Source organism: Curtobacterium sp. MCBD17_034, assembly GCF_003234515.1.
GTDB lineage: Bacteria > Actinomycetota > Actinomycetes > Actinomycetales > Microbacteriaceae > Curtobacterium.
In genome coordinates this window covers 56,358-112,568 of record NZ_QKTN01000008.1, presented here as the reverse complement: position 1 = coordinate 112,568, position 56,211 = coordinate 56,358, and the positions used below count along the sequence as shown (strand labels likewise).

Here is a 56,211-nt window from a genome sequence, read left to right as displayed (position 1 = left end):
GGACGGCACACGGAACATCACCACCGACGAGGACTACGAGCGCTTTGTGCGGCTCGGGGACGACGCGGACTGGATGGCGGGCGGCACCTACCAGGTCACGCGGAAGATCCAGATGAACATCGAGATCTGGGACGCCGACGTCATCAGCGACCAGCAGCGGGTGTTCGGACGCACGAAGGTCGAGGGTGCGCCGCTCTCCGGGGGGACCGAGCACACGACGCCCGACTTCCACGCGACCGACCACGCCGGTGACACGAAGATCGACGCGCGCGCACACGTCGCCCTCGCCGCGCACGAGAACAACGGCGGCGTCAAGATCCTGCGTCGCCCGTACAACTACACCGACGGGCTCAACCAGTACGGGCAGCTCGACGCCGGGCTGTTGTTCACCGCGTTCATGAACGACCCCGATCACTTCACACGGATCCAGCGGCGGCTCGGAGCGTCCGACCGGTTGAACGAGTACATCTCGCACATCGGCTCGGCCGTGTTCGCCGTGCCGCCGGCGCCGCGCAAGGGCTCGTACATCGGGGAGCGGCTCTTCCGCTGAACCGTGGGGCCGGCGCCGGTCCGGCCTACCGCCGGTCCGGCGCCAGCAACGCGGTGACGACGTCGCTGAACGGGCCGGTCAGGTCGCTCGCCGACGCGTTGACCAGGGGGCCGAGCCGAGTGGAGGCACGCAGGAGCGTGATGCCGAAGGCCGTGGCCAGCGCGACCTCTGCGCGGAGCAGGATGCCGTTCGTGTCGACGTCATCGGGGTCCCACCCGGCGATGCGCGCCATGCGCTCCGCGTACGAGGTGAGTGTCGCGTTGCGGATCCGGTCGGCCTGCTCGTCTCCGGAGGACCGGATGAGCAGGAGGAGCTCGACCGCGTGCTCCCCGGTCGGCGCGTTCGTCACCCGCTCGACGAGGCTCTGGAGCATCCGTTCGACCGAGTCGTCGTCCGGCCGGGGGGCATCGAGGTCCTCCACCGCGCGCTCGAGACAGGCCTCGAAGAGGCCCTCTTTGCTCGTGAAGTAGCGGTTGATGAGCGCGACGTTCACTCCGGCGTCGGCTGCGATCTCCCGGACGGTGGTCGCGGAGTAGCCGTCGTACGCGAACCGACGTCGAGCCGCGGCGACCAGGAGCTGCCGGGTCTTCGCGGCGTCGCGCGTCCTCGACGGCACCTGCGACTCGAGCGTCATGACGTCCTCTCCATCTCCGCAACGGTACCCGCACCGGGAGGTGCGGTGTAAACGCGCTTTGACTTCCGCGCGAGGAGCAGTAGGCTCACGACTTGTAAGCGCTTGTTTACGTCTTTCGATCACGGAGAACGATGTCCCGAGTCACCGAGGGCCCCCGCACGGGCTCGACCCCCGTCGCGGAGCGACACAGCAGCCCGAACACCACCCTCATCGTCGTGTACCTCGCACTCGGCGGCTTGGCCTACGCGGTGCTCCAGTCGCTCGTCGCTCCGGCACTGTCCACGATCGGCAAGGACCTCGGGGCCTCGACCAGCAACGTGAGCTGGATCATCACCGCCTACCTGCTGTCGGCGTCCGTCCTCACGCCGATCTTCGGCCGCATGGGCGACATGATGGGCAAGCGGCGCATCCTCATCGTCGTGATGAGCCTCCTGCTCGTCGGCACCGTCGTCGCCGCCCTCGCGCCGAACCTCGCCACGTTGATCGTGGCCCGCTGCCTGCAGGGTGCGGCCGGCGCCGTGCTGCCGCTGTCGATCGGCATCGTGCGCGACGAACTCCCGAAGGACCGGGTGAGCGTCGTGATCGGTCTGCTGTCGGGCATCTTCGGCATCGGGGCCGGTATCGGCATCGTCGCGGCCGGACCGATCGTGCAGCACCTCGATTGGCACTGGCTGTTCTGGCTGCCGCTCGCGCTCATCGTCGTCGGGCTCGCCGGTATCGTGTTCGGGATGCCGGAATCGGACGTCCGGAAGCCCGGGCGCCTCGACCTCGCCGGGACGGCGATCCTCTCGATCTCCCTCGTGGCGCTGCTGCTCGCTGTCAGCGAGGGCGAGACCTGGGGCTGGGGTGACGTCAAGACCATCGGTCTGCTGGCGGTCGGCGTCGTCGCGCTCGTGGTCTTCGTCGTCGTCGAGCTCCGCGTGAAGGCGCCGCTGATCGACGTCCGGCTCTTCCGCATCCGTGGCGTCTGGACCGCTCACGTCGTCGCGCTCGTCTTCGGGTTCGCGATGTACGGCACGTTCGTGCTCGTCCCGACGCTGCTCCAGCTGCCGTCGTTCACCGGGTACGGCTTCGGCAAGACCGCCTCGCAGGCCGGCCTGTTCCTGCTCCCGACGGTCCTCATGATGATCGTGGTCTCACCGGTCGCGGGGGCCCTCGTCCGACGGACGGGTCCGAAGCCGCCGCTGGTCATCGGGGGTGTGCTCCTCACCGCGGCGTTCGTGCTCCCCGGGCTCGCGCACGATCAGGTCTGGCAGATCCTGGTGTCTGGCATCCTCACGGGTGCCGGGATCGGATTCGGTCTCTCGGCGGCGTCCAACGCGATCATCGAGAGCGTGCCGATCGAGCAGACGGGTGAGGCGATCAGCGCCAACACCGTCGTCCGGACGATCGGCTCGAGCGTCGGAACGGCCGTCATCGCCGCGCTGATCTCGTCGCACACGAAGGTGTTCACGTTGCCCACCGGGCACGTGGGGCTCCCTGGGGCCGCGGCGTTCACCATCGGCTTCTGGGCATGCGCTGGGGTCGGCGCCCTCGCGATCGTCGGCGCCCTCGCCGCTCCCGGCATGCGGAAGCGCCGCGCTGACGCCATCGCGGCGGGCGTCGAGGACATCGACGCTGTCGTCGACGAGCGCTGACGAGGCCAGCTCGACGCTGCCGGTGCATCCGGGCGGGGAGGAGGGGTGCCCTCCGCCGTTTCCCTGGAGACGGAGGGCACCCGCGCCGCCGGGTTCGTCGGGCGGAACCACCGCCCGGGATGAGAGGACACCGCAGCGGCGCCGTCGCCATGCGACGCCTCAGGCTACCGCCGCCGCTGCCGAAAACACAGGGTGCGGCAGACGAGCAGCCTCGTTCCACCCGCCTCGTTACTTCCGATCGCCGATGTGGAGCGCGTCCTTCACCCGCTCGATGCCCTCGGTCGCGAGCGCCGATGCCGAGTCCCGGATCACGCCGGCCTCCATCGGGTCGCCCTTGAGCAACGACTTGGCCGTGTTGAGCGCGTACTCACGGGTGATGTGCGGTGGGAGCGGCGGGACGTTGCGGCTGACGTAGGCGTCGATGAGCGTGACCCCGTCGTGCGCGAAGGCCTCGGCGACAGCGGACTCCACCTGGTCGTCACTGCGCACCTGGACGCCCCGGAACCCGAGGAGCTCGGCGTAGCCGGCGTAGTCCATCGACTCGACGTCCTGCGAGCCGCGCCACAGCGGATTGCCGTCCTCCGTGCGCATCTCCCACGAGACCTGCGCGAGGTCGTCATTGTGCATGACCACGATGATGAACTGCTTGGTCTCCCACTGCTGCATGTACTTCTTCACGGTGATCAGCTCGTTCATGCCGAGCATCTGGAACGCGCCGTCACCGATGGTGCAGACCACCGTCTTGTCGGAGTGGGCCAGCTTCGCCGCGACCGCGTAGGGCATCGCCGCGAGCATGGTCGCCAGGCGGCCCGAGAGGTCGCCGCGCATGCCCCGCTTCAGGCGGATGTGGTGCCCGAACCAGTCGGCGGTCGTCCCGGCGTCCGCGGTGACGATCGCCCCGTCGGGCAGGTTCGCGTTCACGGCCTCGGTCACGCGCCGCGGGTTGACCCCGTCGTGGTACTCCTTCTGTGCCTGCGCGTGCATCTCCTGTTCCCAGTCCTGCATCTCGGCGGCGATCCGCTCCTGCCAGGACAGGTCGGTCTTCTGCTCGAGCAGGGGGAGGAGGGCCTCGAGCGTCGACTTCACGTCGCCCCAGAGGTTCAACTCCGTCGGGTAGCGCACGCCGAGCTGTTCGGGCTTGAGGTCGACCTGGATGCCACGCGCCTGGCCCGTCGCGGGCAGGAACTCGCCGTACGGGTAGTTCGTGCCGAGCAGCACGATGGTGTCGCAGCGCTTGATCTGGTGGAGGCTCGGCAGGGACCCGAGGAGACCGACCTGCTGCGTGTGGTACGGCACGTCGGACGGGATCACGTCCTTGCCGCGGAGCGCGGTGATGATGCCCGCTCCGGCCTTCTCGGCGGCGGCGAGGACCTCGTCGGTGGCGCCCGTCGCACCCGCGCCGACCAGGAACGTGACCTTCTCGCCCGCGTTGATGATGTCCGCCGCCTGGCGGATCTGCTCCATCGGGGGCGTGATCGCCGTCGACGGGATGGCTTCGCTCGAGCGCGAGACCCAGTGGGCCGACGGCGTCGCCTTGATGGTCATCGCCTGGACGTCGTGGGGGATCACGACGACCGCGGGCTGGAGACGGAGCCGGGCCGTGCGGAAGGCGGTGTCGATGACGGCGCTGGCCTGGTCGGGCGACACGATCGTCTCGACGTAACAGGCGACGTCCGTGAACACGCGCTCGAGATTGCTCTCTTGCTGGGTGAAGGTGCCGATCGAGTCGAGACCCTGCTGCCCGACGATCGCGACGACCGGCTGATTGTCCATCTGGGCGTCGTACAGCCCGTTGAGCATGTGGAACGCGCCGGGGCTCGAGGTCGCGACGCACACGCCGACCTCGCCCGTGAACTTGGCATGCGCCGTCGCCATGAGCGCGCAGATCTCCTCGTGCGTCGGGCGGATGTACTCGATGCCCGTCCCCGCACGATCGGTCTTGCCGAGTGCTCCGTCGAACGCGCCGATGCCGTCGCCGGGGAACCCGAAGATCCGGCTGACGCCCTGGTCCTTGATCCGCTCGATCAGGAACTCGCTCACGGTGGTCATCGCGTACCTCTCTTCGGCGCCGGGGTCGGGCGCCTGGGACTCGGGTGGTGGGACGGGGCCGTCCTCGTGCCTCCAGCGTGCTCCCTCCACGGGGCCGGGTTCCCAGCCCGTCGCCCGGTGGTGGAGGATCGGGGGAGCGGACCGGATGTGGAGGGACGGGCAGCATGACCACGATCGATCTCAACGCAGACCTCGGCGAGGGCTTCGGCCGGTGGACCCTCGGGGACGACGCCGCGATGCTCGATGTCGTCACGAGCGCGAACGTGGCGTGCGGATTCCACGCGGGCGACCCGTTGTCGCTCCGGTCCGTGCTCGAGCAGGCTGCCGCACGGCAGGTGTCGGTCGGCGCGCACGTCGCGTACCGGGACCTCGCCGGGTTCGGACGGCGGTACGTGGACGCCTCCCTGCACGAACTCGCAGCGGACGTGATCTACCAGATCGGCGCGCTGGCCGCCCTCGCCCGGGCAGCCGGGACGACCGTCCGTTACGTCAAGCCGCACGGCGCCCTCTACAACACCATCGCGGAGGGCGGACCGCACGCCGAGGCGGTCGTGCAGGCGGTCCTGGCGGTCGACCCGGGCCTCCCGGTCGTCGGTCTCGCCGGGTCCGCGTTCCTCGACCTCGCTCGCGATGCCGGGCTGCCCGTCGTGGCCGAGGCGTTCGCGGACCGTGCGTACGCCGCCGACGGGTCCCTCGTGTCCCGACGCCTTCCGGGGGCCGTGCTCCACGATCCGACCGAGATCGCCCAGCGCGTCGTCGCGATGGTCACCAGCGGGGCGGTCACCGCGGTCGACGGGACCAGCGTGCCGATCGACGCCGCGTCGATCTGCCTGCACGGGGACTCGCCCGGCGCGGTCGCCGCGGCGCTCGCCGTCCGGTCCGCACTCGGATCAGCGGGCGTGGTCCTGGCGCCGTTCGCGGCGGTCCGAGCGGCGTGACGGCGACCGGCGGCGTGACCGGCCCAGAGGGCGAGAGCGGGTCCGGGCGCGTGACCGACTCCGGCGCCCGGGCGCCCCGGGTGCTGCGCCTCGGCGTCGACGGCGTGCTCGTCGAGGTCCCCGACACGGCCGCCGCGCTCGCCCTGCACGCCGCGCTCCGGACGCTCGACCTGCCCGGGGTGACCGAACTGGTGCCCGCCGCGCGGACCGTCGCCGTCCGCTTCGCACCGGGCGCCACGACCGCCGACGCGATCGCCGCCGCGCTGCGCGGCGTACCGCTCGACGCGTCGCCGCCCGCCGCCGACGGTCTCGTCGAGGTGCCAGTGGTCTACGACGGCGAGGACCTCGACCAGGTCGCCGACCGCACCGGGCTGAGCGTGGACGAGGTCGTCCGCCGGCACACCGCGCCGGAGTACTCGGTCGCGTTCACCGGGTTCGCGCCGGGGTTCGCCTACCTGGTCGGAGGCGACACGGTCCTCGACCTGCCGCGGCGCAGCAGTCCGCGCACGGCGATCCCCGCCGGTTCCGTGGCGATCGCGGGCGGCCACAGCGGCATCTACCCGCGGCCGAGCCCCGGCGGCTGGCATCTGCTCGGGCACACCGACCTGGTGATGTGGGACCCCCATCGGATCGGGGCGGAGGCCCTGCTCCGTCCGGGCATGCGCGTCCGGTTTCGCGCGGTCCACCCGGCGTCATCCGCCGCTGCGTCATCCGCCGCTGCGTCATCCGCCGCTGCGTCATCCGCCGCTGCGTCATCCGCCGCAGTGTCCCCGGCCGCACGCCCGACCGCCGTCGGTCGGGAGGCCCGACCCGCTCCGACGGAGCCGTCACGTCCGACCGCTCCCAGGCGAGGCCTCGAGGTCCTGTCGCCCGGGCTGCTCAGCACCGTGCAGGACCTCGGCAGACCGGGCCGCGCGGCCCTCGGCGTCACCCGCTCCGGTGCGCTCGATCGCGTCGCCCACCGTCGCGCGAACCGTCTCGTCGGGAACGCGGCGGGCGCCGCGGCGGTCGAGCACGTCGGGGGAGGGCTCACCGTGCGGGCTCGTGGCGAGCTCGTCCTGGCGGTCACGGGCGGCGTCGGCGCGATCGAGGTCCTGCCCGCGGCGGAAGGGACGCTCGACGAGCGATCGGTGCTGCTCCCGGGCGACGACGAGCCCGCGCGCCGGGCGGTGCCGATCGAGCCCGACCGTCCGTTCGCGCTGCACGACCGTGAGGTCCTGGTGCTCGGTGCGCCGACGACCGGGGCCGTCGCGACCCTCGCCGTCCTCGGTGGACTCGACCTGCCGCCCGTGCTCGGATCACGCGCGACCGACGTGCTGTCCGGTCTCGGGCCGGCACCGCTCCGGGCCGGCGACGTCCTGCCCATCGGGTCGGACACGGCGGCGGCGGTGGCCGACGCGGCGGAACCGGGCCCGGTCCTCCCGACCGTCGAGGACGTGGTCGACGTCCGGTTCGTGCCCGGACCCCGCGACGACTGGATCGACGGGGGTACCGACGCCCTGCACGCGGTCGTCTGGCGGGTGACGCCACGCTCGAACCGTGTCGGGGTGCGGCTCGACGCGGGCACGCACGCACTCGCGCGGAGCGTGGGCGGCGAGCTGCCGAGCGAGGCGGCGGTACCCGGGGCGATCCAGGTGCCACCCGAGGGTCGACCGGTCGTGTTCCTCGCCGACCACCCCGTCACGGGCGGCTACCCCGTGGTCGGCGTCGTCGTGCCCGAGGACCTCGGGCTCGTCGCACAGGTACCGGTCGGCGGCGCGATCCGGTTCACGCCGACGGCGAGTGCTCTTCGGCGATGAGCGGCCGTAACGTCCGGTGCGCGATCCGGAGCCCCTCGAGCACCTTGTCGTCCGTGCCACCCCACAGCGGGTCTTCGTGCTCGACCGACAGCGTGCCCGTGAACCCGGCCTCGTACAGGCGGTCCACGACGTGCGACCAGTCGACCACGCCACGACCGGGCACGCGGAAGCGCCACCAGCCCATGTCCCACGGGTCGTCGCCCTTGTCGACGAGCCCGAAGAAGCCGTAGCGGTCGCGCCGCGCCGGGAACAGTTCGACGTCCTTCGCCTGCGCGTGCACGATGTGCTCCGCGAACGGCAGGATCGTCTCGACCGGGTCGATGCCGATCCACGTCAGGTGCGACGGGTCCCAGTTCAGGCCGAACCCGAGGCCCGTCACCCACTCCCACAGCTCCGGGCTGTAGGCGATGTTCCCCGGGTAGCCGTCCGGGTGCCAGCCCTCCATGACGCAGTTCTCGATGATGAGCTTGACGTCGCGCTCGCCCGCGTAGTCCACGAGCTCGGGCAGCACGCGGTCGCCCTCCGCCATGTTCTCGCGCACGCTCTTGCTGTTGTCGCGGCCGATGAACGTGCCCACGTAGGGGACGCCGAGCCGCTGCGCCGCGTCGATCGCGTGCTTGAGGTGGGTCCGGACCGCGTCACGACGCTCGGGGTCCTGGTGCAGGTTGTTCTCGTAGTAGGCGAGCGCGCTGATCTCGAGTCCCGTGCGGGCCATCAGGTCCTCGGTGGCGCTGGCGTCCTCGTCGGTGAAGGTCGCGACGGGCAGGTGCGAGGCCTCGAAGTCGCGGCCGCCGACGTTCGGCCACACGGCGACCTCGAGTCGCTCGTACCCCTGAGCGGCCGCGAACTCCGCGATCCGGCCGAGGTCCCATCCGGGCAGGCAGGCCGTGAGCATCCCGAGCTTCATGCGATGTCCTTCCAGGCTCCGTCACCGGCACTGGCGACGACGGCGTCGATGACGTGGGCGGCGCGCGCGCCGTCCGCGAACGTGGGCAGGCCTTCCGGCCACACGCCGCCGTCCCGTGAGGCACGGACGGCGGCGTAGGTGTCGCCGACGAACGCCGTGAAGGCGTCGAGGTACCCCTGCGGGTGACCCGATGGCACGACGGCCAACCGCCGCTGGTCGGGCGACCCCTGCGAGGGGTCGCGCACGAGGATCGTGGCGCCGGTCTCGGTGCCGAACCAGGCGGACTCCGGTTGCTCCTGGTCGAACGCGGCGCTCGAGCGGGTGCCGTCGACCTCGAACCACAGGCGGTTCTTGCGTCCGGCCGCGACCTGCGACACGACGACGTTCCCGATCCGGCCGTGGGTCGTGCGGAAGGTGGCCACCGCGGTGTCCTCGGTGGTGACGGGGGCCTGCGCGACGGGCACCGCGCCTCCCGGCACCGGATCGGGGTAGGGGGCGCCGGAGAAGGACGGCCCCGACGACGCCGGGCGCGTGGGGTAGACGATGTCGGCCGTGGCCGTCACGGTCGCGAATCGCTCGCCGGTGACGAACTCGACGAGGTCGCACCAGTGCGACCCGATGTCGGCGAAGGCGCGCGACACACCGCCCGCTCCGGCGTCGACCCGCCAGCTCGACGAGCCCTCGTCGAGCATCCAGTCCTGCAGGTACGAGCCGTGGATCGCGAGCACGCGTCCGAGATCGCCGCCGGCGATCCGCGACCGGATCTCGCGCACGATCGGGTGGAAGCGGTAGACGAACGGGACGGTCGCGACGACACCGGCACGCTCGGCGGCGGCCGTGAGCTCGTCGGCCTGTGCGGCGTCGACCGCCAGGGGCTTCTCGCACACCACGTGGATCCCCGCCGCGATGATCGCCATCGTCTGCGGGTGGTGCTGGTCGTTCGGGGTGCACACGTGCACGACGTCGGGTGCGTCGGCGAGGAGCTCGTCGAGGTCGGCGTAGCCGCGCGGGAGCCCGAGGTGCTCGGCGACCTGTGCCGAGCGTTCGGGAGTGCGTCCGAGGACCCCGGTGACCACGGCACCGGCGGCGCGCGCCGATCGTACGTGGACGGTCGCGATCATGCCCGTGCCGATGACGGCGACGCGCAGCGGGGGTGTGTTCATGGATGCTCTGCGTTCCTCGGTTCCGGAGTGAGCGTATTGGTGACGCACGGCCACGTTCAAGGACTCGCCGCCGAGCGTAACGTCGGGCCCCAACAGGTGCCGCTGGCCGCTCCGTGCGGTGAACGGCCGCTCTCGGCGGACGAGTGTGGAGGAACGATGACGGTGTCCGGGGACTACCAGCTGCAGGGTCGGACCGTGATCGTGACGGGCGCGGGCTCCGGGATCGGGCAGGCGATCGCGCGCGCGTTCATCGGTCAGGGCTGCAACGTGGTCCTCGCCGGACGGCGCGAGGACGCACTCGCCGAGACCGCCGAGGGCGCGCCGGCCGAGCACGTCATCGCGGTGCCCACCGACGTGACCGACCGCGAGAGCGTGGCCGACCTCGTCGCGATCGCCGCCGATCGCTTCGGTCGGATCGACGTCGTGGTCAGCAACGCGGCCGCCTACACGGCGGGCGAGATCGACGAACTCGGTGAGGGCGACTACCGCGCCATGGTCGCGACGAACCTCGACGGCACCGTGCACCTCGTGCAGGAAGCGCTCCCGCACCTCGAGCGGGCGCGGGGCGTCATCCTGTTCACGACGAGCGCCTCGGGACTCCGGGGGGACTGGCGCCAGGCCGTCTACAACGCCACGAAGGGCGCCATGACGACGCTCATGCAGTCGCTGGCGCTCGACCTCGGGGCGCGCGGCATCCGGGTCAACGCGGTGGCGCCGGCCCTGACCCGTACGGTGGCGAACGCGGAGCACTTCGCCGACCCGGACGTGGTCGCCCCACACGCCCAGCGGACCGCGCTCGGACGCATCGGCGAACCCGAGGACGTCGCGCCGGCGTTCCTCTTCCTCGCCAGCGACGACGCCCGCTACATCACGGGCGTCACGTTGCCGGTCGACGGAGGCACCACGGCGTCGACGGGCCAGGCGCACGTCGTCGGCTGACCACCGGTCGCGACCGCGCCCGGTCCTCGACAGCCGGGAGGCCCGTTCGAGGTTCCACAGTTCGGCCGGCGGTCGGAACCAGATCAGCGGTGCGTCGGTACGTTCGGAGCCATGGCGATCCAGACCACCCTCCTCATCCTCGGTGCCAGCGGCGACCTGACGAAGCGGCTCCTGCTGCCCGGCCTCGCCACACTCCTCGACGTCAAGCAGGACTGGGACATCGAGCTCATCGGCGCGGGCGTCGACGAGCTCTCGGACGAGGACTGGAAGCAGCGCGTCCGCGAGTCCTTCTCGAGCGCCGAGTGCGCCGGCGACCGCTTCGAGCAGATCATCGCGGCCAGCCACTACCGGAAGACGGACGTCACGAGCGCGGACGACCTCGGCGAGCTCCTGGCACAGTGCTCGCACGCGCCGGCGATCTACTTCGCCCTGCCGCCGGCGATCACCGAGCAGGCGTGCGAACAGCTCAAGGGCATGGACCTGCCCGACGGTGTGCGGCTCGCGATGGAGAAGCCGTTCGGCACCGACGCCGCGAGCGCCGAGAAGCTCAACGAGCTCCTCCACTCGTTCATCCCCGAGGAGCGCATCCACCGCGTCGACCACTTCCTCGGCCGCTCGACGGTGCTCAACCTCCTGGGCCTGCGGTTCTCGAACCGGATCATCGAGCCCCTGCTGTCGTCCACCCACGTCGAGAGCGTCGACATCATCTACGACGAGACCCTGGGCCTCGAGAACCGCGCGCGGTACTACGACCACGCCGGGGCGCTCACGGACATGATCCAGAGCCACCTGCTGCAGGTGCTCGCGGTCGTCGCGATGGAGGCCCCCGCCACGCTCGACGCCGACGACCTCCGCACGCAGAAGCAGCTCGTCTTCCGCGCCGTCAAGCCGTGGGGTGACGACCCGGCGACCGCTGGCAAGCGCGCCCGGTACACCGCCGGTACCGTCGGAGACCGCCAGCTGCCGTCGTACGTCGACGAGGACGGTGTCGACCCGGCGAACCAGACCGAGACCCTGGCGCAGATGACCGTCGAGGTCGCGAACTGGCGGTGGGCGGGCGTTCCGTTCACCCTCCGCTCCGGCAAGGCCCTGGGTGAACCGCGGCGCGAGATCGTCATCAACTTCCGCCCCTCGCCGCACGTGCCGGACGGCGTCGGCGGCGAGCACGAGCAGGACCGGCTCCGCATCTGGATCGCCCCCGACGAGATGAGCCTCGAACTCAACGTCAACGGTCCCGGCGACCCGTACGTCGTCGACCGCGCGAAGCTCGAGACGAAGTTCAACCCGGGCCGACTCACGGCGTACGGCGAGGTCCTCGCCGGTGTGCTCGAGGGCGACGCCACGCTCTCGGTGCGCGGTGACAGCGCGGTGCAGTGCTGGCGCATCGTCCAGCCGGTCATCGACGCCTGGCGCAACGGCGAGAGCCCGATCGACGAGTACCCGGCCGGTTCGCACGGTCCGTCGAACTGGGACAACCTCCTCCACTGATCCCGGGCGTACGGTCGGACGCGTGGCAACCATCCAAGACATCCTGAACACCGTTCCCGAGCCCGCCGGGGCCGACGTCCGCACCGGCATCGTCGAGTACGACCACGACGGCACGCCGCTCGAGGGCATCCTCGCGAAGGACGCGAACCTCACCGGTCGGCGTCCCGCCGTGCTCGTCGTCCATGACTGGCACGGCGTGAACGAACATGTCGAGGCCCGCGTCACGATGCTGGCCCGCCTCGGCTACGTCGCGTTCGCGGCCGACATCTACGGCAAGGGCGTGCGCCCGACCGGAGCAGAGGCCGGAGAGGTCGCCGGCAGCTTCTACCAGGACCTCGGGCTCCTGCGTGCCCGTGCTCGTGCCGGACTCGACCGCCTGCTCGAGGACCCGCAGGTCGACCCCTCGCGCGTGGTGGTCATGGGCTACTGCTTCGGCGGCTCCACGGCCCTGGAACTCGCTCGGACCGGTGCGGACCTCGTGGGGGCGGTGTCGTTCCACGGCGGTCTGATCACCCACGATCCGTCCGACGCCGGCGACATCCGGGCGAAGCTCCTGGTGCTGACCGGTGCTGCCGATCCGATGGTCGGGGACGACAAGGTCCACGCGTGGCAGGACGAGATGCGCGCGGCGCCGCACGTCGACTGGCAGCTCGTGTCGTACGCGAACGCGATGCACGCGTTCGCCGTCCCCGGTACGGACGCGCCCGACCACGGCGCGCAGTACCAGGCGCTCGCCGACCGCCGCTCCTGGCGAGCGCTCGAGGACTTCCTGACCGAGGTGTTCGGTCCGGAGCAGCTCGCGGCCTGACCGTCCGGGCGGGAGGTGCGGCGTGCCTCCCGTCCGGCGCCGCGCTGGCACCACCCGTTCGCGCCTCGATCGGCGCGCCGGGTCCCGTGCCCCGGGTCCCGTGCCCCGATTGGCGCGCCGGGTCCCGAGCCTGGTAGAGTCTTCCACGGCCGTTCGGCCACTGCGCTCGTAGCTCAATGGATAGAGCATCTGACTACGGATCAGAAGGTTGGGGGTTCGAGTCCCTTCGAGCGCACACTGTGTTGAGACAGCAGTGAACGAGAACGCCCCGGCATCGCCGGGGCGTTCTTCGTTGTCCCGGTGATCTCGGAACCGGAGCGACGTCGCGTCGAACGTCCTGGTGGCGACGCCCAGCGGCCGCCGCGTCCGCGCTGCTCGAGAGCGGCTGCTGTCCGCAGTCCGTGCGCAGCGGTCCTCGACCGGAGCCGGGACGGCCACGCGAGGAGGCCGCCCGCCGGACGACGGCGTCGCTGATCGGCGGTATCCGCGCGCATCGGTCCGGCCCTGCGCGTGAAAACTCTGTGTTACAGCCTTGCCGTGACCGATATCAGCACTGGACGCCGCTTCCGTGACGGATTACCGTCGCCGTATGACGAGTTCGGGTGATCGCGGGTCCGTTCGGCCACCGGCCGCGGGGGACACCGATGGCACTCCGGCCGACGGCAGCGCTGGGACGCCCGATCCGATCGACCTCGCGCTCCTGACAGCGCTCGCTGCGGACGGTCGCGCTTCCTGGGCCGCCCTGGGCGAGGCATCCGGATGCTCGGCATCGACAGCACAGCGGCGGGTCGGTCGCTTGAACGTGCTGGGCTTCGTCCGGATCATCGCCGCGACCGACGTGCTCGCAGCCGGGTTCGGGGTGTCGGCGATGGTCCGGATGCGCTGTGGCGCGAGCCGGACGGCCGATCTCGTCGCACGACTGCAGAGCCGCCCCGAGGTCCGGTTCCTCGCCACGCTGACCGGCACTGCGGACTGCGTCGCCGAGCTCGTGGTCGAGCGGATCGCGGACATCGGACCCCTGCTCGCCGACATCGCGCCGGGCGGTGATGTCGAGACCGAGGCGTTGCCCGTGCTCCGCACGTTCACGGCACCCTTCACGGTGTTCCCGGGGAAGTCCCTCCCGATGCCCCTGAGCGCGACGGCCAACGCGCCTGCTCCGGACCTCGGCGCCGATGACGGGGTGCTGCCCACCGAGGTCGCCGCGACGCCGCTCGAGCGCGCGATGGTCGGCGCTCTCGTCCGTGATGGGCGGACACCGCTGAACGACCTCGCGCGGCACCTCGATCGAACCGAGACCGCCACGCGTCGCGCGCTCGAGCAGCTCATCGCCTCCGGGCGGGTTCGCGTCGGACCACTGGTCGCGCCGGCGCTGCTCGGCCTGGGCACCGAGCTCATGGTCTGGATCTCGGTGGCGCCGGACCTGCTCGGTGCGGCCGCACGACAGCTCGCCCAGCACCCCGCCGTGCACTACGCGGCCGCGACCCTCGGACGGTACAACCTCATCGGCCAAGCGTTCCTCCGGGACTTCGCCGCGGTCTACACCTTCGCCACGGACGTGCTCGGAGCGCTGCCGGGTGTCCGCGAGGTCGACGTCACCGTGCAACTGACCACCAGGAAGCGCATGTGGCGCCGCATCGAGGACGGCCGGTTCGTCGACGCCGACGACGCGCAGGCCCCCGTGCTGACATGACCGGCACCGCGGCGGCCCCGACCGGGGTCGCCGCTCCGACCAACCCACCCGACGAGGAGTGACCCCATGAGCGAGATCGAGCAGCAGGAGCCCTGGCGCTGGCCCGAGGAGGTCTGGCGCGGCCACGTGGAGCGGGTGCGGGCCGGCCGCAGCCTCCTGCCCGCAGCGGGCCCCGGTCGCTGGCCGGACGAGGCACGCGTCGCGGTGGCGATCTCGTTCGATTCGGATCACGAGACCCCGGCACTCCGCGACGGCGAGACGTCACCCGGGCGCATGGCGCAAGGGGAGTACGGGGCCCGTGCAGCAGTGCCACGCATCCTCGAACTGCTCGACCGGTACGAGGCGCCCTCGTCGTTCTACATGCCGGCGGTCTGCGCGCTGCTGCGTCCGGACGAGGCCCCGACGTACGTCGAGCACGGCCACGAGGTCGCGGTGCACGGCTGGATCCACGAGCGGAACACGCTGCTGGCGCACGACGACGAGCTCGATCTGCTCGGGCGTGCGATGGAGGTACTCGAGTCGCAGACGGGTGTGCGCCCGACGGGCATCCGAACGCCGTCCTGGGACTTCTCGGACTCGACGCTCGACGTCGTCCGCGAGCTGGGGTTCACGTACGACTCGTCCCTGATGGCGGACGACGACCCCTACGAGATCCTGCAGGACGGTGAGCGCACCGGCATCGTGGAGATCCCGGTGGACTGGATCCGTGACGACGCTCCGTACCTGATGATGGAGCGGTTCCAGTCCCTCCGGCCGTACACGCCGCCGCGCGAGGTGGGCCGGATCTGGCGTGACGAGTTCGACGCCGCGTACGCGGCCGGTGGTGTGTTCCAGCTGACCATGCACCCCCACTTCATCGGGCACCGGTCGCGGCTGCTCGTGCTCGACGAGCTGCTCGCCCACATCCGCACGCACGACGACGTCTGGTTCGCCACACACGCCGACCTCGCCGCGCACGTGGCGCCCGGCCTGACCGACTGAGTCGCCGGCGAGCACCCCGCCCGTCGACCGCGTACCGCTCCACCCGCCCATCCACCCCGTCCCGTTCCACCGACCAGAAGGGGTCATCGTGACCCAGGACGCAACCCCCGCAGCAGCGCTGCCCAACGCACCGACGGCGACCAGCACACCCCCGCCCGTCGCGACGAGTGACACGAAGCTGTCCCGCCGTGGCCGCAAGGCGATCCTCGCCGGCGGCATCGGCAACGTCGTCGAGTGGATCGACTGGTCCGTCTACACGACGTTCTCGTCCGTCTTCTCGCACCACTTCTTCCCGTCCGGTGACGACGCCGCCGCGCTCCTGGCGACGCTCGCGGTGTTCGCGGTCGGGTTCGTGATGCGCCCGGTGGGTGCGGCGGTGCTCGGGGCCTTCGCGGACCGCCACGGGCGCAAGAAGGGCCTCATGCTCACCATCGGGTTGATGGCGGCCGCGTCCCTGGTGATCGGCGTCACGCCGAGCTACTCGGTGATCGGGATCGGCGCGCCGATCGTGCTGCTGCTGGCCCGGCTCGTCCAGGGGTTCTCGGCCGGTGGCGAGTTCGGCTCCTCCTCGGCGTTCCTGGTCGAGTCCGCGGCACCGCGCCGCCGGGCGTTCGCGGGCTCATGGCAGCAGGTCTCCGTCGGGGCGGGGGTGCTCGTCGCATCCGGCATCGGCGCGATCATCACCTCGACGTTCTCGGCGAGCGCCCTCGACGCCTGGGGTTGGCGCGCCGCCTTCGTGTTCTGCGCCGCGATCGGGCTCGTCGGGATCTGGCTGCGCACCAGCGTCGAGGAGACCGACTCGTTCACCACCCAGCGCCGCGACGACGAGGCCGGGGAGGTCCGGCGCCGCAACCCGATCGTCGCGATGTTCCGCGACCACCCCGGTGCCACGGCACGGGTCTTCGGCGTCACGATCGCGGGCACGCTCCTGTACTACATGTGGGTCTCGTACATGCCCACCTACGCCGCCGTCACGACGGGCCTGCCGCTCAACGAGGCGCTCCTGGCCAACGTGATCGCGATGGTCGTGTTCCTGGTGCTCCTGCCGTTCGCGGGTCTCCTGTCCGACAAGATCGGACGGAAGCCGACGATGTCGATCTTCGCCGGCGGGTTCCTCGTGTTCGCCTGGCCAGCGTTCACGATGCTGAACGGATCGTTCTGGATGCTCGTCCTCGTCGAGGTGATCGGGATCGTGCTGTTGCTCGGCTACTCGGCGAACTGCGCCGTGATCATGGCGGAGCAGTTCCCGCCCGAGGTGCGAGCCACCGGGATCGGCCTGCCGTACGCGTTGGCCGTCGCGATCTTCGGCGGAACCGCGCCGTACATCACCACCTGGATGAGCGGCGCGGGTCTCGGCCACGTCGTCTGGGTCTACTGCGCGATCGCCGCGGCGATCGGACTGGTCGTCTACCTGACCATGCCCGAGACCAAGGGCAAGGTCCTCAAGTGACGCGGCACGTGCTCGTGACCGGCGCCGCGAGCGGCATCGGTCTCGCAGTCGCGACCCGGTTCGCGACCGACGGCGCGCTCGTGACCATGGTCGACCTCCGCGCCGAGCCACTCGACGCGGCGTCCGCGTCGGTCGCGTCGGTCGCCGCACTCGGTCGGGAGGCGGTGGTCACCATCACCGCGGACCTCCGCGAACCCGACGCGCCCGCCGCGGTCGTCGACAGGGCATGGGACCGAGCGGTCGTCGACGTGCTCGTCAACGCGGCGGGCGTCTACCCGGCGACCCCGTTCCTCCAGCTCGACGCGGCCACGTGGGACGCGGTCCAGGCGGTCAACGTCCGCGCCCCGCTCCTCGCCACCGTCGCGCTCGCGCGGCGGGCCGAGACGGCGGGGACGCGGCCGTGCGTCGTGAACATCTCGTCCGGTTCGGCGCTGCGTGCGCGTCCCGGCGCGGCCCCGTACAGCACGTCGAAGGCCGCGCTGGAGATGGTGACCCGTGCCTCCGCACTCGAGCTCGGCGCCGCCGGCATCCGCGTCAACGCGGTCGCGCCCGGGTTCGTCGACGTCGACAGCGACGTCAACCGTGTCACCGACGAGTACGCCGCAGCGGTGTCCGCCAACCCGCTCGGTCGTCGAGGCCGCCCGACCGACATCGCGAACGCCGTGGTCTGGCTGGCCGACGACACGGCGGCCGAGTGGGTGACCGGCTCGATCCTCCGGGTCGACGGCGGATCGTCGACCGGAGCCCACGCACTGCCCCTGAGTTGGGACCCGGTCGACGCGCGTGCCGACACGGACGACCAGCCCATCCGAGAGGAGACATCCGCATGACCACCGACCGCACCACCACGATCGTCGGCGCCGGCGCGATCGGGGGCACCCTCGCCGTGCACCTCGACGCCGCGGGCGTCCCGGTCCAGCTCGTCGACGCCGATCCCGCCCACGTGGCAGCGATCCGTGAGCGCGGGCTCACCCTGCTCACGCCCGACGGGGCGACGACCGCGCACGTGCCCGCGTACACGCTCGAGGACGCGCCCGACGAGCTCGGCCGGGTCCTGCTCGCGGTCAAGGCGCTCGCCACCGATGCGGCTGCCGCCTGGATCGCACCGCGGCTCCGCTCGGACGGGTTCGTGGCGTCGCTCCAGAACGGACTCAACGAGGCCACCATCGCCGGGCACGTCGGTGTCGACCGGACCGTCATCGCCTTCGTCGACCTCTTCGCGGACGTGATGGAGCCGGGGGTCGTCAAGGACGGCGGCCACGGGGGCATGGCCCTCGGCGAGTTCGCCGGCGGGACGAGTGACCGCGTGCGCGACCTGGCCGCCGATCTGGCGCACTGGGGGAGCCCGGTCGTGTCCGCCAACGTCGAGGGCTTCCTCTGGTCGAAGCTCGGCTTCGGCGCGATGCTCACGGCCACCGCGCTCGCGGACGACGACATGAGCGACCTCATCGACCGCAACCGCGCCGTCATGACGACGCTGGCGCGCGAGGTGTTCGACGTCGCGGACGGCCGGGGGATCGCACTCGAGCCGTTCGACGCGTTCGACCCGCAGGCGTTCCGTTCCGGTGCCGATCCGGCGACCACCGAGCGTGCCCTCGACGACCTCGTCGCCTGGCTCGCCACGCAGTCGAAGACGCGGTCCGGCATCTGGCGGGACATCGCCGTCCGGCACCGGCGGACCGAGGTGCCGGCGCACTACCGCCCGGTCGTCGAGATGGGTGCCGCGCAGGGCGTCGCGCTGCCCGCGATCGAGGCGCTCATCACCGCGATCGTGCGCCTCGAGGAGGGCGAGAGTGCGATGGACGAGGCCGCGATCGCCGCGCTCGCGCCGTCGACGGTCGGGGAGGCGCGATGACCGCCACCGGGACGACCACCGACCTGCTCGACTGGGTCGCCGGGCACCGCGACGCGATGGTGGGCGACGTCCTGGCGTACGTCGGGATCGAGACGCCCTCGGACGCGCCGGCGCTCCTCGCGGAGGGCCTCGCGTGGGTCGAGCAGTGGCTCGGCGAGACGGTCGGTGCTCCCACTGCTCGCGCCGTGCACCCGACCGACGGCCACGGTGACGTCGCGGTACTCGACCTGGAGGCGCCGCTCGGCTCCGACGTGTGGGTCACCGCGCTCTGTCACTACGACACCGTGTGGGCCGCCGGGACCATCGCTGCGCGTCCGGCCGCCGTGGACGGCGACCGGATGACCGGACCCGGGGTCTACGACATGAAGGCCGGACTGGTGCAGCTCGCGTGGGCGATCCGTGCCGTGGACGCCGCCGCACTCCCGCGTCCGAACATCCGCCTGCTGCTCAACGGCGACGAGGAGGTCGGCAGCAAGGGCTCCCGCACCGTCATCGAGGACACGGTCCGGCGCACCGACGGACCCGTGCTGGTGTTCGAGGCGTCCGCCGGAGAGCACGGCGCACTGAAGACCGCCCGGAAGGGCGTCGGGCTGTTCGACATCGAGATCACCGGCGTCGAGGCGCACGCGGGACTCGACCCCCGCGCCGGGGCGAGCGCGGTGGACGAGCTCGCCCGGGTCGTGCTGACGCTCCACGGCGCGACGGACCTCGAGGCCGGAACGAGCTGCAACGTCGGTGTCGTCGCGGGCGGGACCCGTCCCAACGTCCGTGCGGGACACGCGTCCGCGGCGCTCGACGTCCGCGTCTCGTCGTCCGAGGAGGCGGACAGGATCGACGGCGTGCTCGCGGCGCTCACCCCCGAGAACCCACTGGCGACGATCACCGTCCACGGTGGGTGGAACCGACCGGTCATGGAGCGCACCGAGGCCAACGTCGCCCTGTTCGCACGTGCTGAGTCGGTCGCCCGCGGCATGGGGCTGACGGTCGAGGAGACGGCGGTCGGCGGCGCCAGTGACGGGAACTTCGCCTCTGCGCTCGGTCGCGCCGTGCTCGACGGACTGGGCGCCGTCGGTGACGGAGCGCACGCGCGGCACGAGTGGGCGAGCGTGCAGGGCATGGTGGAGCGGACCGCACTCGCGGCGGGCGTCCTCGTCGACCTGGCGAGTGGGACTGACGTGCGACGCTGAGTCCCGCGAGCAGGACGGCGGACGGGAGGCCGGGCCTCCCGTCCGCCGGTGTCAGGGGTGGGCGGGCCCGACCACGACCGCGCCCGTCGTCAGCAGGTGCACGGTGCCCGATGCGCAGGCCGTGTACGCCGTGTCCTTGATGAACAGCGACGTCTTCGACCCGGGCGGGTAGACCCGGAACCCGTCGGCCGGCTGCGGCGAGCACTCGGCGGCGTCGTATGCGGCGGCCTGGGTGATCTTGAGCGCGACCTGTCCCTGGGCTCCCGGCCCGAGGGTGACGGTGTCGTGCTCGGAGGTCCGGTCGAGCTCGGCCGGCGCGCCGATCTGCTCGCCGTCCCCGCCGCCGACGAAGGACACGCCAGGCCAGCCTTGCAGGGTGCACGGCGTGGTGCCGGTGTTCGTCAGCGTCAGGACGATGCCGACGCTGCCGGCCGCACCGCCGGTGCCTTCCGCGGTACCACCGCTGAGCTGATCCGTGGTGCAGCGGCCGCCGGCGGCCGAGGTCGAGCCGTCCGAGTCTCCGGTGCCGCTCCCACCGGTGCCGCTCCCGCCGGCGGTGACCGACGGGCTGGCGGTCGCCGTCGTGGTCGTGGTCGCCGTGGCGGTCCGCGTGGCCGTGACCGTCGGTCGGTCGGAGCCGCTGCCCGAGCCGGCGCAGCCGGTCAGGGCGATCACCGCGGCCAGGGCGGTCGCGGACGTGAGCACCATCGTCGTCGTCTTCACCAGGCCGACCCTAGCGCCGGCCTGGAACAGACCACGATGCGACTCGGAGGCTCCGATGCGGAATCGATACGTCAGTACCCGGCGTTCCGCGCGAGCTCGAGCGCGATGGTGTTCCACCAGGTCCCCGCGGCCGGTCCACCGTTGCACGTGCCGTCGGAGGCCCCGACGGTCTTGATCCACAACGCGGCGTCCTCGTTGCCGTGGCTGCTCGCCGCCGGTGCCTGGCCGATCGCGCGTCCCCGGGCGTTGCACCACTCGCCGTCGGAGCCGTTGCCGTTGCGCGACGTGTCGATGACGTAGTGCGCGCCGCCGAGCAGTCGGGAGACCTCGTCGGCGTAGGCCTGGACGTCGCTCGTCGACTTGTAGTTCGACACGTTCACGGCGAACCCGCGCACGCCCTGCACGCCGGCGGCGAGGAGGCGGGACACCATCGTCGCGGTGTCGACGCCGGAGTTGCTCGTCCCGGCGTCGAGGTAGACGGTGGCGCCCGCGGCGGTCAGGGTGGTCGCCGCAGCGCGCAGGAGGCCCGTGCGGTCACCTTGCACGTCGGGGCATCGGCCGAGTTGCAGCAGCGCATCGGGTTCGAGCACGACGGCGACCCGTCGGTGCGCGATGCCCGCGGCGATCTGGGCGATCCACCTCGGGTAGTCCGTCGCCGAGAAGCCCCCGGCCGAGTAGCTCCCGCAGTCGCGGCCGGGGATCCCGTAGACCACGAGCGTCCCGGTGCGGCCCGCGGCGACGGCGGCTCCGACGTACGCGGACGTGGTGGCGGCGACGGTCGCGATCGTGTTGCCGCTCCCGAGCCACCGCGTGCCGCCGTGCGCGCTGATCCGGTCGAGCACCGCGGCGTCGGTGGTGTCGCCGCTGGCCCGGAGCGCCGCAGCGGCGGCGACGGAGGGGTAGTCGGGGTCGACGTAGGGCGCGGCGGTGGTGAAGGGGTCCGTGCCGACGCTCGGCACCGGGGGCACCATCGGCGTGGGGGAGCCCTCGGCCCGCCACTGTGCGGTCGTGATCGGTGTGCTCACCCCAGCGACCCGCTTGACCACCTGCGATGACCCGACGCTGCTCAGGTAGTACGTGTCGGCTCGGTACGTCACGGACGATGCCGGGATGCTCGCGGTCTCGGCGGCCGTGGCGTGCCGCCAGACCCCGACCGGGGTGCGCACGATGATCTCGGAGGGGTTCGACGCGTAGCTCGAGTACTCCATCGCCGGGACCCGGTCGACGATGCGTGGCGTCGGCGTGCCCTGGGCCGTCCACTGCGCCGTGGTGACGGTGCTGACGACGTCGCTCGACACCTTGTAGATCGGGCCGGTGGTCCCGACCCGGAGGAACTGTGTGTTCGCCAGGTACGTGACGGCGTCCGGCGGCACGGCGGCGGCCTCGGCCGGCGTGAGCAGGCGGTAGCCCGCGGCGGTCTTGCCGATCACCTCGGCGGGCGCCGAGGCGTAGCGGACGTAGCCCGTGTAGGTGGTCGCCGCCGACGCGGCGCCCGGGCGGGCGAGTGCAGCCGCGAGGACGGCCACGACGACCGCGAGGAGGGTGACGACCGTGCGGACGTTGGACACGAGGGCGCGCCGGAGACGCGGCGCACAGGGGTTCGACACTGGTGCTCCGTGGTGGGGGGAGGGCGTGGGGAGTCGGCCGGAGCGGTGGCCGGGCCGCTCCTGATCAGCGGTCCGGCCCCTGGCCGACATCGAGGATCGCTCCTGCTCCCGGTGTCGGGGCAGCCTCCGTTCGGGGGGTGGTTCTGCCCCAGAACGGGGGTCGACCGCCACCCCCGGCGCGAGCGGCGGGGATCGACGCCGTGATGTCCCGGTGGCCGTGTACGTCCTGACCCGGCGCGCCGCCCCATGACGGACGGTTGTGGCGGCCCGGCTGAACGACCACGCAGCCGTCCCGGCGTGCTCTGGACAGAACGCTGCGTCGAACGGCCCATCGCCAGTCACGTTCGCCGTCAGCGTTCGAAACGAGGAGTGAGCGCTCACTGTGAGCGCTCACCTCGACGTACACTCGACCGGGCCGCCGAGCCAACCGGACTCGGCGGATGGGATGACGACGGAGTTGTGATGACATCGACGGAGATGACCGCGCGGGACGCCCGCAGGACGACCGGGCACCACCGCAGGGGGATCGTGGTGTGGGCCTCGGTGATCGCAGGGCTCGGAGGGTTCCTGTTCGGCTACGACACGGGCATCGTGTCGGCCGCGCTGCTGTACGTGGCGCCCGAGTACCACCTCGGTGAGTTCGGACAACAGTTCTTCGTGGCGATCCTGCTCGCCGGCGCCGTGATCGGCGTCATGGGCGGTGGTCCGGTGGTCGACCGCCTCGGTCGACGCCGCACCCTGATCCTGCTCGCCGCGATCTACATCGTCGGCGCGCTCGGCAGCTCGCTCATCGGCTGGCTCCCGCTCATCTACGTGTCGCGGTTCCTGCTCGGCCTGAGCGTCGGGTCGTCCTCGCTCGTCGTGCCGATGTACATCGCCGAGATCGCCCCGGCCCGCATCCGTGGGCGCCTCGTGTCGTTCAACCAGCTGTTCGTGGCGCTCGGCATCTTCGTGTCCTACCTGGTCGGCTACGCGTTCGCCCCGATCGAGGGTTGGCGTTGGATGATCGGCCTCGCCGCCGTGCCGGCCGTCGTCATGCTGGTCGGCCTCCTGCCGCTGCCCGAGAGCCCGCGCTGGCTCGCCGCGAAGGGCCGGGTCGACGACGCCCGCGCCGTCCTCGAGCGCATCCGGTCCACCGTGGCCGAGGCCGCGGCGGAGCTCGGTGACATCACCGGCGCGATCAAGTCCGAGCACGCGGTCAGCTACCGGTCGCTGTTCCGGACCCGCGGTGTCCGTCGCGGCATCGTGATCGGCGTCGTCGTCGCGGCCACGAACCAGCTGTCCGGCGTCAACGCGATCCTCTACTACGCGCCCACCATGCTGAAGTCCGCCGGGTTCGGGGACTCGTCCGCGATCCTCAGCTCGGTCGGCATCGGCGGGGCATTCCTGCTGTTCACCCTGATCGGACTGCTGCTCGTCGACTTCCTCGGCCGCCGCTGGCTCCTCATCGGCGGGACCCTGATCGTCGCCATCGCGCTCGCCGCGATCGGTGCGCTCTACCTGTTCCCGCAGTCGTCGACGGTCGGCGTGCTCCTCGTCATCGGCCTCATGATCTACGAGGGCGTGTTCGCCGCGAGCCTCGGCATCGCGATCTGGCTCGTCAACAGCGAGGTCCTGCCCAACCGGGTCCGTGGCAAGGCGCAGTCCTTCGGCACGGTCACCCACTGGGGCCTCGACCTGATCATCTCGCTCGTGGTCCTCAGCGTGATCTCGGGCCTCAGCGCCACGACCCTGTTCTGGGCGTTCGCGGTCTTCGCGATCGCGGGCACGATCACGATGTGGAAGATCCTGCCGGAGACCAAGGGTCGGAGCCTCGAGGACATCGAGCGCCAGCTCGAGGAGGCGTAGGACCGGCGACGGGAGGAGCGGTGCGGACCCGCACCGCTCCTCCCGTCCGACGACGAGGATCGGGTGTCCTCCCGCTTCGGGTCACGGGAGGACACCCGCCGTTCGCCGCCGTGTCCTGCTGGTGGTCCAGGGACACGGGAGGCGCCGACCGGAACGGGGATGGTCGGCCTTCGCGACCCGATCGGCCGCGAGGAACGTCTGTGGTTGTCGGTGAGACGCCGACCCGGAACTGTTCGAGTTCCGCATTCACCGTCCCAACAGCGCACTGTACGTGTGTCCAGGTCCGGAGACAAGGGGTTGCGCGGAGCGTTCCCGTCCGTCGCCGGGGTCAGAAGTAGGCGATCTGGTGGGGGGTCCGGATGGGGACGAGCATGGCGCGGAGCCGCGCGGCCGACCCGGCTTCCGCACGGACGAGGCCGGCGGCGACGAGCGTGCCGACGTCCACCGCGCCGAGCACGAGTGCGCCGAGTTCCGCGACGTCGAGTTCGACGTCGGCCTCGTCCTGTCCGCCCGCGGTCCGCTCGACCGTCGCACGGCCCTGGGCCACCGACAACCGCAGCGTCCCGTCCGAGAACCCGAGTGCGTCGTGGACGCCGATCGTCACCGTGCCGTCCACCGCGAACGGGCGGGACGCGAACGTCGCCACCGGGTCGAGCACGCGGAACCAGACGTGGTCCTCCTCGAACACGGTGGACAGCGCACGGTCGTCGGCGAGCACGTGGAGGACCGGGTCGTCGACGCGGGCCGTCCCGTACCGGACCACGCGCACGAGGTCGACGGCGAGCAGGTGGTGCCAGAGCGCGATGTACGCCTCGTCCGTCGCGGCGACGAGGTCGACGATCTCGAGCCGCACCGCGTGCCGCTCCGTCTGCTCCGCCTTGTACGTCACGTAGCCGTCGACGGGCTCCGACCGGGAGGGCCGGTGCACGACCGCGCGGACCGCCCGGTTCGGCTCACCGTCGCCCTGGCGACCGAGGAGGGCGTTCCAGGTGCCCTCGTTCCGGGTCATCGAGCCCGGCGTCCGCGCGTGGAACCGCTCGTACACCTGTCGGGCGAGCCCCTGGGCCAGGACGGCGGTGTCGACCGGGGCGATCTCGCCCACGGCCGGCACGAGCAGCGGGAGCGCCGCGGATCGGTCGACGTCGATCGTGCGCTCGCGGATGGCGGCGCCGAAGCCGAACCGGCGGTAGATCGTGCCTTCGCTCGCCGTCAGGCTCGCGAGCGGGTACCCATCGTCCGCCGCACGCTGCAGGGAGTCGGTCATCATGCGCCGGAGGATGCCGCGTCGGCGTTCGGTCGGGCGGACCGTCACCGACGCGATCGCGAAGGTGTCGATCTCGGTGCCGTCGCCCCAGCTCAGGCGCTTCGGGAGACTGCCGAACGTGCCGACGGGCGCGTCGACGTCGAGCGAGTCGGGCATGGGGTCGCGCCGGTGGACGGCGAGCAGCTCGGCGCGGTCCTCGATGACGTGCCGGATCATCCGCCCGAGGCGCTCGGGGGCCACCTCGGGTTCGTGGAACCCGGCGTCGACGCTCGCGAAGAACGCGGTGGTCTGCGCGTCGGCCGTGCCCTCGGGCGTCAGGCCGGGCGCGAACCGGCGGATGGTGTAGCGGTCGTCGAAGCTGCTCTGGTCCACGTCCCCACGCTACCGACCGGCCTCTGCCCCCTTCCGCGGGATCGCAGTCGTTGCCGTTCTGGAATCGGTCAGAGCGGCGACGACTGCGATCTCGCCGAGGGGCGGCGCCGTCAGCCGACCGTCACCGGCGCTGCCGGCGGCTTCGTCCGGGTGCGCCGCCACACGAAGAACCCGGTCAGCGTGAACACCCCGTAGAACACGTACATGAGACCTGAGGCGTAGTAGCCGGCCGAGAACAGCAGCGGCACCCCGACGACGTCGACCGCCACCCAGATCAGCCAGAACTCGACCCAGCCCTTCGCCATGCCGTAGGTGGCCAGGACCGACCCGACGAAGATCCACGCGTCGCTCCAGACGGGCTCGTACGACCCGAGCGCCCGGAAGATCGGGGTGAGCACGAGCGTCCCGCCGACCATGCCGACAGCGAGCAGGGCGCGCGTCCGCCACGAGGCCCACCGCGGCTCGACGACGGCGTCGCCGGGCTCGGGACGCCGCGTCCACCGCCACCACCCGTACACGGACACCACGATGAACATGATCTGTCGCCCGGCCTGACCGAGCAGGTTGACGGGGTTCGGGGTGTCGAACACCGCGCCCATGAACACCGTGAACAGCAGCGCGTTGCCGACGATGCCGACCGGCCAGGCCCACACCCGACGGCGCATGCCGCCGAGCGCGCTGAGCAGGCCGAACACGTTGCCGACGATCTCGCGCCACAGCACGGTCTGGTCGCCGATGACGAGCTGCGCGTCGAACAGCCACCGCAGGAACGCCATGTTGCTCCACTCCGGGTCCACGGGTCGGGACCGCACCGGTCCATGCAACCGCATCCAGCGTGGTCGCATTCCGGGAGGCGCGTCCCGCTCCCGCCACCCGGCCTACGCTCGTCGGCGTGGATACGACGACGGACGACGCGGACGCGATCACCCGCGCCCGCACCGCGATCGCCGAGGCCGTGCAGCGGCTCGAGGCCGCCGGTGCGCGTGACGAGGCCGTCGGGGAGTACGTCGAACCGCGCCGCGTGCTCGGCGTCCGACGGGAGCCGACCATGCGGGATCTCGGGCGGGCGTGGCGGCTCGGGGTGCTGCTCGTCGACCGGGTCGGCACCGTCCGCGCGACGGGCCTGATCACCCGCGTGACGGAGCCGGGCCGACCGCAGTACCAGTCGACGTCGGCGGAGGTCCGTCGGGCGTACCGTGCGGCCGCCGTCAAGGGCGGGTTCCGCGCGGGCGACACCGTCAACCACGGCACCGTGCCGATCCCGCTCGACGAGCACCTGCGCGGCGCCGCAGGTCCCCTGTCCGTGCGCGACGGCGAGGTCGTCGTCCGCTGGAGCCCCGCCGTCGCGGACGGCGATGCCCTGCCGCTCGCGCACTACCTCGCCGACCGCGTCGACCTGCTCGTCCATCCGCCCGAGGGCGCCTGAAGCGCGAGATCGCGGTCGTTGCCGTTCTCACCGGAGCCAGAGCGGCAGGGACTGCGATCTCGCGGACAGGGGGACGGGCGGCCGGCTGCGGCACGCCCGGGTGCCGGCCGTGCAGGCGCCCCGGGGCCGATGGAGGACACTGGGAAGGCAGCCGTCCAGGAAAGGAACAACCCGTGACCGACGTCTCCTCCCAGCCTCCCGCCGAGGGTGACGACCGCGAGGTCCTCACCAACCGTCAGGGCCACCCGGTCTACGACAACCAGAACCAGCGCACCGTCGGCGCCCGGGGGCCCGCGACGCTCGAGAACTACCAGTTCCTCGAGAAGATCAGCCACTTCGACCGCGAGCGCATCCCGGAGCGCGTCGTCCACGCCCGTGGCTTCGTCGCCTTCGGGTACTTCGAGGCGACCGGCCAATGGGGCGACGAGCCGATCGCGCAGTACACGCGCGCCAAGCTGTTCCAGGAGGCCGGCAAGCGCACCGACGTCGCCATCCGCTTCTCGACCGTCATCGGCGGCCGTGACTCGTCCGAGGCCGCCCGTGACCCGCGCGGCTTCGCGGTGAAGTTCTACACCGAGGACGGCAACTGGGACCTCGTCGGCAACAACCTCGGCGTCTTCTTCATCCGCGACGCCATCAAGTTCCCGGACGTCATCCACTCCCTCAAGCCGGACCCCCAGACGTTCCGCCAGGAGCCGGCCCGCATCTTCGACTTCATGTCGCAGACACCCGAGTCGATGCACATGCTCGTCAACCTGTTCAGCCCGCGCGGCATCCCGGCGAACTACCGGACGCAGCAGGGCTTCGGCGTGAACACCTACAAGTGGGTCAACGCCGAGGGCGAGACGAAGCTCGTCAAGTACCACTGGATCCCGTCGGTCGGCGTCAGCAGCATGACCGAGGCCGACGCCGCCGCGGTCCAGGCGGGCGACCTCGGCCACGCGTCGAAGGACCTCCACGAGGCGATCGAGCGCGGCGAGTACCCGGAGTGGGAACTCCGCGTCCAGATGATGGACGACCACGACCACCCCGAGCTCGACTTCGACCCGCTCGACGACACGAAGCTCTGGCCCGAGAACGAGTTCCCGCCGAAGAAGGTCGGCACGATGGTGCTCAACCGGAACGTGTCGGACTTCTTCGCCGAGAACGAGCAGATCTCGTTCGGCACCGGTGTGCTCGTCGACGGCCTCGACTTCTCGGACGACAAGATGCTCGTCGGCCGCACGTTCTCGTACTCGGACACGCAGCGCTACCGCGTCGGGCCGAACTACCTGCAGCTCCCGGTCAACCAGCCGAAGAACGCGCGCGTGCACACGAACCAGCGCGACGGGCAGATGGCCTACCACCAGGGCGGCGGACCCAACCCGCACGTCAACTACGAGCCCTCGATCACGGACGGCAGCCTCCGTGAGGCCGAGTACCCGACGCACGACGAGCAGGGGCCGGAGATCGTCGGGCGGCTGACGCGCAAGCGGATCCCGCGCACGAACGACTACACGCAGGCCGGGCAGCGCTTCCGCCTCATGGAGGACTGGGAGCGCGACGACCTCGTCCAGAACTTCGTCACGCTCATCTCGCAGGCGGCCCGCCCAGTGCAGGAGCGCATGCTCTGGCACTTCTACATGGTCGAGGACGAGCTCGGGCAGCGCGTGGGCGAGGGCCTCGGCATCACCCTCGAGGAGGTCGCCGACCTGCCGCCGCTGCAGTCCCAGACCCTGTCCGACGACGAGCTCGCCCGCCTGGCGAACCTCGGGCACAACGGCCCGCGCGACGTCGAGGGGTTGCTCATGACGCACTGCGTGCCGGACGAGCGCGCCGTCATGGTCTGATCAGGTCGTCCGCCGTCCGGGAGGCGCGGTGCGGGTCCGTCCCGCACCGCGCCTCCCGTGCGTTCGGCGTCGTGCGACGCCGCGCTGGGCGCGGACAGCAGGACCGCGCACGTCAGGACGGACGCGAGCCGCCCTCGAGCAGGAGCACCTGCCCCGTGAGGTAGGCGTTCCCGAGCACGGCGAGCGTGAGCTGGGCGACCTCGTCCGGACGCCCGAGCCGTCCCACCGGCGGCGTCGGGACCGACGAGGGCATGCCGTCGATCATCGCCGTGTCCGCGATGAGTGCCGGGGCGATCGCGTTGACCGTGACCCCGTGCGCGGCGGCCCTCGCGGACAGCGCGTGCACGAGCCCGTGCAGCCCGGCCTTCGACGCGGCGTAGTGCGGGCCGACGAACCCGCCCGTGAACGCGGCGACGCTCGAGGTGAAGACGATCCGTCCCCAGCCACGCTCGACCATGCCGGGCAGGAGTGCCTGCGCGAGGACGAACGGCGCCGTCAGGTTGACGCGGAGTGCGCGCTCCCAGTCCTCAGGGCTGATCTCGTCGAGGGCGCGGACGTCGCCGACGCCGGCGATCGGCAGCAGGACGTCGACCGGTCCGAACGGGTCCGCGGCGGCCTCCGCCACCGCGTGCAGCCGCTCGGTGTGCGTCATGTCCGCCTCGACGAGCACGAGTCGGCCCGTGCGCCCCGGGTCGAGTTCGGCCGTGGAGGCGCGGCGGCGGTCGCGTACCGTGCCCACCACCGCGTACCCCGCGTCGAGGAGGCCCCGGGTCACCGCCCGCCCGATGCCACCGGTGACGCCCGTGACGAGCGCGACCCGTCCCTCCCGGCTCGGTTCCGACGTGGGCCGTTCGTCATCTGCCATGCCACCTGCCTACTCGCCGGCGGGCCCCCGGCGCCCGGCGGCGCCGGCCTGCGTGCGCCGGTGCGGACCCCTACCGCTCGGTGCCCCTACCGCTCGGTGTCCCTACCGCTCGGTGTCCCTACCGCTCGGTGTCCCTACCGCTCGGTGTCCCTACCGCTCGGTGTCCCTACCGCTGCATGCCGCGGAGGACGTCGACCGCGCGGGTGATGTCGTCGCCCGTGGCGTCGAGGTGCGTCACCATGCGGATGCGCGTTCGCCCGGACTGCATCACGCGCACGCCCCGGGCCTCGGCCTCGTGCGCGAACCGCGCCGCGTCGGACACGTCCGCGAACACGATGTTCGACTCGACCGTCGCGGGGTCGACCCCGACGGCCGCGGCGAGGAGTCGGGCGTTCACGTGGTCCTCGGCGAGGCGGTCGACGTGGTTCCGGAGGGCGTACCGGCCGGCCGCGGCGAGCATCCCGACCTGCCGCATGCCGCCGCCGTAGCGCTTGCGCCAGATGCGGGCGGCGTCGATGCGCTCCTGTGAGGCGACGAGCACCGACCCGACCGGGGCGCCGAGGCCCTTCGACAGGCAGACCGAGACCGTGTCGAACCCGGCGGCCAGCTCGCGCAACGGCGTGCCCGAAGCGACGTGCGCGTTCCACAGCCGAGCGCCATCGAGGTGCACCGCGAGCCCGTTCGTCCGCGCGTACTCCTGCACGGCGCGGACCTCGCTCTGGGGCTGTACGGTGCCACCGCCGAAGTTGTGGGTGTTCTCGATCGCGATCGCAGCGGTGGACACCATGTACGACCCGGCGTCCGGCTCCGCGATCTGCTCGACCGCCCGGTGGTCGAGGCGGCCGTACGGCGTCGCCCACGTCCGGGTCGTGATCCCCGAGAACACCGCGGCTGCGCCGAGTTCGGCTCGGGCCACGTGGGCCTGGACGTCGCAGACGAGCTCCTGGCCCGGGGCGACGAGCATGCGCAGTCCGAGCTGGTTCGCCATCGAGCCCGACGGCGCGTAGAGCCCCGCCTCGAAGCCCAGGAGGTCGGCGACCTCGGCCTCGAGCGCGTTGACCTCCGGGTCCTCGCCGTACACGTCGTCGCCGACCTCGGCGTCGAGCATCGCGGCACGCATCGCGGCGGTGGGGCGGGTGACGGTGTCGGAGCGCAGGTCGATGGGCACCCGACGACGGTACTCCGACTGGTCGTGGCGCTCCGCATCCGGATCGTGGTGTGACCGGCCTTCCCCGCGGTGTATCGGCTGTGGAGACGGCGGCACGGCGGCAGCCAGGACGTCGGCGCCTGCTGCGCGACGAACGGGACCGCGGGATGTGATGCGGCCCCGTTCGTCGATGTCATTCGGTCGGTCGGCTCACTGCTGGCTACTCGTGGTACTCGCGGCCGTAGGTCTTGACGCCTTCCATCATGTTCCGGAGGTTGTCGGGTGCGTTGTAGCCGAAGGTGCGCTCGAAGGACTGGTAGCCCTCCTGCGAGGATTCGGCGCTGCGGGGCAGCATCCGTTGGGCGAATGCGTCGAACGCGGCGTTGATGTCTCCTGCGTGCTCGACGATCAGCGCGCCGAGTTCGGCGCCGTCGAAGAGGGCCCAGTTCGCGCCGTCGCCGTCCGGCGGTGTCAGGTGCGCGGCGTCACCGACGAGCATCACCCCGGGCATGCGGTCCCACGTGTGACCGAGGGGGAGACCCCAGATCGGCCGGATCACGGGGTCGGTGTCGCCGGCGGTGATGAGTTCGCGCAGTTCTGGAGCCCAGCCCTCGCCGAGCTGGTCCGCGATCAGTCGGAGCGCCTCCTGACGGTTCCTGGAGTCGAGCGTGTCTGCCCAGGCGAGCGGCTTCTTCATGACGACGTAGCTGTGGATGACGTCGCCCGCTTCGCGGTGCCCGAAGATGCCCCGGCCGGGCTGCATTGCGAGCATCGCGCCTCGACCGACGAGCGCTGCACTGGCGGTGTGGCGTTCTTCGACGTCGTGGAGGAACGTCTCGGCCCAGATGGTGCCGGTGTACTCCGGCACGGCACCGTTGAGGTAGGTCCGGACTCGTGACCAGGCTCCGTCGGCGCCGATGAGCAGGTCCGCGTCGACGGAGTCGCCGTTGGCGAAGACGACTCGGTGCGCTCCGGCGTCGGCATGGACCGACGCGACCTTGTGACCCCAGTGGATGGTTCCCTCGGGCAGCGATTCGACGAGGATGCGCCGTAACTCTCCCCGGAGCACCTCCGGGTTGGTCAGTTCGCCATCGTCCGGGATCTCCCCGACGAGCTCACCGTCGGGGCCGAGGAACCGCATCGCCTCAGCGCCCATGTTGATGATCGACCGGAACTCGTCCATCAACTGGCACTGTTCGAGGGCGACCTGCCCGTTGAAGTCGTGGATGTCGAGTTGACCGCCCTGGGTCCGTGCGTTCAGGGACTCTTCCCCCTCGTACATGGCGACGGGGATGCCGTTGAGGTGGAGGACGCGAGCAAGCGTGAGCCCGGCGAGGCCGGCTCCGATGATGACGATCGGCTTCATGACTGGTTGGTCTCCCTTGTGGGCCGGAGGACGCCCGACGGGCTGTCCGATGTGATAACTGCTGCATAATCATTATGCGACAAAATAGTCAGGTTGCAAGCGGTTCCCCTGGACGGCCCCACTCGCCCTTCCGGGTTCGCCCGTCGACATGCTGTGTCTGCTCACCAGTGGGCCGTGGACCTCACTCGGCGAGGTCATCGACCACGCTCAGCGGGTCGACGCGCTCGACGAGTTGCCGTTGCCCTGGACGCTCCGATGACGATGACCGGAATGTTCTGCCGCTAAACTCTGTCGTTCGGACCGGCCAGGAGATGAGTGCAGCGATGAGCGAGGTCACCCCGCAGCCGACGGGCCGCGAGCAGATCATCGCGAGCTTCCTCGGGTTCAGCGCGGCGCAGAACGAACTCATGCGGCTCTTCGCCCGCCAGAACCAGATGCACTCCACCGACGCGGCCGCTGTCGTGCAGATCATCGAACACGAAGACCGTGGCCGTCCCCTCACCCCTGCGCGCCTCGCCGAACGCATCGGTCTCTCGCCCGGAGCGACCTCGATCCTGCTCTCCCGCCTCGAAACCGCCGGATTCGTCGAGCGCACCCGTGAGGTCGCCGACCGACGCGTCGTGACCCTGCGCTCCACGAAGGCGATCAACGACGCCGCGGACGCCTACTTCCAACCCCTTGCCCGGCAACTCGATGACGCGTTCGGGGCCTTCACCCCCGATGAGATCGACGTGCTCAGCCGCGCCGCCGCCCGCCTGCAGTCCGTGCTCGAGACGTACGTGCGTGCAGCGGCAGCGGAATCCGAGACTGAACCGAGCTAGGGTGCGTCTCCTCGTCGTTTCGCCCAGGCGATGACGGCGTTGAGGACGACGGCGGCGCGGTAGACGTTCGCGAGCGTGTCGTAGGGCCGCTGGTGGGTTCAGGGCTCGTCGACGTCCCTGAACGGGCCGCGTTGCGTCTGACCGCCAAGGGCGTCGCGCGCTCCCGGTCGTCAACACGCTTCCTGGGCTGGTGAACGCCCCGGGTTCGCAGGGGATCGCAGACCCCGGAGCATCGACGACCGGTTCGCGTGCGACCGGCAGACTGGAGGCCCAGCGTGGTCAGCAGGCGGCTCACGTCCGGCTCCGGTCGCCACCACCGTTCACCGATCCGGGAGGACCCCCCATGACAACCGAACCCCTGCGCGGATCCGTCGCGCTCGTGACCGCAGCCTCCCGAGGGATCGGACGCGCGATCGCGCTCGACCTCGCCGGTCACGGCGCCGACGTCGCCCTCGGTGTGCGCGATCCGGACGCCGCCTCGCCGCTCGCCGACGAGATCCGCGCACTCGGGAGGCGCGTGGTCACCGTCGCGATGGACGTGACCGACCTCGCGGGGTGCCGCACGGCGGTCGACCAGGTCGTCGAGGAGCTCGGGACCATCGACGTCCTGGTGAACAACGCCGGCGGCAGCATCGTCGAGGACGCCTTCGACGTCACCGAGGAACACTTCGACGCCGTCTGGTCGCTCACCACCAAGTCGACGTTCTTCATCTCGCAGTACGTCGCGCGCCACATGCGCGCCGCGGGTCGAGGGTCGATCGTGAACGTCGCTTCGCAAGCCGGGCTCGTCGCGCTGCCCGGCGAGTCCTCCTACTGCACGAGCAAAGCCGCCGTGATCCACCTCACCAAGTGCCTGGCGGTCGAGTGGGGCCGGTACGGGATCCGTGTGAACGCCGTTGCGCCGACCTTCGTCGAGACGGACGGCACCGCCCCAGCCCTGTCCGACGAGGCGTTCCGGGACGACACGGTGGAGCGCATCGCCGCACTGCACCGCATCGGACAACCGCACGAGGTCGCCGCCGCCGTGACGTTCCTCGCCGGCGAGGGCGCCTCGCTCATCACGGGAACCGCGCTGCCGATCGACGGGGGCTGGACGGCCCGCTGACCGGAACGGAGACGCGGCGCCGGCGCGGGTCGGTCGCGCCGAGCCGATGCTGAGGCGCCAACGAGCTCTACCGCTGTAGCCCGTCGAGCGCGACGTCGGGGAGTGGAGCCCGGTGGTCCTGTGCGCCGGGGATCTTCGACCTGATCCGCAACACGCCCGCACTGACCGAGTGCGCACGTCAGCGCTGGGTCCGATGCCAGGACGTGCGCGCCAGGGCGCTCGCGGACATCGTCGGGAACGGCCCTCCGTGGTGCTCGCGTGCCCCTCGGCGAGGGTGCGGTCGTTCGCTGGCGGTCGTATGGTGGCCTCTGCGGAACGCGGTCCCGTCAAGTGGGGGTGTCATGGCCGGGGAGCTGAGGTTGGATGAGGACGGGCTGGCGTCGCTGGCCCGGGGGCTGCAGGTGCATGGCGGCAGCAGCGGCGAGCACGCTGCACAGGCGGACGCGGCGCTCGCTGCCGCGGAGGAGGCGGTGTCGTCCGCCCCGCTCGCAGGGGCGATGGGCAGGCTGGCGGCGCGGTTCAGCGGGCGCTCCGACGACATCGGAACGAGGATGACCAGCCTCGGCACGTCGTTGACCGCCGCAGGACACGCCCTCACCGCGACGGACAGCGCCCTCGCGGAGACGGCCCGGGGCATCGAACGGTGAGCGTCCTGGATGGCGCCTTGACCGCCGACGACGTCACGGACGTTCCCGACGACGCTGACGGTCTCCGCTCGGCCGCGCGCCGGTTCTCGACCGCGGCGGACGGCGTCCTCGACGCCGCCACGAACGCATCTCGGTCATGGTCGGGGCTGCCGGCGGTGTTCTCGTCCAACGCGCTGCAGCCGGCGCTGACACCGTTGATGGACCCGGCCTTGCAAAAGGCGCAGCAGATGCAGGTCGCTGCGCACGAGTTCCTCCGCGTCGCCACCCGCGCCGCGGACAGCATCGATGACCTCGCGCACGAGCACGACCGGCTCGTGCGGCAGATCGCGCAGTTCCACGCCTCCGCGCCGGGGCAGGTCGCCGCGGCGGCGGCGGAGCAGGCCGCGAGCGGTGACCTGCTCGGCGCGGTCGGTACGGTCGTGACGAACTGGCAGCAGGTGCCGGAGCTCGTCGGCGAGGAGCTCGGGCTGCGGATGAAGGTCCGAGCGCACAACGACAACGTCACTGCGACGCTCAGTGGCATCGCTACGCAGCTCGACGGCATCAGCCCTTCGACCGTGGACGCTCATCCCGTGCACACGGCTGCGCACGTCTCCGGAGCGGGTGGTGGCGGCGACCACAACTGGTTCGAGCGTGCATGGGACACCGCGAAGGCGGCGGTCGGCGTCGGCGGCGCGGTGATCGGTGCGGAGGCAGCGGCAGCGTGGCCCCACATGCAGGACGCCGCAGCGGTCGCAGGGAACGTCTTCGCGTCCTTGGGCAACGCGATGGTCGATCACCCGGACGAGATGCTCGAGCTCCTCGGCGGTATCGCGACCATGGTCGGCGGTGCCGCGATGGAGGGCGGCGGTGTCGTGCTCGACATCACGGGGGTCGGCGCGATCGCCGGGGTCCCGCTGAACATCTCCGGCGCCGCGGTCATGACAGCCGGTGCCGGTCTCGCGGCGACCGGGGCGACGCAGTTGGGCGTCCACGCGATGACCGACGACCGCGTGAGCCCGAACCAGACCGACCACGTCCAGCGGTGGCGGGAGAAGAACGAGCAGTACGAAGGTCGCGACAAGAAGGGCCGCTACCGATCCGAGGACAATGACAAGGCTCGAGCGGACTCCGCGGACAAGCAGCAGCGGGGGCTGGATGACTACGAAGAGGAGACCGGCATCACGCCGAACCCGAAGGAAGTGGTCGCGCGCGTGGACAGCGTCGGACACACCCGGAAGTTCGACGGCCTGGCGGAGAAGCCCGACGGCACCTACGAAGGGGTCGAGGTGAAGAGCGGGACCGCGACCAAGTCCACGAGCCAGGAGGAGTTCGACGACGCGGTCAGCTATGACAACCCGGCAACCGCCACACTGGACGGGAAGAAGATCCTCATCACCTCGACTCGGCTCATCAACGTCAAGTAGGAACCATGTACATCACGGACTGGCCCGGACGCAGCACGACGACACTGTCGAACAGCTTCCGCCCGTACGACGAGCAGATCCGCCGCGAACTCGGGTTGCTGGACAACGACCGCAGGTTCGCGTACGTCCTCTACTACCTGCCCGACGGCCTCCGCTGGCAGGACCGGCCGAAGGACGACAACGGCGTCGAGTACGAAGACCAGTACTTGCAGGCCGGGGGCACCGCCGAGCGCATGGGGGTGGAACTCCGACGAGCGGAGGCGGACGGGCAGCTGCGGTTCTACGTCGTCGGTCGGCAGCACGACCTGTCCGAGCCGTTGACGGAGACCCTCGACGTGCAGTCGGCCCACGAACCACGGCACCCGGCGGAACTGTTCGACGCGGACGAGGCGGCACGGATCTTCCACCACTACTTCCGGTACCGGACCGTGCCCGACGAGTACACGCTCCGCCTCATCGACGACATGTGATCGCCGCCCGAGCCGGGGCACCCCTCGTCGACATCGAAGGTCCTCCGTCGGGCGGAGGAGGCCGGATCCGCCGATCGTCGGATGGACGTGCTCCTGCTGGCGGGCGACGCGGCTGTGGCCGCAGGTCGAGGCTGACGACATGTCTGGATCCAGCACCTCCCGTCTCCGTTCCATGACCGCGATCGCCATCGCCGCGTCGGTCGCACTGCTCGGTACCGGGTGCAGTTACATCCACCAGCAGATCGGTGACGCGTGGGCGGTCACGTACGAGATCCACGTCGACCGACCGACCGGCGCGGAACTCACCGAGGTCGAGGTCGAGGTCGAGGGTGCCAGGGAGCGTGGTGACGCCCCGGAGATCCAGCGGCTCGGGTCCGCCACGACGGACCGCACGGACGGTGACGGGTCGCGGTGGACGCACGACGCCGTGGTCCTGGCCGAGCAACGAGCGTCGGTGACCGCGACGCCCGGGGAGGGCGCGACGGCGACCTGCCGGATCCTGCTCGACGGGAAGCGCGTGATCGCGACCGCGACATCCACCACGCCAGGAGCGCGTGTGCAGTGCTCAGCGACGACCCCCGAGTTCAACGAGAGCGCCCGGCACTGACACGATCGTTCGTCGCACGTGTGCCAGGACCGTCGCTCGCGCGGGTTCGAGATGGCGTGTCCTCGAGCGCGGCTCGGGCTAGGGCGCCTCGTCGACGAGGGCGACGAATCGCGTGCCCACGCCGTCCACTTCGTGCCGCACGAGCCCTGCGGCCGGTTCCGGCGCCTGGTACCCCGCGTGGTAGTCACACATCAGGTAGTCCCAGTCGGGCCACCACTTCTTGGGCCGCGCATCCTCGCTGAATCCGCAGACGACGCACTCGAGGTGCACCCAGACCTTCTTGCCCGTGCGGTTGGCCCTGGACTGCACGAGCCAGGCCGGCGGATCCTGCTCGATCGCCGCGAGGTCGGCCTCGCTGAGGCGCGAGGGGATCCCGTGATGGGTCGCCATCTCGATCGGGATGTCGAGCCGGATGGCGGCGTCACGTCGCGAGAGCATCCGCCCAGGGTAGGTTCTGCCGCTGGGTGCCGCGACGACCACGACATCGGCACCGACGGGGCCGGCATCGATCGCATCCGGCTGGCGGAGGGTCAGGAACAGCGGCTGGCGTACACATCGTTCTGCGTCGAGCAGGGTCGCACGCTCCGTGCAGGCGGTCCTGGATGTGTCGCGATCCATCGGCGTTCGGGCGCAGGGGATCGGGGACCAACGTCGTTCCCGATCCCGGTGCGTTCGAACTCGCCGCTGAGACCTTGCACACGCACGTCGTCCAGCAGGACCGTAGCCGGAGCGAGCTCGTGCAAGCAGAGCAGTGGCTTCATGACGTCTGGGCACGTGAAGCACCCGTACCCGCCCTCGCTCAGCTCGACGAAGACCTCGTTGAGCTTGCTCGCCGATAGCAGGGCAACCGGACTGGTCGCCGGTCGGTCATCGAGACGTCGACGTAGGTTCAGAGCATGACCCTGCGCGGCGTACTCGACTACATCGGCATCACACGGCCGAAGGGTGAGCGCACCTGGCTGCTCGAGCTCCTCGACCGGCGCCGCGCCCGCTGACGGATCGCCGCTCGGGTACTGGCGGGAGGCCGAGCGCCGCCCGGATCAGCGCTCGGTCAGGCCGCACTTGTAGAGCGGGTCATCCACGACGGTTTCGAGGGGCTGGGTCGTCTCGATTCGCACCCAGCTGGTGTGTCAGCTCCGGTCGAGTGCTGCCGGCGGACGAGCGCACGCTCTTCGAGTCGGCCCGTTCCTGCCCGAGCATCGTCGTTCCGCGCGTCGAGTCGCCGCTCACGGATCGCGTGGTCGACCGTGAGGATGAAGAGCTCGTCGAAGATCTCGAAGAACGACCCGACGTTGCGCGATCCACCGCAGAAGAACCTCACCGGCTCCGACCGATCCGCCGCGATGGGTCGAACCTCTTCGACCTGCCGTACATCGTGTGATGGAAGCCGTTCCCGGTCGCGCCGGAGACCGGCGCTCTTGTCGCATCGCTGCTGTCGCCGGCGGTCGCTATCGTGACGGCATGCTGCCCGTCGCGCCCGGCGCCCTCCGCGTCCTCCACCTGTCCGACACGCACCTGACCGGGGACGGCTCGCTGCACAACGGCGTGGTGGACACCGCGGCCGCACTCGACGCGGTCCTGGCCCGGGTCGCCGACGTTCCCGGAGTCGGGCTGGTCGTGGTCTCCGGGGACTGCTCGGACGACGGCACGGCCGCCTCCTACCAGGCCCTGCTCGACCGTGTCGGGGCCTGGGCGCGAGCGCACGGTTCAGCCGTCGTCGCCGTGCCCGGGAACCACGACGGGCGCGCCGGGTTCCGTGAGGTCCTCGGGAACGGCCATGTGTTCGCCGAAGGTGGGGCACCGGTCGCGCACACGCTGCAGCACGTTGCGCCGAGCGTCCCGGTCGATGGCGTCTCGATGGTGGCCGGGCGCCGGATCATCACGCTCGACACCTCGGTCCCCGGCGCCGGCTACGGCCTGCTGCGGCCCGAGCAGCTCGAACGGCTCCGCGAGCTGCTCGCCGATCCCGCTCCGTACGGGACCGTCCTCGTGCTGCACCACTCGCCGTTGCCGGCGCCGACCGCCCTGCACGAGGCGTTACGACTGCAGAACCCGGACGAGCTGGCGGATGCGCTGCGGGGGAGCGACGTGCGCGTCGTCCTCGCGGGGCACTACCACCACCACATGGTCGGCACGATCACGGGGGTCCCCGTGCTCGTGGCGCCCGGGGTCGCGAACGACACCGACATCGCGGGCGTCTACGAGCGGGAGCGCATCCTCGCCGGCGCCGGAGCGCTCGTGGTCGACGTCCCCGCCGAGGGCACCGTGCTCTCGACGCCCGTGCACGTCCCCGTGCCGGACGAGGGGCGCGAGCTCTTCACGTTCGACGAGGCGCGGGTCGCACGCATCGCGGCGGAGTCCGGCCCGCGCCGCTGAGGAGTTCCACTGGACGCTGAGCAGCCCCACCGGGCACGGACGCCGGCACGATCAGCCGCAGCCGCAGCCGCAGCCGCAGCCGCAGCCGCAGCCGCAGCCGCTGCACCCGCACCCGCGGAACCGGCCGCGGACCCAGCCAGGGGAGCGCATGCTCGGCGGTACCGCATCACGGTTGCGACGGCGACGGCGACGGCGACGGTGCCGACAGCAGGAGCGTGCCATGCGTGTGGGATCAGCGGTCGAGTTCGACCGGTACGGCGGGACCGACGAGCTCCACTTCGTCGACCAGGAACGACCGACCCCGGCGGACGGTGAGGTCGTCGTCGAGGTCGTGGCGGCCGGCCTCAGCCACATCGAGATCGCGACCCGCGAAGGGGCCCTGGCGGACCGGCTTCCGACAGTGTTCCCCTCGCGGCAGGGATCGTGCTTCGCGGGCATCGTCCGGGCGAAGGGGCGGTCGGTGCGCGGGGTGCACGCCGGGCAGGCCGTGATGGGCCACGCCGTCGGTGGTGGCGCCCAGGCGAGCTGGGTGTGCGTCCCGGCGGCGGCGATCGTGCGCAAGCCGGAGAACATCCCGTTCGAGGTGGCCGGCGGTCTGTACCTGGCCGGGACGACGGCCTGGCGGATCATCGACGACCTCGCGATCACCGCGGACGACGTCGTGGTGATCGCCGCCGCCGCCGGTGGGGTGGGGCACATCGAGGCGCAGCTGGCGCTCGCAGCAGGCGCCCGGGTCATCGGCACCTGCGGTGAGCGGAACCACGACTACCTCCGGCAGATCGGCGTGCTCCCGGTGACGTACGGGGATGGCATGGTCGAGCGGATTCGTCAGGCTGCCGCAGGGCACCCGGTCACCGCGTTCGTCGACAACCGGGGCGACGGTGCGGCCCTGTCGACGGCGCTCGGGGTTGACCCGGCGCGGTTCGTGTCGCTCGAGCGGCGCCGTGACGTCGAGCTGCACTTCGTACAGGCTGGCGGCGATGACACCGACCCCGCGGCGATCATGGAGGACCTCGGCCGGCGCATCGAGGCGCACCAGCTCCGGGTGCTCGTGTCGGGGTTCTACCCCTTCGAGTACCTGGTCGACGCCTACGAGGACCTCGCAGCGGGCCATTCCCGCGGCAAGGTCGTCGTCGGCATGCAGCCCGTCGAGACCGGGATGCGGCAGGAGTGGTACCGCTCCGAGAAGGCGCGCACGATGGCGGAGCGCTGACGAGCGCGAGCGCGAGCGCGAGCACGAGCACGAGCACGAGCGCGAGCACCTCCGCGGAGGCGTACCCCTGCGTCAGCGCGGACGCATGCCCGCGTCCACGTCAGCTCAGGACGTCCTTCCGCACGAACCGCAGTGTGGCGAGGCCGCCGAAGACCACGACGTACGCCGCCTGCAGGAGCGCGTTGTGCCCGAACGACTCGAACGACAGCGGGTCGCGTAACAGGTCCCCGAAGCCGAGCCACAGGTGCGAGAACAGGAACGGGTGGAGCCAGTCGAGCTGGGGGAGCGCGTCGGCGATCTGCGAGGCGCCAGCGAGGACGACCGTGGCGGCCATCGCCCCGACGGGCACCGCGGTGAGCGTCGACGCGAACAGCCCGATCGCGGTGAGCCCGAGCATCGACAGCGTCACGTAGGCGACGAGCAACAGCGCCCGCACGGCGTACTGCACGCCGCCGACCTGGGTGCCGGAGAGCAGCGTCACCGGACCGATCGGGAACAGCGCCGCCCCGATCGCGACACCGACCACGACGATCGTCAGGGTCGCGGCGAGGGCGAACGCGCCGGCGCCGACGAACTTCACGAGTACGAGCCGGAGCCGGCCGGTCGGCGCGACGAGCAGGTAGCGCAGGGTGCCGAGGTTGGCCTCGCCCGCGATCGTGTCCCCGGACGCGACCCCGATCGTCAGCGGCAGGAACAGCGGGATCGACACCGTCAGCGCCGTGAACGCGACGAACAGCCCGTTGTTCGTGATGTCGGACAGGAACGCCGGGCCGCCCGACGTCCGATGCGTCGCGACCCGGACCGCGACCGCGATGAGGATCGGTACGAGTGCGAGCGCGCCGAGCATCGCCCAGGTGCGCCAGCGGCGGAACAGCACGCGCACCTCGGAGCCGAGGAGCGCGGTGGCGCGCGTGCCCCGGCGACCGGTGTCGGGCCTCCCGGTCGGCGTGACGGCGGTGCCGTCCACCGCGACCGCGCCCCCGTCAGCGGCGCGGTGGCCCGTGCCCGCTGCCTCACCCTGCGACATCGAAACCCTCCCCGGTCAGCGCGACGAAGCGGTCCTCGAGCGTGCCGCCGCCGACGGCGATGCCGCGCACGCGGACGCCGGCCTCGACCAGTGCGGCGGTGACGGTCTCGGCCGGCACCTGGTCCGGGAGGTCCGCCACGAGTCCGTCGGACCGGCTCGCCGCGTCGACGTGGAGGCCGAGCCGCGTGAGCACGATGTGGGCGTCGCCACGGTCCGGGGTCTGCACCGTGACCCGCGCGGTCCCGACCCGCCGGAGCTCGTCGAGCGAGCCCTGGGCGACGAGGCTGCCGGCACGCATCACACCGGCGTGCGTGCACACCTGCTCGATCTCGGCGAGCAGGTGGCTCGACACGAACACGGTGGTGCCGTCGTCGGCGAGCGACCGGATGAGGTTCCGGACCTCACGCGTGCCCTGCGGATCGAGCCCGTTCGTCGGCTCGTCGAGCACGAGGAGGTCACGCTGCGTGAGGAGCGCGTTCGCGAGGCCGAGCCGTTGCTTCATGCCGAGGGAGTAGGCGCCGGCCTTCTTGTCGGCCGCGTGCGTGAGCCCGACGCGGTCGAGGGCGGCGTCCACCCGGCGCGTGCGCGAGGTCGGGTCGGAGCGGGGATCGGCGGCGTCGAACCGGTGCAGGTTCGCCCGCCCCGACAGGAACGGGTAGGACGCCGGTCCCTCGACGAGTGCGCCCACCCGCGGCAGCACCCTGGGGAGCGCGCGGGGCATGCGTTCACCGAGGACCTCGATCGTCCCGGCGCTCGCCGCGGTCAGGCCGAGGAGCATGCGGATCGTCGTGGTCTTGCCGGAGCCGTTCGGGCCGAGGAACCCGAACACCGAGCCGCGCGGCACCGCCAGGTCGATGCCGTCGACGGCGTGCTGCCGTCGGAAGACCTTGCGCAGACCCTGGGTGCGGATCGCGAGGTCCGCGGTGCTCACTCGGCTGCGGCCTCGAGCGCCGACACCGGCACCGCGCCGGCGAGGACGCGGCCGTCGTCCGTGATGAGGATCGACACGAGCGAGGTCTGCACCGCGCGGCCGCCGTCGACCGCCTTGGTGAGCTGCCCGAACAGCTGCGAGCCGTCGGCGTCGAGCTGGCGCTTCGGGAACGTCCCCGCGGGCAGGGTCACGATGCTCGACCAGCCGTCGCCCTGGACGCTCGGGGTCGGTGCGCCGGAGGCCCGCACGTCACCGGGGGCCACGAGGCCGGGGTGCTTGGCCGTCGAGCTGTGCTCCGCGGCATCGGAGAGGTCCTTCGTCGTCACCTTCGCATCGCTCGGCGGCGTGAAGTCGAACAGAGACGCCTTGGGTGCGCCGTACGAGAGCGCGCTGAACCGCACCGACACCGCTGCCGTGGACTGCCCGCGAGCGTCGATCCGGGCGCTCAGCGGCAGGCCGGTGGACTTGTCGATCGCGATGACGACGTCGTGCACGAGCGTCGACGAGGACTTCGGGGTCAGTCGCACCTGCCAGGCGGCGTGCCCGGCGACCGAGGTCGTCGTCGGCGTGCCGACGTGGGTGCTCGGCGTGATCCCGGCGATCGCCCGCGCGGCGATGTCGGCGGGCGACGCGGACCCCGTGTCAGTGCCGTTCGCGGCCGCGGCGGACGATGGGAGCGTGACGTGCACGGCCTTGTCCGCCTTGGAGTCCCAGGTCCAGACGTCGCGCCCGTTGCGGATGACGTCGCGCTCGGCGAGCTGGTCGAGCACCTGCACGCGGGCCTTGCTGCGACCGTCGACGTAGACGCGCGCCTCGTGCGACGCGGTCAGCAGATCGAGCACGTCCGATGCGCCGGACTGCGCGCTCGACGCCCCGGACGAGCCGCTCGTCGACGGCAGCGACGGCAGACCGAGGTCGCTCGTCTGGCTGATCCGCCCGGAGTACGACAGGGTGTCGCTGTGTGCGACGCTCGCGAGCACCTGCGCCGCCGTGGGGTGGCTGCCGGTGGTGGCGGGGGACGGGGTCGCGGCGCTGGCGGCGAGCGGGGCGGCGACCGCCCCGGCGACGACGACCGGCGCGACGACGGCCGGGAGCCAGGTCGACTTCTTCTTCATGACGCATCCCCTTCGACTGCAGGTCCGCTGACGGTACGTCCACAGCCCGAACGTCCGCTGTGGAGGTGCGGATCAGGCGCGCGGTCGGCGGACGTCCGCCAGGTGGTGGACCGGGTCGTGCAGGTAGTACCGGGCGAGGGACTCCACCGTGAACGCACTGCCGTCCGAGCGGAGGCCCGGCCGGTCGACCTGGTCGTCGCGCACCGCGGCGAAGGCGGCGGCGGTCCGGCCCGCAGCGGCCAGGAGCTCCTCGGCGACGACGGCCGGGTCCTGCTCGCCGTACCGGTCCTCCACCGCGGTGGCGTCCTGGTCCCAGTTCGGGAACCGGGGCGCGTCCTCGGCGAGCATGAGCTCGAGCCGACCCGCCATCACGCGGTGCACGTCGCGGACGTGGGCGCCGTACTCGAGCGGTGACCACGTCGCGTCGTCCGGACGCTCGCGGACGTCGTCGCGCGCCAGCTCGGCCGGCCAGGCGGCGGCGTTCGCGCGGACGAGCCCCGGGACCTCGTCGAACGTCACGGTGCGACCGTCGAACCCGCACTCCGGGCACCGGTCCTCGAGCACCCAGGTCCAGTTCTTCGTGTCGGGTTCGATCGGCATGGCGGGACGCTACCGTACCGGGGCACGCCCGTTCACCGGGGTCCGTAGGCTCGGCGCATGCGTCTCCTGCTCATCCGCCACGGCCAGACTCCCGCGAACGTCGACGGGGTGCTCGACACGCTCGTGCCCGGGCCGGGCCTCACCGCGCTCGGCCGGGAACAGGCGGCCCGGTTGCCCGAGGCGCTCGGCGACCGCGGTGTCGGCGCGGTGTTCGTCTCGGACATGGTCCGGACGCACGAGACGGCGGCACCGCTCGCCGAGGCGCTCGGACTCGAGCCGGTCGAGCTCCCGGGACTCCATGAGATCGACGCGGGCGACCTCGAGGGGAAGCGCGACCGCGCCTCCGTCCTCGAGTACATGGGCACGGTCTCCGCGTGGCTCGAGGGGGACCGCGACCGGCGCATGCCGGGCGGACCGGACGGGCACGCGTTCTTCGCGCGCTTCGACGCCGCCGTGTCGACGATCGCCGCGGGCGGCGCCGACACCGCTGCCGCGTTCAGCCACGGCGCGGCCATCCGGAGCTGGGCGGGTGGGACCGCGACGAACCTCGCGGACCACGCGCTCGCGCGCCACACACTCGAGAACACCGGCATCGTCGAGCTCGACGGCGACCCCGCCAGCGGGTGGACCGTGGTCCGCTGGGAGGGGCAGCCCGTCGGTGGCGACGAGGTCGCGGACCGCAGCGCGCCCGATCCCACGGGCGAGGCGTTCACGCCGCCGGACGGAGCGACGCCCGCCTCCCGGTGATCGGGAGACGGGCGTCGGGGGCCGGCCGGGGCGAGGGTCAGCGCGCCGCGACCGGGGTCGATCCGAGCGGGACGACGACGCCGTGCGCGACGCGGAGTTCCTCGAGCGTCGCGGCGATCTCCTCGTCGCGCTCGTCGGAGGTCCACTGCAGCGCCGTCGCGAGGACGTCGGCGAGCTCGGTGAGGAGCTCGATCGTCACGCCGCCGACGAACGCCAGGTTCGTCCGGCGGAGCACGACGTCGGACAGGTGCACGGCGTGCTCCCGCTCGGCGAAGAACGCCACCTCGGCGGTGGTCAGCTCGGGGTCGGTCTCGAGCGGCACGACGGGCTGGTCGAGGAGCACGTCGATGACCTCGGTCGCCCGGGTGCCGTACCGGGTGAGGAGCCGGTCCACGGCTGCGGGGTCGAGTCCGTCGCGGTGCGTCTGCACCCACAGGGCGCGGTCGCTGTCGGTCGTCGGGAAGTCCTTGCCGCCGCCGATCGGCATACCCGTCGTGTCGACCTTCCGGGTGACACCGAGGCGGTTCGTCACCTCGGTCGACAGGTGCGCGGACAGGGCGCGGAACGTGGTCCACTTGCCGCCGACGAGCGAGAGCACCGTGGCGGACCCGAGGCCGTCGATCGGCGTCTCGACGATGCGGTAGTCACGTGAGACGAACCCGGGGGCGGTGTCCTCGTGCCGGGGGAGCGGCCGGATGCCCGAGTAGCGGTACACGATGTGCTCGCGGTCGAGGGCGATCTGCGGGAACACGTGCCGGACGAGGGCGAAGAAGTAGTCGACCTCCTCCTCGGTGCACACGGCGGGCTCGGCGGGGTCGGCGTCGATGTCGGTCGTGCCGATGAGCACCCGGCCCTTGAGCGGGTAGATGAGCACGATGCGGCCGTCGTCGTTCTCGAAGAAGATCTCGCGGCCCTTCGTCGCCGCGAGCAGCTCCGGGTTGTCGACGACGATGTGGGAGCCCTTCGTGCCGCCCATGTACGCCGTCTCGCCCCCGAACGCCGCGTTCGTCAGGTCGGTCCACGGCCCGGAGGCGTTGACGACGACCGGCGCGGTGACGACGAACTCGGTCCCCGACTCGACGTCGCGGAGCAGGACGCCGCCGTCGCGCGTGCCGACGGCCTCGACGTAGTTCGCCGAGCGGGCGGTCGCGACGCTGCCGTTCCCGGTACCCGCGGCGAGCCCGTCCTTGAGGACGTCGAGCGCCAGGCGCTCGGGCTCGTGCACGGACGCGTCGTAGTAGGTGCCCGTGTACTTGAGGTCGTGGTTCAGGGCGGGCATGTCCTCGAGCGCGGCCTTCTTCGTGAGGAAGCGGTGCTTCGGCACGGATCCGCCGTCGCGCGAGAACGAGTCGTAGAGCGTCATGCCGATCTTGATGAGGGCCGCGCCACGCTCCTTGGTGGACCGCTGCTTGTGCGTCAGCATCCGCAGCGGGGCGTTCATGATGCCCGAGAACGTGGAGAACACCGGCATCGTCGTCTGCAGCGGCTTCACGTAGTGCGGGGCGATCTTGATGAGGCCGTTGCGCTCCTGCACGGACTCGCGGACCAGCCGGAACTCGCCGTTCTCGAGGTAGCGGATGCCGCCGTGGATCATGTGGCTCGACGCGGCCGAGGCCCCCGACGCGTAGTCGTTCCGCTCGACGAGCACGACGTCGACGCCCTGCAGCGCGAGGTCGCGGAAGGTCGCGATGCCGTTGATGCCCCCACCGACGACGAGGACCTGGGCGGTGGGCCGGTCGGTGATGGCCGCGACGTTCGGTCGCAGCGCGGTCTTCTTCGACATGTGGTTCGTCTTCCTCCTCAGCGACGGGGCCGGATTCGCCGCCGGCGACTCCTCGATGGTGCGCGCCAGTGACAGGAGGGGCAACCCGCTTGCACGAACGTGCACCGGGCCTCCAGAGCGGCGACGACCGCTGGCGACGCAGATCCGCTGGGGGCGAGAATGGAGCCAGCGGCCCTGCACGTGCGTGCAGGGCGCGCGACCATGGTGCCGCGCGACGCTGGTGCCGCTGCACGGCACACGAACGCGGAGGACGCACGATGAGCGACGCGGCACAGGCGGTGCGGACGCAACAGGCGCTCCGCGCCGCGCACCTGTACTACATGCAGGACCTGACGATGGAGGCCATCGCCGACGAACTCGGGACGTCCCGGTCGTCCGTCTCGCGGCTGCTCAAGTACGCCCGCGACACCGGGCTCGTCGACATCCAGATCCGGTCCCCGCTCGACCAGGCCGCGGCCCTGAGCCGTGCCCTGCGCACCCGGTTCGACGTGCACGCGCACGTCGTGCCCGTGCCCGACCACACGAGCGACGTCGACCGGCTCGAACGCGTCGCGCTCTCCGCCGCCCGGATCCTGACGCAGTACATCGACTCGAACATGGTGATCGGGATCTCGTGGGGCTCGACGGTGAGTGCGATCAGCCGGTACCTCGTGCCGAAGGCGACGCACGGCTCGACGATCGTGCAGGTGAACGGTGCGGCCAACACACGCACGACCGGCATCGTCTACGCCAGCGAGATCCTCCGCCGCTTCGGCGACGCGTACGGGGCGGTCGTCCAGCAGTTCCCGGTCCCCGCGTTCTTCGACGACCCGGCGACGAAGGCCGCGCTGTTCCGCGAGCGGAGCCTCCGCCCGGTGCTCGACCTGCACCAGCGCATGGACCTCGTGCTGTTCGGGGTCGGCTCGCCCCAGGCCCTCGTCCCGAGCCACGTGTACTCGGGCGGGTACCTCGACCCGGCCGACCGCGAGGAGCTCAAGCGCGACGGCGTCGTCGGCGACGTCACGACGGTGTTCTACCGGGCCGACGGTTCCTGGCGGGACATCGGCCTGAACGCCCGCGCCGGTGCGCCGGACCTCGACACCCTGAAGCGTGCGCCGCGGCGGATCTGCGTCGTCGCGGGGCGCTCGAAGGTCACGAGCCTCGAGGGGGCGCTGGCGGCCGGGCTCGTGACGGACCTCATCGTCGACGAGAGCGCGGGACAGGCGCTGCTCGGCTCCTGAGCGACGGGGAGGCCGATCGCCGAAGCCGGGTCACGGGGGACCCGTCGGGGGACACGGGTCGGGGGACGAACCCGGACGTGTTCCCAGCTGGGCGGGCGTAGGCATGGCGAGCTGTCCGACCACGCAAGGAGCCCTCCATGGCCGTCCTCGACGCTGCCGACGTCCTCACCCAGACCCCGATGCCGTACCCGGCACCGCGCGGGCCGCTCGGCGAGGCGATCCGCGCCGTGCTCACCGAGCGTCCGGAGGCCGACCGATCCGCGCTCACCGACACCGCTCGCCGCGCGATCGCCGACGCCGAGGACCTCATCCGTGACGACGACGTGCAGAGCAGCCTCTTCGTGCTCCAGGAGCTCGCCTACGGGGGCATCCAGGGTGTCGACGACCGCTTCGAGTGGGACCCGGACCTCCTCGCGGTGCGTGCCGTGCTCGAGGAGGCGTTCGAGGCCGAGCTCCGCCGCAGGGTGCCGATGCCCGAGCGACCCGAGCCGACCGCGGACGCCGTCGCGGCGGCCCTGTTCGCGATGACCTCCGCCGACTCGGGGCCGAGCCTCTCGCGCTACGTCGCGCGAAAGGCCACGCTCGAGCAGGTCCGCGACCTCCTCGTGAACCGGACGGTCTACACGCTCAAGGAGGCCGACCCGCACTCCTGGGCGATCCCGCGCCTGACCGGCCGCGCCAAGGCCGCGCTCGTCGAGATCCAGTCGGACGAGTACGGCGGGGGCCGGCCGAAGCGCATGCACTCCGCGATCTTCGCCCGCACCGTCCGTGCCGCCGGACTCGACGACTCCTACGGCGCGTACGTCGACGCCGTGTCGGCGCTGACGCTCGCGACGAACACGATGATGAGCCTGTTCGGGCAGCACCGTCGGTTGCGCGGTGCGACCGTCGGACACCTGGCGGCGTACGAGATGACCTCGTCCATCCCCAACAAGCTGTACGGGGACGGTTTCCGGCGCCTCGGCTTCGACGAGGACGCCACGTGGTACTTCGACGAGCACGTCGAGGCCGACGCGGTCCACGAGCAGATCGCCGGGCGCGACCTCGCGGGCGGCCTCGTCGAGGCCGAGCCCGCGCTCCTCGACGACGTGCTGTTCGGCGCCGCCGCGTCGCTCACCGTCGACGGCTGGGCCGCCGCCGAACTGCTCGAGGCGTACCAGGCCGGGCGGTCCTCGCTCCGCGCACCGGTGCAGGTGGCCGCACCGTCCCTCCAGGCCGGATGACCGCACGCGGCGGGGGTCCCCGTCCCGTCGGCCACGCCGCCGACGGCGGCGCCGAGCGCCTGCCGGCCGAGTACGTCCTGCCGCTCCGGTGGGACGACGACACCGACCCGACGGAACTCGCCGCCTACCTGGCGCGCCTCGTCGGGGTCGTCGACGTCACCGTCGTCGACGGCTCGTCGACGGTCGCGGTCGAACGGCACCGCGCCGCGTTCCCGCCGGGGGTCCGGCTGCTGCCGCCACGGGACCGGGCCGGGAGGAACGGCAAGGTCCGCGGGGTCGTCACCGGTGTCGAGACGGCGCGGCACGACGCGGTCGTGGTGGCGGACGACGACGTCCGGTACGACGAGCCCGCGCTCGCCCGTGTCGTCGCGCAGCTCGCTGACGCGGAGGTCGTCCGGCCGCAGAACCACTTCCACCCGTCGCCGTGGCACGCCCGCTGGGACACCGGCCGCACGCTGCTCAACCGCGCGCTCGGGTCGGACTGGCCCGGGACGCTCGGCGTCCGACGCGGGGTGCTGCTCGCGACGGGCGGGTACGACGGGGACGTCCTGTTCGAGAACTGCGAGCTCGTCCGGACCGTGCTGGCCGTCGGGGGCCGACAGGTCCGCCTCGACGACTGCTTCGTCTCCCGCCGTCCGCCGACCGTCCGGCACTTCCTGGGGCAACGCGTGCGCCAGGCGTACGACTCGTGGGCGCAACCGCTCCGGCTCGCCCTGGAACTCGCCGTCCTGCCCGCGGTGCTGTTCGCCGTGCGTCGGCCGCGGTGGCTCGTGGGCGGGGCGGTCGCCGTGGTCGGGCTCGCCGAACTCGGCCGCCGCCGCGCCGGGGGGACCGCCGTGTTCCCGCCGACCGCGGCGCTGTGGTCGCCGCTGTGGCTCGCCGAGCGCGCGGTGTGCTCCTGGCTCGCCGTCGTCGCCCGGGCCCGCGGCGGCGTGCGGTACGCGGGCGAACGGCTCCCGCGCGCGGCCAGCCCGTTGCCGCTGCTCCGCCGACGCCTCGCCGGTGTCGGCTCCGTGACCGACACCCCGACGGAGGGACCCCGCCCATGACCCACGACCCCGACATCGAGATCGTCGCGTGCCCCGACGGGCCGCTCCTCGTGCGCGGCGACGTCCGCATCACGAACCCCGACGGCGAGGACCTGCCCCGCCGCCGACGCACGGTCGCGCTCTGCCGGTGCGGCAAGTCGATGCTCAAGCCGTACTGCGACGGGACGCACAAGATCATCGGCTTCCGGACCGAGCCGGAGCTGCCCGCCACGGACGTCGCGGCCGACCCGGTCTGACCGTCACCATGACGACAGCGGGCCCGCGACGATCGTCGCGGGCCCGCTGTCGTGCGTCCGGGGGTGTCAGCCCACGGTGCGGATGCGGTCGTCCCGGCGGCTGCGCGAGCGCGGCAGCACGAAGCCGAGCAGGATCATGCCGACGGCGAGCACGAGGTGCAGCCAGTTGTCGGCCGTGTTGAGCGGCACGAAGTTCGCCCCGCTCGTGTGGTTCGCGGTGAACAGGCCGTAGATCCAGAGGACGGCGTAGACGATGCCGCCGATGATCAGGTACGCGCGCGAAGCACCGGCACCGCGGGCGGCGATGACACCGACGACACCGAAGGCCAGGTGCACGATGTTGTGGAGCACGGACACCTGGAACAGGCCGAGCAACATCGCCATGGAGCCTGATCCGGCACCGCTCAGCGAGCCGGTCGTGATCCCCGGGATGAACCCGGCGATCCCGACGACCAGGAAGACGATCCCGACGATCAGCGCGCCCTTCTGGACGGCGGTCGCGGCGTAGGGCGGGTGGGCGGAGGAGTCGGACATGGGAGTTCCTTCCTGATCAGCGCGGCATGGCCGGGTTGGTGGGATCGCCGTGTGACGGCGGGTTGATCGGCGGCCCGGAGGTCGCGGGGGTCACGCCGCCCCCGGGCAGGCCGGCCTGGACCTCCGGCAGGTGGTCGGGCACGGAGCCGTGGGGTTCGGCGCCGGCGTCGAGGGCCTCGAGCCGGTGGCGCAGGACCTCGACGACTGGCAGGCGGTCGCCGTGGGCCCGTTCGTGGTCGAGCAGTGCCTGCAGGTCCGAGCGATCGAGAGCGACGATCCGTTCCCGGAGCGCCCCGAGCGGCACGTGGTCGAAGTCGGGGATCGGGAGTTCCTCGTTGGTCATCACTGGTCCTTCCCCTCGACGGCTCGTCGTCGAGTGGCCTGGACGGTACCCGGACCGGACTGCCCGGTCGCGCAGTGAACGGGGGACAGTCCGGCCGGGAGGCCCGCCACCGGTCGATCCTTCGGCGCACGCCCGTGCGGGGCGCCCCGGACCGAATTGACGAGCACGATCAGCGCGTGCAACCGAACGATGTGCTGCTGTGACACGGCCGTTCGAAACGGATGCCTGAATGACTTCGACCCCGCGGGCCGCCGCGGGCACGACCACGAGGAGTCCCCATGCTGATCGGTGTCCCCACCGAGGTGAAGAACAACGAGTTCCGGGTCGCCGTGACCCCGGCGGGCGTCGCCGAGCTCACCCTGCACGGGCACCGGGTGCTCGTGCAGGCCGGCGCGGGCGCGGGCAGTGCCTTCACCGATGACGAGTACGCGGGCGCCGGTGCCGAGGTCGTCCCCGACGCCGCCGCCGTCTGGGGTGCCGCGGACATGGTGCTCAAGGTGAAGGAACCCGTCGCGAGCGAGTACCCGCTCATCCGGCCCGGCCAGGTGCTGTTCACCTACCTGCACCTCGCGGCGGACCGGCCGCTCACCGAGGCGCTCCGGGCGTCCGGCGCAACGGCGATCGCGTACGAGACGGTGCAGCTGCCCGACCGGTCGCTGCCCCTGCTCTCGCCGATGTCGGAGATCGCCGGGCGGCTCGCCGCACAGGTCGGCGCGAACCAGCTCATGCGCACCGCGGGCGGTCGTGGCCTGCTGCTCGGCGGCGTGCCCGGGACCCCGAAGGGCCGCGTCGTCGTCATCGGCGGCGGGGTCGCCGGCGAACACTCGGCGGCGATGGCCCTCGGGCTCGGCGCCGAGGTCACCGTCATCGACATCGCGCTCCCGCGCCTCCGTGCCCTCGACGCGCGGTTCGACGGCCGCGTGACCACCCTCCGTTCGAGCAGCTACGCGATCGCCGAGGCCCTGCGTGACGCGGACCTCGTGATCGGCTCGGTGCTCATCCCCGGGGCCGCCGCGCCGAAGCTCGTGACCGACGCCATGGTCGCGGACATGCGCCCCGGCTCCGTGCTCGTCGACATCGCGATCGACCAGGGCGGTTGCTTCGAGGGTTCCCGGCCCACCACGCACGACGACCCGACGTTCGCGGTGCACGGCTCGATGTACTACTGCGTCGCGAACATGCCCGGCGCGGTGCCGCGGACGAGCACGATCTCGCTGACGAACGCGACCCTGCCGTACGCGGTCGCGATCGCCGACGCCGGCTGGGAGCGGGCGCTCGCCGCGGACCCGTCGCTCGCGAAGGGCCTCAACGTGCACGCCGGCGCCGTCGTCAACGCGGCCGTCGCCGCTGCGCACGGCCTCGAGGTCGCCACGGCCTGACCGCTGGGGCGTGGGTGGTCCGACCCAGCGCGAGCGGTCCCGTACGCTTCGGGGCGGAGGACCCATGCCCGTCGCGCTCAACACCGTCTTCGTCGACCAGATCGCCCCGATCTCCTCGACCTCGCTCGAGGAGACCTTCCGGATGGTGGCGGAGGACCAGGCCGCCGCGTGCCTCTGCCTCGACCACCCCACGCCCGAGGAGCTCGGGGACGTCGCCGTGGCGTTCGGGCTGCACGAACTCGCCGTCGAGGACTCCGCCCACGGGCACCAGCGGCCGAAGCTCGAACGCTACGGGGACACCCTGTTCGCGGTGCTGCGTCCCGCCCTCTACGTCGACGCCGACGAGGTCGTCCGGTTCGGCGAGATCCACGCGTTCGTCGGTCCCCGCTTCTTCGTCGCCGTCGTCAAGGAGGACCCGCGCGGGTCCGTCGCCATCACCACCGCCCTCACCCGCCTGGCGCACAAGTCCGGCCTGGTCGGCGCGGGACCGCAGGCACAGCTCTGGGCCCTGTTCGACTCCATCGTCGACGGGTACCGTCCCGTCGCCGACGGGCTCGAGGAGGACATCAACCAGATCGAGGACCAGCTGTTCGCCGGCGTCGCGAACACGTCGCGACGCATCTACGAGCTGTTCGGGGAGGTCGTCGACTTCCAGCGCGCGACCCGGCCGCTCGTCGCCATGCTCGAGGCGCTGCACCGCGGCGCCGACAAGTACCACATGCCCCTCGAGCTCCAGCGGCGGTTCCGCGACGTGCTCGACCACGTCATCCGGATCACGGACCGCGCCGACACGTTCCGTGCGCTGCTCCAGAACGCGCTGACGGTCGACGCCACCCTGGCGGCGCAGAAGCAGAACGACGACACCAAGCGCATCTCGGCGTGGGCCGCGATCCTGTTCGCCCCGACGCTCATCGCCGCGATCTACGGCATGAACTTCACGAACATGCCCGAGCTGCACTGGCGGTACGGGTACCCCCTGTCGATCGTCGCGATGGTCGTGTTCGCGGTCGTCCTGTTCGTCGTGTTCAAGGTCAAGCGGTGGTTCTGACCGGAGCCGGGCCGCGCGCGCACTCCACGCCGCACTGGACCCTCCGCATCGTCGTCGTCACCGCGCTCGTCGGGGTCGCGGGCGGCGTCGCCGGCATCAGCGTGTGGGTCGCGCTGCACCTCATCCAGGTCGTCGCGTTCGGGTTCCCGTTCCACACGGGGGACGAGGCGGCGGACGAGCCGGACGCCCTGCACCGGTTCCTGGCGGTCTTCGCCGCGGGCCTCCTGGCCGGGGTCGCGTGGTGGGCGCTCCGTCGGTGGGGCCGCTCCGTCGTCGCCGTGCAGGGCGCGGTCGACGGCCGGCACATGCCGTCGCTCGTCACGGTCGCGAACGCCGGGATCCAGATCGTCATCGTCGGACTCGGAGCCTCGATCGGCAAGGAGGTCGCACCGCGTGAGATCGGGGCCTGGCTCAGCCAGCAGATCACCGACCGTGCCGGGCTGACCCGCCGCGAGACGCGGATCCTCGTCGCCTGCGGTGCCGCGGCGGGACTCGCCGCCGTGTACGACGTGCCGCTCGGCGGAGCGCTGTTCGCCGTCGAGGTCCTGCTCGGTGAGATCACCTTCGCCACCGCCTTGCCCGCGTTCGCGACGAGTGCGATCGCCGCGCTCGTCGCCCGGGCCGTCGTGCCCGTCGAGACCCTCTACACGGTGCCGACGCTCACCCTGTCGCCGTCGCTCGTCGTGTGGGCGGTGCTCGTCGGACCGGTGCTCGGCTTCGCCGGGATCGGGTTCGTCCGCCTGACGAACCGGCTGCAGACCGTACGACCGCGCGGGTGGCGCGTCATGGTCGTCATGCCCGTCGTGTTCGCCGGTGTGGGAGCGGTCGCGATCTGGTTCCCCCAGGTCCTCGGCAACGGTCGCGCCCTCGGACAAGCGGCGTTCGGCACCCACTTGCACGACGCGGCGGTGCTCGGACTGGCCCCGGTCCTCCTGGTCGGCGTCCTGTCGCTGGCGAAGACCGCGACGACGACAGCGACCATCGGTGCCGGGGCCGCCGGTGGCACGCTCACCCCGTCGATCGCGATCGGTGCGACCGCGGGGGCGTTCCTCGGCGGCGCGTGGCTGCTCGTCTGGCCGGGGTCGGGGCTCGCCGCGTTCGCGTTCATCGGCGCCGCCGCGTTCCTGGCGACGACGATGCGCGCCCCGTTCACGGCGCTCGTCCTCGTCGTCGAGTTCACCGGGCAGGGGCCGACGATCCTCATCCCGGCGCTCCTGGCGGTCGGCGGTGCCGTGGCCGTCGGGTACGTCCTCGGGCGGCGTCGCCTGGTCGGGGTGGCGTAGCGCCGGAGCGACCACAGGTGCGCCGTTCGTGACGGCGGGGTCCTCGCTGGGCGCCGGGGCCCGCGCGGCCTACTTCCCGAGCGACGCCAGCAGGGGGAGCATCAGCCCGGCCACCCAGATGAGCACGAAGAGCAGGCCACCCAGGACGGTCAGGCGCCGCCAGCGGCGGGTCGGGAGGTCCGGGGTCGAGCCCCACATCTGCGACCGGGTGACGACCCGGTTGGCCTGCGCGACGACCCGCGCGACGTCCGGATCGGACGTGTCGAGCAGCCCGTCGGCCGCGTTCGTCGAGATCCGCTCGGCCTCCTCGAGCGGCATGGTCAGCCGGGGAGGTCGCTCGCGGCGGGCGACGCGTGCGGACCGCTCGTTGCGCATGGGCGTCCTCGTTCGTTCGGGGTGTGCCCCGAGTCTGCTCCGTACGGCGGGTGTCCGTCCAGGGCATCGCGCCTAGGATCGCGCGCATGGCCGGGTTCGATGACATCAGCAAGAAGGCCCAGGAGTTCCTGGGCAACGACAAGGTGAAGAA

The 56,211-nt window shown here is 71.8% G+C and carries 54 protein-coding genes and 1 tRNA gene (2 of these 55 running past the window's edge); 35 read left to right on the top strand and 20 right to left on the bottom strand.

Features of this window, described 5'->3' with window-relative positions:
* Positions 1-550, top strand: the 3' portion of a protein-coding gene (locus tag DEI92_RS13515) for a Dyp-type peroxidase (protein ID WP_111013854.1). 737 nt of this gene lie to the left of the window's left edge; the window shows 550 of its 1,287 coding nt (coding positions 738-1,287); the start codon falls outside the window, past its left edge; it ends in the stop codon at positions 548-550.
* Positions 551-575: 25 nt separating this feature from the next.
* Here DEI92_RS13515 and DEI92_RS13510 read toward each other — a convergent pair whose 3' ends face one another.
* Complete coding sequence (locus DEI92_RS13510) at positions 576-1,184, bottom strand: TetR/AcrR family transcriptional regulator (RefSeq protein ID WP_111010059.1); 609 nt, start codon at positions 1,182-1,184, stop codon at positions 576-578.
* Positions 1,185-1,315: 131 nt separating this feature from the next.
* Here DEI92_RS13510 and DEI92_RS13505 point away from each other — a divergent pair, with 131 nt between their 5' ends.
* Positions 1,316-2,821: an MFS transporter gene (locus DEI92_RS13505; RefSeq protein WP_111013853.1), complete on the top strand. Its 1,506-nt coding sequence runs from the start codon at positions 1,316-1,318 to the stop codon at positions 2,819-2,821.
* Between the two features lie 228 nt (positions 2,822-3,049).
* Here DEI92_RS13505 and DEI92_RS13500 read toward each other — a convergent pair whose 3' ends face one another.
* The gene (locus DEI92_RS13500) at positions 3,050-4,870 is read right to left on the bottom strand and encodes a thiamine pyrophosphate-requiring protein (protein WP_111013852.1); all 1,821 of its coding nucleotides are present in this window, start codon (positions 4,868-4,870) and stop codon (positions 3,050-3,052) included.
* Between the two features lie 164 nt (positions 4,871-5,034).
* On the opposite strand from DEI92_RS13500, the gene DEI92_RS13495 reads away from it, so the two are divergent.
* Together DEI92_RS13495 and DEI92_RS13490 are read left to right on the top strand one after the other, a co-directional pair.
* Positions 5,035-5,808, top strand: a complete 774-nt coding sequence (locus tag DEI92_RS13495; protein ID WP_111013851.1) for a LamB/YcsF family protein — start codon at positions 5,035-5,037, stop codon at positions 5,806-5,808.
* A 50-nt stretch (positions 5,809-5,858) separates the two neighbouring features.
* Positions 5,859-7,607, top strand: a complete 1,749-nt coding sequence (locus DEI92_RS13490; RefSeq protein ID WP_111013883.1) for a 5-oxoprolinase/urea amidolyase family protein — start codon at positions 5,859-5,861, stop codon at positions 7,605-7,607.
* Here the strand turns inward: DEI92_RS13490 and DEI92_RS13485 are convergent.
* Together DEI92_RS13485 and DEI92_RS13480 are read right to left on the bottom strand one after the other, a co-directional pair.
* Complete coding sequence (locus tag DEI92_RS13485; protein ID WP_111013850.1) at positions 7,576-8,514, bottom strand: sugar phosphate isomerase/epimerase; 939 nt, start codon at positions 8,512-8,514, stop codon at positions 7,576-7,578. The two genes, DEI92_RS13490 and DEI92_RS13485, sit on opposite strands and share 32 nt — an antisense overlap.
* The gene (locus DEI92_RS13480; RefSeq protein ID WP_111013849.1) at positions 8,511-9,677 is read right to left on the bottom strand and encodes a Gfo/Idh/MocA family protein; all 1,167 of its coding nucleotides are present in this window, start codon (positions 9,675-9,677) and stop codon (positions 8,511-8,513) included. Before DEI92_RS13480 ends, DEI92_RS13485 begins: the two co-directional genes overlap by 4 nt.
* A gap of 156 nt (positions 9,678-9,833) precedes the next feature.
* On the opposite strand from DEI92_RS13480, the gene DEI92_RS13475 reads away from it, so the two are divergent.
* The 10 genes from DEI92_RS13475 to DEI92_RS16715 all read left to right on the top strand — a co-directional run bounded on the left by DEI92_RS13475 (position 9,834) and on the right by DEI92_RS16715 (position 20,075).
* Positions 9,834-10,616 (top strand): SDR family NAD(P)-dependent oxidoreductase, encoded by a 783-nt coding sequence (locus DEI92_RS13475; RefSeq protein ID WP_111013848.1) that lies wholly within the window; start codon positions 9,834-9,836, stop codon positions 10,614-10,616.
* Positions 10,617-10,727: 111 nt separating this feature from the next.
* Positions 10,728-12,104: a glucose-6-phosphate dehydrogenase gene (locus DEI92_RS13470; RefSeq protein WP_111013847.1), complete on the top strand. Its 1,377-nt coding sequence runs from the start codon at positions 10,728-10,730 to the stop codon at positions 12,102-12,104.
* Between the two features lie 22 nt (positions 12,105-12,126).
* Positions 12,127-12,912, top strand: coding sequence for a dienelactone hydrolase family protein (locus tag DEI92_RS13465; RefSeq protein ID WP_111013846.1), 786 nt, complete (start codon positions 12,127-12,129; stop codon positions 12,910-12,912).
* 162 nt (positions 12,913-13,074) lie between these two features.
* Positions 13,075-13,147 (top strand) — tRNA-Arg (locus DEI92_RS13460).
* Positions 13,148-13,501: 354 nt separating this feature from the next.
* Positions 13,502-14,602, top strand: a complete 1,101-nt coding sequence (locus tag DEI92_RS13455; protein ID WP_111013845.1) for an Lrp/AsnC family transcriptional regulator — start codon at positions 13,502-13,504, stop codon at positions 14,600-14,602.
* Between the two features lie 66 nt (positions 14,603-14,668).
* Positions 14,669-15,583 (top strand): polysaccharide deacetylase, encoded by a 915-nt coding sequence (locus tag DEI92_RS13450; protein ID WP_111013844.1) that lies wholly within the window; start codon positions 14,669-14,671, stop codon positions 15,581-15,583.
* Between the two features lie 88 nt (positions 15,584-15,671).
* Entirely contained in the window at positions 15,672-17,033 is a 1,362-nt protein-coding gene (locus tag DEI92_RS13445; protein ID WP_220035649.1) for an MFS transporter, read from the top strand.
* Complete coding sequence (locus DEI92_RS13440; protein ID WP_111013843.1) at positions 17,030-17,863, top strand: SDR family NAD(P)-dependent oxidoreductase; 834 nt, start codon at positions 17,030-17,032, stop codon at positions 17,861-17,863. The genes DEI92_RS13445 and DEI92_RS13440 overlap by 4 nt, the downstream gene beginning before the upstream one ends.
* The gene (locus DEI92_RS16720; protein WP_220037215.1) at positions 17,860-18,888 is read left to right on the top strand and encodes a ketopantoate reductase family protein; all 1,029 of its coding nucleotides are present in this window, start codon (positions 17,860-17,862) and stop codon (positions 18,886-18,888) included. The genes DEI92_RS13440 and DEI92_RS16720 overlap by 4 nt, the downstream gene beginning before the upstream one ends.
* Positions 18,885-20,075, top strand: a complete 1,191-nt coding sequence (locus DEI92_RS16715; RefSeq protein WP_220037500.1) for a M20 family metallopeptidase — start codon at positions 18,885-18,887, stop codon at positions 20,073-20,075. Before DEI92_RS16720 ends, DEI92_RS16715 begins: the two co-directional genes overlap by 4 nt.
* Before the next feature lie 51 nt (positions 20,076-20,126).
* Here the strand turns inward: DEI92_RS16715 and DEI92_RS13430 are convergent, their stop codons facing one another.
* Both DEI92_RS13430 and DEI92_RS13425 read right to left on the bottom strand, forming a co-directional pair.
* The gene (locus DEI92_RS13430; protein WP_258370203.1) at positions 20,127-20,798 is read right to left on the bottom strand and encodes a DUF4232 domain-containing protein; all 672 of its coding nucleotides are present in this window, start codon (positions 20,796-20,798) and stop codon (positions 20,127-20,129) included.
* A gap of 71 nt (positions 20,799-20,869) precedes the next feature.
* Positions 20,870-22,366, bottom strand: a complete 1,497-nt coding sequence (locus DEI92_RS13425; protein WP_181434907.1) for a glycoside hydrolase family 6 protein — start codon at positions 22,364-22,366, stop codon at positions 20,870-20,872.
* 501 nt (positions 22,367-22,867) lie between these two features.
* Here DEI92_RS13425 and DEI92_RS13420 point away from each other — a divergent pair.
* The gene (locus DEI92_RS13420) at positions 22,868-24,253 is read left to right on the top strand and encodes a sugar porter family MFS transporter (protein ID WP_220035646.1); all 1,386 of its coding nucleotides are present in this window, start codon (positions 22,868-22,870) and stop codon (positions 24,251-24,253) included.
* Positions 24,254-24,581: 328 nt separating this feature from the next.
* Here the strand turns inward: DEI92_RS13420 and DEI92_RS13415 are convergent, their stop codons facing one another.
* The gene (locus tag DEI92_RS13415) at positions 24,582-25,889 is read right to left on the bottom strand and encodes a GNAT family N-acetyltransferase (protein ID WP_111013841.1); all 1,308 of its coding nucleotides are present in this window, start codon (positions 25,887-25,889) and stop codon (positions 24,582-24,584) included.
* Between the two features lie 110 nt (positions 25,890-25,999).
* Entirely contained in the window at positions 26,000-26,665 is a 666-nt protein-coding gene (gene pnuC, locus DEI92_RS13410) for a nicotinamide riboside transporter PnuC (protein ID WP_111013881.1), read from the bottom strand.
* A gap of 116 nt (positions 26,666-26,781) precedes the next feature.
* On the opposite strand from pnuC, the gene DEI92_RS13405 reads away from it, so the two are divergent.
* The gene (locus tag DEI92_RS13405) at positions 26,782-27,315 is read left to right on the top strand and encodes a hypothetical protein (protein WP_111013840.1); all 534 of its coding nucleotides are present in this window, start codon (positions 26,782-26,784) and stop codon (positions 27,313-27,315) included.
* Between the two features lie 173 nt (positions 27,316-27,488).
* On the top strand, positions 27,489-29,144 hold the full coding sequence (locus DEI92_RS13400) for a catalase (RefSeq protein WP_111013839.1): 1,656 nt from the start codon (positions 27,489-27,491) through the stop codon (positions 29,142-29,144).
* Positions 29,145-29,256: 112 nt separating this feature from the next.
* Here the strand turns inward: DEI92_RS13400 and DEI92_RS13395 are convergent, their stop codons facing one another.
* The 3 genes from DEI92_RS13395 to DEI92_RS13385 all read right to left on the bottom strand — a co-directional run bounded on the left by DEI92_RS13395 (position 29,257) and on the right by DEI92_RS13385 (position 32,522).
* Entirely contained in the window at positions 29,257-30,009 is a 753-nt protein-coding gene (locus DEI92_RS13395; protein WP_111013838.1) for an SDR family NAD(P)-dependent oxidoreductase, read from the bottom strand.
* Positions 30,010-30,175: 166 nt separating this feature from the next.
* The gene (locus DEI92_RS13390) at positions 30,176-31,177 is read right to left on the bottom strand and encodes a low specificity L-threonine aldolase (protein ID WP_111013837.1); all 1,002 of its coding nucleotides are present in this window, start codon (positions 31,175-31,177) and stop codon (positions 30,176-30,178) included.
* Positions 31,178-31,376: 199 nt separating this feature from the next.
* On the bottom strand, positions 31,377-32,522 hold the full coding sequence (locus tag DEI92_RS13385; protein WP_111013836.1) for an NAD(P)/FAD-dependent oxidoreductase: 1,146 nt from the start codon (positions 32,520-32,522) through the stop codon (positions 31,377-31,379).
* A 323-nt stretch (positions 32,523-32,845) separates the two neighbouring features.
* On the opposite strand from DEI92_RS13385, the gene DEI92_RS13380 reads away from it, so the two are divergent.
* From DEI92_RS13380 to DEI92_RS13355, 6 genes are all read left to right on the top strand, one after another.
* Positions 32,846-33,343 (top strand): MarR family winged helix-turn-helix transcriptional regulator, encoded by a 498-nt coding sequence (locus DEI92_RS13380; protein ID WP_111013835.1) that lies wholly within the window; start codon positions 32,846-32,848, stop codon positions 33,341-33,343.
* Between the two features lie 343 nt (positions 33,344-33,686).
* On the top strand, positions 33,687-34,448 hold the full coding sequence (locus tag DEI92_RS13375; protein WP_111013834.1) for an SDR family NAD(P)-dependent oxidoreductase: 762 nt from the start codon (positions 33,687-33,689) through the stop codon (positions 34,446-34,448).
* A 341-nt stretch (positions 34,449-34,789) separates the two neighbouring features.
* Positions 34,790-35,095: a hypothetical protein gene (locus DEI92_RS13370; protein ID WP_111013833.1), complete on the top strand. Its 306-nt coding sequence runs from the start codon at positions 34,790-34,792 to the stop codon at positions 35,093-35,095.
* A gap of 17 nt (positions 35,096-35,112) precedes the next feature.
* Positions 35,113-36,501, top strand: a complete 1,389-nt coding sequence (locus DEI92_RS13365; RefSeq protein WP_146244901.1) for a hypothetical protein — start codon at positions 35,113-35,115, stop codon at positions 36,499-36,501.
* Between the two features lie 5 nt (positions 36,502-36,506).
* Positions 36,507-36,971 carry a hypothetical protein gene (locus tag DEI92_RS13360; RefSeq protein ID WP_111013831.1) on the top strand — a complete coding sequence of 155 codons (465 nt, stop codon included), beginning with the start codon at positions 36,507-36,509 and terminating at the stop codon, positions 36,969-36,971.
* 139 nt (positions 36,972-37,110) lie between these two features.
* Positions 37,111-37,578 (top strand): hypothetical protein, encoded by a 468-nt coding sequence (locus DEI92_RS13355; RefSeq protein WP_146250747.1) that lies wholly within the window; start codon positions 37,111-37,113, stop codon positions 37,576-37,578.
* 78 nt (positions 37,579-37,656) lie between these two features.
* On the opposite strand, the gene DEI92_RS13350 is transcribed toward DEI92_RS13355, so the two are convergent.
* Positions 37,657-38,016, bottom strand: a complete 360-nt coding sequence (locus DEI92_RS13350; protein WP_111013880.1) for a hypothetical protein — start codon at positions 38,014-38,016, stop codon at positions 37,657-37,659.
* Positions 38,017-38,722: 706 nt separating this feature from the next.
* On the opposite strand from DEI92_RS13350, the gene DEI92_RS13345 reads away from it, so the two are divergent.
* The 3 genes from DEI92_RS13345 (at position 38,723) to DEI92_RS13330 (ending at position 41,167) form a co-directional block, all read left to right on the top strand.
* Positions 38,723-38,959, top strand: coding sequence for a hypothetical protein (locus DEI92_RS13345; RefSeq protein WP_111013829.1), 237 nt, complete (start codon positions 38,723-38,725; stop codon positions 38,957-38,959).
* 80 nt (positions 38,960-39,039) lie between these two features.
* Positions 39,040-39,954 (top strand): metallophosphoesterase, encoded by a 915-nt coding sequence (locus DEI92_RS13340; RefSeq protein WP_111013828.1) that lies wholly within the window; start codon positions 39,040-39,042, stop codon positions 39,952-39,954.
* A 220-nt stretch (positions 39,955-40,174) separates the two neighbouring features.
* Positions 40,175-41,167: an NADP-dependent oxidoreductase gene (locus DEI92_RS13330; RefSeq protein ID WP_111013827.1), complete on the top strand. Its 993-nt coding sequence runs from the start codon at positions 40,175-40,177 to the stop codon at positions 41,165-41,167.
* Between the two features lie 100 nt (positions 41,168-41,267).
* On the opposite strand, the gene DEI92_RS13325 is transcribed toward DEI92_RS13330, so the two are convergent.
* The 4 genes from DEI92_RS13325 to DEI92_RS13310 form a co-directional block, all read right to left on the bottom strand.
* Entirely contained in the window at positions 41,268-42,194 is a 927-nt protein-coding gene (locus DEI92_RS13325) for an ABC transporter permease (protein ID WP_111010003.1), read from the bottom strand.
* Positions 42,181-43,125 (bottom strand): ABC transporter ATP-binding protein, encoded by a 945-nt coding sequence (locus tag DEI92_RS13320; protein WP_111013826.1) that lies wholly within the window; start codon positions 43,123-43,125, stop codon positions 42,181-42,183. The genes DEI92_RS13325 and DEI92_RS13320 overlap by 14 nt, the downstream gene beginning before the upstream one ends.
* On the bottom strand, positions 43,122-44,240 hold the full coding sequence (locus DEI92_RS13315; RefSeq protein WP_111013825.1) for an outer membrane lipoprotein carrier protein LolA: 1,119 nt from the start codon (positions 44,238-44,240) through the stop codon (positions 43,122-43,124). The genes DEI92_RS13320 and DEI92_RS13315 overlap by 4 nt, the downstream gene beginning before the upstream one ends.
* 72 nt (positions 44,241-44,312) lie before the next feature.
* A complete protein-coding gene (locus DEI92_RS13310; RefSeq protein ID WP_111013824.1) occupies positions 44,313-44,840 on the bottom strand; it encodes a DinB family protein in 528 nt (175 codons plus the stop codon).
* A gap of 57 nt (positions 44,841-44,897) precedes the next feature.
* Between DEI92_RS13310 and DEI92_RS13305 the strand changes: the two genes are divergently transcribed.
* Positions 44,898-45,587: a histidine phosphatase family protein gene (locus DEI92_RS13305; protein ID WP_111013823.1), complete on the top strand. Its 690-nt coding sequence runs from the start codon at positions 44,898-44,900 to the stop codon at positions 45,585-45,587.
* Between the two features lie 37 nt (positions 45,588-45,624).
* Here DEI92_RS13305 and DEI92_RS13300 read toward each other — a convergent pair whose 3' ends face one another.
* Complete coding sequence (locus tag DEI92_RS13300) at positions 45,625-47,370, bottom strand: glycerol-3-phosphate dehydrogenase/oxidase (RefSeq protein ID WP_111013822.1); 1,746 nt, start codon at positions 47,368-47,370, stop codon at positions 45,625-45,627.
* Positions 47,371-47,627: 257 nt separating this feature from the next.
* Here DEI92_RS13300 and DEI92_RS13295 point away from each other — a divergent pair, with 257 nt between their 5' ends.
* From DEI92_RS13295 to DEI92_RS13280, 4 genes are all read left to right on the top strand, one after another.
* On the top strand, positions 47,628-48,590 hold the full coding sequence (locus tag DEI92_RS13295) for a sugar-binding transcriptional regulator (protein WP_111009993.1): 963 nt from the start codon (positions 47,628-47,630) through the stop codon (positions 48,588-48,590).
* Between the two features lie 137 nt (positions 48,591-48,727).
* Positions 48,728-49,813 (top strand): iron-containing redox enzyme family protein, encoded by a 1,086-nt coding sequence (locus DEI92_RS13290; RefSeq protein WP_258370201.1) that lies wholly within the window; start codon positions 48,728-48,730, stop codon positions 49,811-49,813.
* Positions 49,810-50,862, top strand: coding sequence for a glycosyltransferase family 2 protein (locus DEI92_RS13285; protein WP_111013821.1), 1,053 nt, complete (start codon positions 49,810-49,812; stop codon positions 50,860-50,862). The genes DEI92_RS13290 and DEI92_RS13285 overlap by 4 nt, the downstream gene beginning before the upstream one ends.
* The gene (locus tag DEI92_RS13280; protein ID WP_111009989.1) at positions 50,859-51,098 is read left to right on the top strand and encodes a CDGSH iron-sulfur domain-containing protein; all 240 of its coding nucleotides are present in this window, start codon (positions 50,859-50,861) and stop codon (positions 51,096-51,098) included. The genes DEI92_RS13285 and DEI92_RS13280 overlap by 4 nt, the downstream gene beginning before the upstream one ends.
* A gap of 66 nt (positions 51,099-51,164) precedes the next feature.
* On the opposite strand, the gene DEI92_RS13275 is transcribed toward DEI92_RS13280, so the two are convergent.
* Positions 51,165-51,632 carry a DUF4383 domain-containing protein gene (locus DEI92_RS13275; RefSeq protein WP_111013820.1) on the bottom strand — a complete coding sequence of 156 codons (468 nt, stop codon included), beginning with the start codon at positions 51,630-51,632 and terminating at the stop codon, positions 51,165-51,167.
* Positions 51,633-51,648: 16 nt separating this feature from the next.
* Entirely contained in the window at positions 51,649-51,975 is a 327-nt protein-coding gene (locus tag DEI92_RS13270; RefSeq protein WP_111013819.1) for a hypothetical protein, read from the bottom strand.
* 278 nt (positions 51,976-52,253) lie between these two features.
* Here DEI92_RS13270 and ald point away from each other — a divergent pair, with 278 nt between their 5' ends.
* The 3 genes from ald to DEI92_RS13255 all read left to right on the top strand — a co-directional run bounded on the left by ald (position 52,254) and on the right by DEI92_RS13255 (position 55,685).
* The gene (gene ald / locus DEI92_RS13265) at positions 52,254-53,354 is read left to right on the top strand and encodes an alanine dehydrogenase (RefSeq protein ID WP_111013818.1); all 1,101 of its coding nucleotides are present in this window, start codon (positions 52,254-52,256) and stop codon (positions 53,352-53,354) included.
* A 64-nt stretch (positions 53,355-53,418) separates the two neighbouring features.
* Entirely contained in the window at positions 53,419-54,402 is a 984-nt protein-coding gene (locus DEI92_RS13260) for a magnesium and cobalt transport protein CorA (protein ID WP_111013817.1), read from the top strand.
* Positions 54,393-55,685, top strand: a complete 1,293-nt coding sequence (locus DEI92_RS13255; RefSeq protein WP_258370200.1) for a chloride channel protein — start codon at positions 54,393-54,395, stop codon at positions 55,683-55,685. Before DEI92_RS13260 ends, DEI92_RS13255 begins: the two co-directional genes overlap by 10 nt.
* Positions 55,686-55,754: 69 nt before the next feature.
* Here the strand turns inward: DEI92_RS13255 and DEI92_RS13250 are convergent, their stop codons facing one another.
* Positions 55,755-56,060, bottom strand: a complete 306-nt coding sequence (locus DEI92_RS13250) for a hypothetical protein (protein WP_111009979.1) — start codon at positions 56,058-56,060, stop codon at positions 55,755-55,757.
* Between the two features lie 86 nt (positions 56,061-56,146).
* Here DEI92_RS13250 and DEI92_RS16710 point away from each other — a divergent pair, with 86 nt between their 5' ends.
* A protein-coding gene (locus DEI92_RS16710; protein WP_111013816.1) for an Rv0909 family putative TA system antitoxin crosses the window boundary here: on the top strand, positions 56,147-56,211 show its beginning. It continues 301 nt past the right edge of the window; the window shows 65 of its 366 coding nt (coding positions 1-65); it begins with the start codon at positions 56,147-56,149; the stop codon falls past the right edge of the window.

Bases quoted from the DNA above. Each gene is read 5' to 3' on its own strand.
- DEI92_RS13510 (WP_111010059.1), bottom strand. From the start codon at position 1,184: ATGACGCTCGAGTCGCAGGTGCCGTCGAGGACGCGCGACGCCGCGAAG.
- DEI92_RS13505 (WP_111013853.1), top strand. From the start codon at position 1,316: ATGTCCCGAGTCACCGAGGGCCCCCGCACGGGCTCGACCCCCGTCGCG.
- DEI92_RS13500 (WP_111013852.1), bottom strand. From the start codon at position 4,870: ATGACCACCGTGAGCGAGTTCCTGATCGAGCGGATCAAGGACCAGGGC.
- DEI92_RS13495 (WP_111013851.1), top strand. From the start codon at position 5,035: ATGACCACGATCGATCTCAACGCAGACCTCGGCGAGGGCTTCGGCCGG.
- DEI92_RS13485 (WP_111013850.1), bottom strand. From the start codon at position 8,514: ATGAAGCTCGGGATGCTCACGGCCTGCCTGCCCGGATGGGACCTCGGC.
- DEI92_RS13480 (WP_111013849.1), bottom strand. From the start codon at position 9,677: ATGAACACACCCCCGCTGCGCGTCGCCGTCATCGGCACGGGCATGATC.
- DEI92_RS13475 (WP_111013848.1), top strand. From the start codon at position 9,834: ATGACGGTGTCCGGGGACTACCAGCTGCAGGGTCGGACCGTGATCGTG.
- DEI92_RS13470 (WP_111013847.1), top strand. From the start codon at position 10,728: ATGGCGATCCAGACCACCCTCCTCATCCTCGGTGCCAGCGGCGACCTG.
- DEI92_RS13455 (WP_111013845.1), top strand. From the start codon at position 13,502: ATGACGAGTTCGGGTGATCGCGGGTCCGTTCGGCCACCGGCCGCGGGG.
- DEI92_RS13450 (WP_111013844.1), top strand. From the start codon at position 14,669: ATGAGCGAGATCGAGCAGCAGGAGCCCTGGCGCTGGCCCGAGGAGGTC.
- DEI92_RS16720 (WP_220037215.1), top strand. From the start codon at position 17,860: ATGACCACCGACCGCACCACCACGATCGTCGGCGCCGGCGCGATCGGG.
- DEI92_RS16715 (WP_220037500.1), top strand. From the start codon at position 18,885: ATGACCGCCACCGGGACGACCACCGACCTGCTCGACTGGGTCGCCGGG.
- DEI92_RS13420 (WP_220035646.1), top strand. From the start codon at position 22,868: ATGACATCGACGGAGATGACCGCGCGGGACGCCCGCAGGACGACCGGG.
- pnuC (WP_111013881.1), bottom strand. From the start codon at position 26,665: ATGGCGTTCCTGCGGTGGCTGTTCGACGCGCAGCTCGTCATCGGCGAC.
- DEI92_RS13395 (WP_111013838.1), bottom strand. From the start codon at position 30,009: ATGGCAGATGACGAACGGCCCACGTCGGAACCGAGCCGGGAGGGACGG.
- DEI92_RS13385 (WP_111013836.1), bottom strand. From the start codon at position 32,522: ATGAAGCCGATCGTCATCATCGGAGCCGGCCTCGCCGGGCTCACGCTT.
- DEI92_RS13380 (WP_111013835.1), top strand. From the start codon at position 32,846: ATGAGCGAGGTCACCCCGCAGCCGACGGGCCGCGAGCAGATCATCGCG.
- DEI92_RS13375 (WP_111013834.1), top strand. From the start codon at position 33,687: ATGACAACCGAACCCCTGCGCGGATCCGTCGCGCTCGTGACCGCAGCC.
- DEI92_RS13370 (WP_111013833.1), top strand. From the start codon at position 34,790: ATGGCCGGGGAGCTGAGGTTGGATGAGGACGGGCTGGCGTCGCTGGCC.
- DEI92_RS13360 (WP_111013831.1), top strand. From the start codon at position 36,507: ATGTACATCACGGACTGGCCCGGACGCAGCACGACGACACTGTCGAAC.
- DEI92_RS13355 (WP_146250747.1), top strand. From the start codon at position 37,111: ATGTCTGGATCCAGCACCTCCCGTCTCCGTTCCATGACCGCGATCGCC.
- DEI92_RS13350 (WP_111013880.1), bottom strand. From the start codon at position 38,016: ATGCTCTCGCGACGTGACGCCGCCATCCGGCTCGACATCCCGATCGAG.
- DEI92_RS13340 (WP_111013828.1), top strand. From the start codon at position 39,040: ATGCTGCCCGTCGCGCCCGGCGCCCTCCGCGTCCTCCACCTGTCCGAC.
- DEI92_RS13330 (WP_111013827.1), top strand. From the start codon at position 40,175: ATGCGTGTGGGATCAGCGGTCGAGTTCGACCGGTACGGCGGGACCGAC.
- DEI92_RS13325 (WP_111010003.1), bottom strand. From the start codon at position 42,194: ATGTCGCAGGGTGAGGCAGCGGGCACGGGCCACCGCGCCGCTGACGGG.
- DEI92_RS13315 (WP_111013825.1), bottom strand. From the start codon at position 44,240: ATGAAGAAGAAGTCGACCTGGCTCCCGGCCGTCGTCGCGCCGGTCGTC.
- DEI92_RS13310 (WP_111013824.1), bottom strand. From the start codon at position 44,840: ATGCCGATCGAACCCGACACGAAGAACTGGACCTGGGTGCTCGAGGAC.
- DEI92_RS13305 (WP_111013823.1), top strand. From the start codon at position 44,898: ATGCGTCTCCTGCTCATCCGCCACGGCCAGACTCCCGCGAACGTCGAC.
- DEI92_RS13300 (WP_111013822.1), bottom strand. From the start codon at position 47,370: ATGTCGAAGAAGACCGCGCTGCGACCGAACGTCGCGGCCATCACCGAC.
- DEI92_RS13295 (WP_111009993.1), top strand. From the start codon at position 47,628: ATGAGCGACGCGGCACAGGCGGTGCGGACGCAACAGGCGCTCCGCGCC.
- DEI92_RS13290 (WP_258370201.1), top strand. From the start codon at position 48,728: ATGGCCGTCCTCGACGCTGCCGACGTCCTCACCCAGACCCCGATGCCG.
- DEI92_RS13285 (WP_111013821.1), top strand. From the start codon at position 49,810: ATGACCGCACGCGGCGGGGGTCCCCGTCCCGTCGGCCACGCCGCCGAC.
- DEI92_RS13280 (WP_111009989.1), top strand. From the start codon at position 50,859: ATGACCCACGACCCCGACATCGAGATCGTCGCGTGCCCCGACGGGCCG.
- DEI92_RS13275 (WP_111013820.1), bottom strand. From the start codon at position 51,632: ATGTCCGACTCCTCCGCCCACCCGCCCTACGCCGCGACCGCCGTCCAG.
- DEI92_RS13270 (WP_111013819.1), bottom strand. From the start codon at position 51,975: ATGACCAACGAGGAACTCCCGATCCCCGACTTCGACCACGTGCCGCTC.
- ald (WP_111013818.1), top strand. From the start codon at position 52,254: ATGCTGATCGGTGTCCCCACCGAGGTGAAGAACAACGAGTTCCGGGTC.
- DEI92_RS13260 (WP_111013817.1), top strand. From the start codon at position 53,419: ATGCCCGTCGCGCTCAACACCGTCTTCGTCGACCAGATCGCCCCGATC.
- DEI92_RS13250 (WP_111009979.1), bottom strand. From the start codon at position 56,060: ATGCGCAACGAGCGGTCCGCACGCGTCGCCCGCCGCGAGCGACCTCCC.